The organism is Pseudomonas sp. KT_2_4, from assembly GCF_041410225.1.
In the GTDB taxonomy this organism is placed as follows: Bacteria; Pseudomonadota; Gammaproteobacteria; order Pseudomonadales; family Pseudomonadaceae; genus Aquipseudomonas; species Aquipseudomonas paracarnis.
Genome location: NZ_CP166962.1, coordinates 3,028,184 through 3,084,387 on the forward strand (window position 1 = coordinate 3,028,184; position 56,204 = coordinate 3,084,387).

The 56,204-nt window shown below is 61.5% G+C and carries 55 protein-coding genes (1 of these 55 cut by a window edge); 21 read left to right on the plus strand and 34 right to left on the minus strand.

Annotated elements, in window-relative coordinates; translation table 11 throughout:
* A protein-coding gene (locus AB9N64_RS13975; protein ID WP_025999909.1) for a DUF2788 domain-containing protein crosses the window boundary here: on the plus strand, window positions 1–101 show its 3' end. The gene continues 109 nt to the left of window position 1, outside the view; only the last 101 of its 210 coding nucleotides appear in the window; its start codon lies beyond the left edge, outside the window; the stop codon is at window positions 99–101.
* Here the strand turns inward: AB9N64_RS13975 and AB9N64_RS13980 are convergent.
* The 4 genes from AB9N64_RS13980 to AB9N64_RS13995 form a co-directional block, all read right to left on the minus strand.
* Entirely contained in the window at window positions 96–728 is a 633-nt protein-coding gene (locus AB9N64_RS13980; protein ID WP_005791693.1) for a pseudouridine synthase, read from the minus strand. The genes AB9N64_RS13975 and AB9N64_RS13980 overlap by 6 nt on opposite strands.
* Before the next feature lie 71 nt (window positions 729–799).
* Window positions 800–2,272, minus strand: coding sequence for an AMP nucleosidase (gene amn / locus AB9N64_RS13985; RefSeq protein WP_161936998.1), 1,473 nt, complete (start codon window positions 2,270–2,272; stop codon window positions 800–802).
* Between the two features lie 183 nt (window positions 2,273–2,455).
* Window positions 2,456–4,108 (minus strand): acyl-CoA dehydrogenase family protein, encoded by a 1,653-nt coding sequence (locus tag AB9N64_RS13990; protein ID WP_014720060.1) that lies wholly within the window; start codon window positions 4,106–4,108, stop codon window positions 2,456–2,458.
* Between the two features lie 68 nt (window positions 4,109–4,176).
* Window positions 4,177–6,576 carry a hybrid sensor histidine kinase/response regulator gene (locus AB9N64_RS13995; protein WP_014720061.1) on the minus strand — a complete coding sequence of 800 codons (2,400 nt, stop codon included), beginning with the start codon at window positions 6,574–6,576 and terminating at the stop codon, window positions 4,177–4,179.
* 275 nt (window positions 6,577–6,851) lie between these two features.
* On the opposite strand from AB9N64_RS13995, the gene AB9N64_RS14000 reads away from it, so the two are divergent.
* The 4 genes from AB9N64_RS14000 (at window position 6,852) to AB9N64_RS14015 (ending at window position 10,385) form a co-directional block, all read left to right on the plus strand.
* The gene (locus tag AB9N64_RS14000; protein ID WP_019818058.1) at window positions 6,852–7,649 is read left to right on the plus strand and encodes a hydroxymethylpyrimidine/phosphomethylpyrimidine kinase; all 798 of its coding nucleotides are present in this window, start codon (window positions 6,852–6,854) and stop codon (window positions 7,647–7,649) included.
* 30 nt (window positions 7,650–7,679) lie between these two features.
* A complete protein-coding gene (thiE, locus tag AB9N64_RS14005; protein WP_014720063.1) occupies window positions 7,680–8,309 on the plus strand; it encodes a thiamine phosphate synthase in 630 nt (209 codons plus the stop codon).
* A gap of 11 nt (window positions 8,310–8,320) precedes the next feature.
* Window positions 8,321–9,604, plus strand: a complete 1,284-nt coding sequence (gene hemL, locus AB9N64_RS14010; protein ID WP_019818059.1) for a glutamate-1-semialdehyde 2,1-aminomutase — start codon at window positions 8,321–8,323, stop codon at window positions 9,602–9,604.
* A 226-nt stretch (window positions 9,605–9,830) separates the two neighbouring features.
* On the plus strand, window positions 9,831–10,385 hold the full coding sequence (locus AB9N64_RS14015) for a tetratricopeptide repeat protein (protein WP_014720065.1): 555 nt from the start codon (window positions 9,831–9,833) through the stop codon (window positions 10,383–10,385).
* On the opposite strand, the gene AB9N64_RS14020 is transcribed toward AB9N64_RS14015, so the two are convergent.
* The 6 genes from AB9N64_RS14020 to AB9N64_RS14045 all read right to left on the minus strand — a co-directional run bounded on the left by AB9N64_RS14020 (window position 10,386) and on the right by AB9N64_RS14045 (window position 16,362).
* Window positions 10,386–11,498: a succinylglutamate desuccinylase/aspartoacylase family protein gene (locus AB9N64_RS14020; protein ID WP_371360376.1), complete on the minus strand. Its 1,113-nt coding sequence runs from the start codon at window positions 11,496–11,498 to the stop codon at window positions 10,386–10,388.
* Between the two features lie 8 nt (window positions 11,499–11,506).
* A complete protein-coding gene (locus AB9N64_RS14025) occupies window positions 11,507–12,217 on the minus strand; it encodes an ABC transporter permease (protein ID WP_014720067.1) in 711 nt (236 codons plus the stop codon).
* The gene (locus AB9N64_RS14030) at window positions 12,214–12,930 is read right to left on the minus strand and encodes an ABC transporter permease (protein ID WP_014720068.1); all 717 of its coding nucleotides are present in this window, start codon (window positions 12,928–12,930) and stop codon (window positions 12,214–12,216) included. Before AB9N64_RS14030 ends, AB9N64_RS14025 begins: the two co-directional genes overlap by 4 nt.
* A 30-nt stretch (window positions 12,931–12,960) precedes the next feature.
* Window positions 12,961–13,719 carry a transporter substrate-binding domain-containing protein gene (locus tag AB9N64_RS14035; RefSeq protein WP_019818062.1) on the minus strand — a complete coding sequence of 253 codons (759 nt, stop codon included), beginning with the start codon at window positions 13,717–13,719 and terminating at the stop codon, window positions 12,961–12,963.
* 38 nt (window positions 13,720–13,757) lie between these two features.
* Window positions 13,758–15,812 (minus strand): NAD(P)-binding protein, encoded by a 2,055-nt coding sequence (locus AB9N64_RS14040; protein ID WP_371360377.1) that lies wholly within the window; start codon window positions 15,810–15,812, stop codon window positions 13,758–13,760.
* A gap of 223 nt (window positions 15,813–16,035) precedes the next feature.
* Window positions 16,036–16,362 carry a DUF1820 family protein gene (locus AB9N64_RS14045; RefSeq protein ID WP_003215457.1) on the minus strand — a complete coding sequence of 109 codons (327 nt, stop codon included), beginning with the start codon at window positions 16,360–16,362 and terminating at the stop codon, window positions 16,036–16,038.
* A 130-nt stretch (window positions 16,363–16,492) separates the two neighbouring features.
* On the opposite strand from AB9N64_RS14045, the gene miaB reads away from it, so the two are divergent.
* From miaB to lnt, 5 genes are all read left to right on the plus strand, one after another.
* Window positions 16,493–17,821 (plus strand): tRNA (N6-isopentenyl adenosine(37)-C2)-methylthiotransferase MiaB, encoded by a 1,329-nt coding sequence (gene miaB / locus AB9N64_RS14050; protein ID WP_014720071.1) that lies wholly within the window; start codon window positions 16,493–16,495, stop codon window positions 17,819–17,821.
* 230 nt (window positions 17,822–18,051) lie between these two features.
* Window positions 18,052–19,056, plus strand: a complete 1,005-nt coding sequence (locus tag AB9N64_RS14055; protein WP_014720072.1) for a PhoH family protein — start codon at window positions 18,052–18,054, stop codon at window positions 19,054–19,056.
* Complete coding sequence (gene ybeY, locus AB9N64_RS14060) at window positions 19,049–19,507, plus strand: rRNA maturation RNase YbeY (RefSeq protein WP_371360378.1); 459 nt, start codon at window positions 19,049–19,051, stop codon at window positions 19,505–19,507. The genes AB9N64_RS14055 and ybeY overlap by 8 nt, the downstream gene beginning before the upstream one ends.
* Window positions 19,508–19,549: 42 nt before the next feature.
* Window positions 19,550–20,389 carry an HlyC/CorC family transporter gene (locus AB9N64_RS14065; RefSeq protein ID WP_003194444.1) on the plus strand — a complete coding sequence of 280 codons (840 nt, stop codon included), beginning with the start codon at window positions 19,550–19,552 and terminating at the stop codon, window positions 20,387–20,389.
* An 8-nt stretch (window positions 20,390–20,397) separates the two neighbouring features.
* Window positions 20,398–21,921 (plus strand): apolipoprotein N-acyltransferase, encoded by a 1,524-nt coding sequence (gene lnt, locus AB9N64_RS14070; RefSeq protein WP_014720074.1) that lies wholly within the window; start codon window positions 20,398–20,400, stop codon window positions 21,919–21,921.
* A gap of 636 nt (window positions 21,922–22,557) precedes the next feature.
* Here the strand turns inward: lnt and AB9N64_RS14075 are convergent.
* Window positions 22,558–23,319, minus strand: a complete 762-nt coding sequence (locus tag AB9N64_RS14075; protein WP_014720075.1) for a YdcF family protein — start codon at window positions 23,317–23,319, stop codon at window positions 22,558–22,560.
* A gap of 97 nt (window positions 23,320–23,416) precedes the next feature.
* Window positions 23,417–23,722, minus strand: coding sequence for a hypothetical protein (locus AB9N64_RS14080; protein WP_014720076.1), 306 nt, complete (start codon window positions 23,720–23,722; stop codon window positions 23,417–23,419).
* Between the two features lie 261 nt (window positions 23,723–23,983).
* On the opposite strand from AB9N64_RS14080, the gene leuS reads away from it, so the two are divergent.
* The 5 genes from leuS (at window position 23,984) to AB9N64_RS14105 (ending at window position 30,086) form a co-directional block, all read left to right on the plus strand.
* Entirely contained in the window at window positions 23,984–26,590 is a 2,607-nt protein-coding gene (gene leuS, locus AB9N64_RS14085) for a leucine--tRNA ligase (RefSeq protein ID WP_032904148.1), read from the plus strand.
* An 88-nt stretch (window positions 26,591–26,678) separates the two neighbouring features.
* The gene (lptE, locus tag AB9N64_RS14090; RefSeq protein ID WP_014720078.1) at window positions 26,679–27,284 is read left to right on the plus strand and encodes an LPS assembly lipoprotein LptE; all 606 of its coding nucleotides are present in this window, start codon (window positions 26,679–26,681) and stop codon (window positions 27,282–27,284) included.
* 39 nt (window positions 27,285–27,323) lie between these two features.
* Complete coding sequence (gene holA, locus AB9N64_RS14095) at window positions 27,324–28,361, plus strand: DNA polymerase III subunit delta (protein ID WP_003194456.1); 1,038 nt, start codon at window positions 27,324–27,326, stop codon at window positions 28,359–28,361.
* Window positions 28,362–28,534: 173 nt separating this feature from the next.
* Window positions 28,535–28,699 (plus strand): alternative ribosome rescue factor ArfA, encoded by a 165-nt coding sequence (gene arfA, locus AB9N64_RS14100; RefSeq protein WP_003176285.1) that lies wholly within the window; start codon window positions 28,535–28,537, stop codon window positions 28,697–28,699.
* 61 nt (window positions 28,700–28,760) lie between these two features.
* Window positions 28,761–30,086 (plus strand): lytic murein transglycosylase, encoded by a 1,326-nt coding sequence (locus tag AB9N64_RS14105; RefSeq protein ID WP_014720079.1) that lies wholly within the window; start codon window positions 28,761–28,763, stop codon window positions 30,084–30,086.
* 115 nt (window positions 30,087–30,201) lie between these two features.
* Here AB9N64_RS14105 and AB9N64_RS14110 read toward each other — a convergent pair whose 3' ends face one another.
* From AB9N64_RS14110 to AB9N64_RS14170, 13 genes are all read right to left on the minus strand, one after another.
* The gene (locus AB9N64_RS14110; RefSeq protein WP_371359485.1) at window positions 30,202–31,122 is read right to left on the minus strand and encodes an LD-carboxypeptidase; all 921 of its coding nucleotides are present in this window, start codon (window positions 31,120–31,122) and stop codon (window positions 30,202–30,204) included.
* Between the two features lie 153 nt (window positions 31,123–31,275).
* On the minus strand, window positions 31,276–32,277 hold the full coding sequence (gene lipA, locus AB9N64_RS14115; protein WP_161793230.1) for a lipoyl synthase: 1,002 nt from the start codon (window positions 32,275–32,277) through the stop codon (window positions 31,276–31,278).
* A gap of 25 nt (window positions 32,278–32,302) precedes the next feature.
* Window positions 32,303–32,950, minus strand: a complete 648-nt coding sequence (gene lipB / locus AB9N64_RS14120; RefSeq protein ID WP_034126907.1) for a lipoyl(octanoyl) transferase LipB — start codon at window positions 32,948–32,950, stop codon at window positions 32,303–32,305.
* Entirely contained in the window at window positions 32,950–33,231 is a 282-nt protein-coding gene (locus tag AB9N64_RS14125; protein ID WP_005791752.1) for a DUF493 domain-containing protein, read from the minus strand. Before AB9N64_RS14125 ends, lipB begins: the two co-directional genes overlap by 1 nt.
* Window positions 33,232–33,316: 85 nt before the next feature.
* Entirely contained in the window at window positions 33,317–34,474 is a 1,158-nt protein-coding gene (locus AB9N64_RS14130; protein WP_014720083.1) for a D-alanyl-D-alanine carboxypeptidase family protein, read from the minus strand.
* A gap of 180 nt (window positions 34,475–34,654) precedes the next feature.
* Window positions 34,655–35,659 (minus strand): septal ring lytic transglycosylase RlpA family protein, encoded by a 1,005-nt coding sequence (locus AB9N64_RS14135; protein WP_014720084.1) that lies wholly within the window; start codon window positions 35,657–35,659, stop codon window positions 34,655–34,657.
* On the minus strand, window positions 35,659–36,669 hold the full coding sequence (mltB, locus tag AB9N64_RS14140) for a lytic murein transglycosylase B (protein ID WP_020301955.1): 1,011 nt from the start codon (window positions 36,667–36,669) through the stop codon (window positions 35,659–35,661). Before mltB ends, AB9N64_RS14135 begins: the two co-directional genes overlap by 1 nt.
* A 17-nt stretch (window positions 36,670–36,686) precedes the next feature.
* Window positions 36,687–37,790 (minus strand): rod shape-determining protein RodA, encoded by a 1,104-nt coding sequence (gene rodA / locus AB9N64_RS14145; RefSeq protein ID WP_044268991.1) that lies wholly within the window; start codon window positions 37,788–37,790, stop codon window positions 36,687–36,689.
* A 31-nt stretch (window positions 37,791–37,821) separates the two neighbouring features.
* Window positions 37,822–39,720, minus strand: a complete 1,899-nt coding sequence (mrdA, locus tag AB9N64_RS14150; protein WP_014720086.1) for a penicillin-binding protein 2 — start codon at window positions 39,718–39,720, stop codon at window positions 37,822–37,824.
* A gap of 15 nt (window positions 39,721–39,735) precedes the next feature.
* Window positions 39,736–40,203 (minus strand): 23S rRNA (pseudouridine(1915)-N(3))-methyltransferase RlmH, encoded by a 468-nt coding sequence (rlmH, locus tag AB9N64_RS14155; RefSeq protein WP_003176297.1) that lies wholly within the window; start codon window positions 40,201–40,203, stop codon window positions 39,736–39,738.
* Window positions 40,204–40,212: 9 nt separating this feature from the next.
* Window positions 40,213–40,707, minus strand: coding sequence for a ribosome silencing factor (gene rsfS / locus AB9N64_RS14160; protein WP_003176298.1), 495 nt, complete (start codon window positions 40,705–40,707; stop codon window positions 40,213–40,215).
* A gap of 66 nt (window positions 40,708–40,773) precedes the next feature.
* Window positions 40,774–41,418, minus strand: coding sequence for a nicotinate-nucleotide adenylyltransferase (nadD, locus tag AB9N64_RS14165; RefSeq protein ID WP_003194480.1), 645 nt, complete (start codon window positions 41,416–41,418; stop codon window positions 40,774–40,776).
* Complete coding sequence (locus AB9N64_RS14170) at window positions 41,418–42,683, minus strand: glutamate-5-semialdehyde dehydrogenase (protein ID WP_014720087.1); 1,266 nt, start codon at window positions 42,681–42,683, stop codon at window positions 41,418–41,420. Before AB9N64_RS14170 ends, nadD begins: the two co-directional genes overlap by 1 nt.
* 175 nt (window positions 42,684–42,858) lie before the next feature.
* Here AB9N64_RS14170 and AB9N64_RS14175 point away from each other — a divergent pair, with 175 nt between their 5' ends.
* Window positions 42,859–43,542, plus strand: a complete 684-nt coding sequence (locus AB9N64_RS14175) for a DNA-3-methyladenine glycosylase (RefSeq protein ID WP_371359486.1) — start codon at window positions 42,859–42,861, stop codon at window positions 43,540–43,542.
* A gap of 156 nt (window positions 43,543–43,698) precedes the next feature.
* A complete protein-coding gene (locus AB9N64_RS14180) occupies window positions 43,699–45,015 on the plus strand; it encodes a bifunctional DedA family/phosphatase PAP2 family protein (RefSeq protein ID WP_073452076.1) in 1,317 nt (438 codons plus the stop codon).
* On the opposite strand, the gene AB9N64_RS14185 is transcribed toward AB9N64_RS14180, so the two are convergent.
* From AB9N64_RS14185 to AB9N64_RS14200, 4 genes are all read right to left on the minus strand, one after another.
* Window positions 45,009–45,224: a hypothetical protein gene (locus tag AB9N64_RS14185; RefSeq protein WP_019818751.1), complete on the minus strand. Its 216-nt coding sequence runs from the start codon at window positions 45,222–45,224 to the stop codon at window positions 45,009–45,011. The genes AB9N64_RS14180 and AB9N64_RS14185 overlap by 7 nt on opposite strands.
* Window positions 45,225–45,324: 100 nt before the next feature.
* Window positions 45,325–45,915 (minus strand): LON peptidase substrate-binding domain-containing protein, encoded by a 591-nt coding sequence (locus AB9N64_RS14190; RefSeq protein WP_014720091.1) that lies wholly within the window; start codon window positions 45,913–45,915, stop codon window positions 45,325–45,327.
* Between the two features lie 21 nt (window positions 45,916–45,936).
* On the minus strand, window positions 45,937–46,653 hold the full coding sequence (locus AB9N64_RS14195) for an LrgB family protein (protein WP_014720092.1): 717 nt from the start codon (window positions 46,651–46,653) through the stop codon (window positions 45,937–45,939).
* Window positions 46,650–47,003 carry a CidA/LrgA family protein gene (locus AB9N64_RS14200; protein ID WP_014720093.1) on the minus strand — a complete coding sequence of 118 codons (354 nt, stop codon included), beginning with the start codon at window positions 47,001–47,003 and terminating at the stop codon, window positions 46,650–46,652. The genes AB9N64_RS14195 and AB9N64_RS14200 overlap by 4 nt, the downstream gene beginning before the upstream one ends.
* 185 nt (window positions 47,004–47,188) lie before the next feature.
* Between AB9N64_RS14200 and AB9N64_RS14205 the strand changes: the two genes are divergently transcribed.
* The 3 genes from AB9N64_RS14205 to AB9N64_RS14215 all read left to right on the plus strand — a co-directional run bounded on the left by AB9N64_RS14205 (window position 47,189) and on the right by AB9N64_RS14215 (window position 50,230).
* On the plus strand, window positions 47,189–47,644 hold the full coding sequence (locus AB9N64_RS14205) for a MaoC family dehydratase (RefSeq protein WP_019818757.1): 456 nt from the start codon (window positions 47,189–47,191) through the stop codon (window positions 47,642–47,644).
* 196 nt (window positions 47,645–47,840) lie between these two features.
* The gene (locus AB9N64_RS14210; RefSeq protein ID WP_019818759.1) at window positions 47,841–49,559 is read left to right on the plus strand and encodes a C13 family peptidase; all 1,719 of its coding nucleotides are present in this window, start codon (window positions 47,841–47,843) and stop codon (window positions 49,557–49,559) included.
* Window positions 49,560–49,588: 29 nt separating this feature from the next.
* Entirely contained in the window at window positions 49,589–50,230 is a 642-nt protein-coding gene (locus AB9N64_RS14215; protein ID WP_014720096.1) for an oxidoreductase, read from the plus strand.
* Between the two features lie 143 nt (window positions 50,231–50,373).
* On the opposite strand, the gene AB9N64_RS14220 is transcribed toward AB9N64_RS14215, so the two are convergent.
* From AB9N64_RS14220 to AB9N64_RS14235, 4 genes are all read right to left on the minus strand, one after another.
* The gene (locus tag AB9N64_RS14220; RefSeq protein WP_014720097.1) at window positions 50,374–50,658 is read right to left on the minus strand and encodes a YceK/YidQ family lipoprotein; all 285 of its coding nucleotides are present in this window, start codon (window positions 50,656–50,658) and stop codon (window positions 50,374–50,376) included.
* Complete coding sequence (gene ubiX, locus AB9N64_RS14225) at window positions 50,651–51,280, minus strand: flavin prenyltransferase UbiX (protein WP_102666342.1); 630 nt, start codon at window positions 51,278–51,280, stop codon at window positions 50,651–50,653. Before ubiX ends, AB9N64_RS14220 begins: the two co-directional genes overlap by 8 nt.
* The gene (gene mpl, locus AB9N64_RS14230) at window positions 51,277–52,626 is read right to left on the minus strand and encodes a UDP-N-acetylmuramate:L-alanyl-gamma-D-glutamyl-meso-diaminopimelate ligase (RefSeq protein ID WP_014720099.1); all 1,350 of its coding nucleotides are present in this window, start codon (window positions 52,624–52,626) and stop codon (window positions 51,277–51,279) included. The genes ubiX and mpl overlap by 4 nt, the downstream gene beginning before the upstream one ends.
* A 109-nt stretch (window positions 52,627–52,735) precedes the next feature.
* The gene (locus AB9N64_RS14235) at window positions 52,736–53,494 is read right to left on the minus strand and encodes a hypothetical protein (RefSeq protein ID WP_224796998.1); all 759 of its coding nucleotides are present in this window, start codon (window positions 53,492–53,494) and stop codon (window positions 52,736–52,738) included.
* Here AB9N64_RS14235 and AB9N64_RS14240 point away from each other — a divergent pair.
* Window positions 53,481–53,765, plus strand: a complete 285-nt coding sequence (locus AB9N64_RS14240) for a hypothetical protein (RefSeq protein WP_177480889.1) — start codon at window positions 53,481–53,483, stop codon at window positions 53,763–53,765. The genes AB9N64_RS14235 and AB9N64_RS14240 overlap by 14 nt on opposite strands.
* 345 nt (window positions 53,766–54,110) lie before the next feature.
* Here the strand turns inward: AB9N64_RS14240 and AB9N64_RS14245 are convergent, their stop codons facing one another.
* Window positions 54,111–56,021 (minus strand): sigma-54-dependent Fis family transcriptional regulator, encoded by a 1,911-nt coding sequence (locus AB9N64_RS14245; RefSeq protein ID WP_014720101.1) that lies wholly within the window; start codon window positions 56,019–56,021, stop codon window positions 54,111–54,113.
* Window positions 56,022–56,204 lie beyond the last annotated feature (183 nt).

The window sequence follows — 56,204 nt, forward strand, 5'->3', positions numbered from 1 at the left end:
GCTTTGGTTCGTTCATCCTGTTTTTCGTGTTGGGCCTTGGTGTGGCAGCGTTCATCATCAAGAGCGTGGTGATCGGCCTGATTGAATCCGGCGCCTTATAAGCGCGCCGGCACTGCCTTCCATTGGCCTTGATCCAGGCCATCGATAGACCAGTCGCCAATGCGCACGCGCACCAGGCGCAGCGTCGGCAGGCCCACTGCTGCGGTCATGCGCCGTACCTGACGGTTGCGCCCTTCACGTATCACCAACTCCAGCCAATGCGTCGGCACGCTTTTGCGAAAGCGTACCGGCGGGTTGCGCGGCCATAACGCCGGTTCATCCAGTTGCCGAGCCTCGGCAGGCAAGGTCATGCCATCGTTCAGCTCGACACCATCGCGCAGACGTTGCAGCTGTTCTTCAGTCGGCTCACCTTCCACTTGCACCCAGTAGGTTTTCGCCAATTTGTGCTTGGGATCGGCGATGCGCGCCTGAAGCTGGCCATCGTTGGTCAACAGCAGCAAGCCTTCGCTGTCACGGTCCAGGCGCCCCGCCGGGTAAATACCGGGAATATCGATAAAATCCTTGAGCGTCGCGCGCCCGCCTTCGTCGCTGAACTGGGTCAGCACATCGAACGGTTTGTTGAACAGGATCAGCTTCGGCTCGGCCGGTGGCGCCTTGGCGACACGTCGAACAGGCTGCGAAGGTTTCACGCCTGGGCGGCGCGAATCGGGACGGGTAGGACGGGACATGGCAAAGGAACATCTAACGGTCAGGACCGACAATGCTAGTGGCCTGACCGCCAAATGACCATCCCAACCGCTTAGCGGAACGGCGGTTCGTCGAAGCTGCGCAGTTTGCGCGAGTGCAACGAGTTGAGTTCGGTGCGCAACAGGTCGACCGCCTCGATGCCGATCTTCAAATGCTGGCTGACCGCACGCTCGTAGAACGCGTTGGCCGAACCCGGCAGCTTGATCTCGCTGTGCAGCGGCTTGTCGGATACGCATAACAAGGTGCCGTAAGGCACGCGCAAACGGTAACCCTGGGCGGCGATGGTGCCGCTTTCCATGTCCACGGCCACGGCGCGAGACAGGTTGATCAGCGGCCGCTCCTGGGCCCAGCGCAGTTCCCAGTTACGGTCGTCGTAGGTCAGCACGGTACCGGTGCGCAGGCGTTTTTTCAGCTCTTCGCCTTTTTCGCCGGTGACTTTCGCCGCCGCTTGCTGAAGCGCCAGCTGCACTTCGGCCAGGGCCGGGATCGGGATGTTCGGCGGTACTACACGGTCCAGAATCCCGTCGCGGCGCATATAGGCGTGGGCCAGTACGTAGTCGCCGATGGTCTGGGATTGGCGCAAGCCGCCGCAGTGGCCGATCATCAGCCAGCAATGCGGGCGCAATACGGCCAGGTGGTCGGTGATGTTCTTGGCGTTGGACGGGCCCACGCCGATGTTCACCAAGGTCACGCCGTGGCCGTCACTGGCTTGCAGGTGATACGCCGGCATCTGGTAGCGGTGCCAGACCACGCCGGCGGCAATGGCCGAGGCTTCGCCGTGGTCCATGCTCTTGTCGATGACCACGTTGCCCGGCAGCACCATGCGGATAAAACGCGGGTCACTGCGCAGTTGCTCCAGGCCATGCAGGATGAACTGGTCCACGTAGCGGTGGTAGTTGGTCAGCAGGATCCACGGCTGTACATGGCGCCAGTCGCTGCCGGTGTAATGCACCAGGCGGCGCAGGGAAAAATCCACACGGGCGGCATCGAACAGGGCCAGGGGCAGCGGGTCGGTGTTTTCCCAGTCGTACAGGCCATCGGCAATGCCGTCGGTGGCGGCGGACAGGTCGGTACTGGGGAATACACGGGCCAGGGTCGCGGCGGTGACGCCGGAGCCGGCCAGTTCATCGCCCTGCTCCACCACGTAGGGATATGGAATGTTCTGCTGGCTGACGCCTACTTCCACCGTGACGGTGAAGTCGTGCATCAGCGGCACCAGTTGCTCCAGCAGGTACTTACGGAACGCGGCCGGGTGGGTCACGGTGACGCTGTAGGTCCCCGGCAGTTGCACCTTGGCATACGCCCGAGTGGTTTGGGGGACTTCACCGTGGCAGTGGTAGGTCAAGCGCAGTTCCGGGTAGCGAAACAATGCGCGCTGCTCGGCGTCGGGCTCGACGCGGTCCTTGAGGTATTGCTTGAGCGCCTGGTTGAGCGCGCCAGTGGCACGCTCATGCAGCGCCGCCAGCCGGTCCACGGCTTCTTCGGCGGTTTTAACGACAACAAAAGCTTCGGTCACGGTAAGCATCCTGTGTTCTGACTTGCAGGCCTTTATCTTGCCTGTATCCAGGCCTCACCGAAACACCAGAAGTGGAATGCGTTGATAGGTGGGAGCTGGCTTGCCTGCGATAGCGGTCTATCAGCTACATAATTGCTGGCTGGACCACCGCTATCGCCGGCAAGCCAGCTCCCACATTTGGATTGTGTTTATTCAGAGCGATTGCGGGGTTGAGCGGGCGACAATTGCTTCCACGTCGACGCCACGCGGCAAGGTGCCATATACCCGCCCCGACGACTCACCCAACCGGCTGGCGATAAACCCATCACTCACCGCCGCATTACCCGCCTCCAGCAACAACTTGGCCTGTAACGCCAGGGCGATGTCCTCGGTCAGTTGCCGCGCCCGATACTGGATGTCCTGGGTGTCCATGAATGCCGCCTTCAACTGCTCGATATGCCGCGCCAACTGCTTGTCGCCGTGGCCATCGCCCAGCTCCACAAACAACGCCTCCAGTACCCCCGGCTCTTTGGACAGGGCACGCAATACGTCCAGGCACTGCACATTGCCGGAACCTTCCCACGTCGAATTCACCGGTGCCTCGCGGTAAAGGCGCGGCAGGATGCTGTCCTCCACATACCCGGCACCGCCCATGCATTCGGCGGCTTCGTTGATCATCGCCGGCGCTCGCTTGCAGATCCAGTACTTGCCCACGGCCGTGACCAGCCGGGCGAACTTGGCTTCATGTTCATCATCAAGATGATCCAGGGCGCGCCCCATGCGCAGGCTCAAGGCCAGGGCCGCTTCGCTTTCCAGGGCCAGGTCGGCCAGCACGTTCTGCATCAGCGGCTGCTCGCTGAGCACGCGGCCACCCACCTGCCGATGAGCGCAGTGATGGCTGGCCTGGGTCAGCGCCTGACGCATCAAGGCGCTGGAGCCGACCATGCAATCGAAGCGGGTCATGGCAACCATTTCGATGATGGTCGGAACGCCGCGGCCTTCTTCACCGACCATCCACGCCAGGGCGCCGCGAAATTCCACTTCGCTGGAGGCGTTGGAGCAGTTGCCGAGTTTGTTCTTCAAGCGCTGGATGTAGAACTCGTTGCGCGTGTCATCCGGGCGGTGCCGGGGCAGCAGGAAACAGGTCAGGCCCTTGTCGGTCTGGGCCAGGGTCAGAAAGCCATCGCACATCGGTGCCGAGCAGAACCACTTATGCCCCACCAACTCGTAGGCTTGGCCAGGGCCACTCGCGCCCACGGGGTAAGCGCGGGTGGTGTTGGCGCGCACGTCGGTGCCGCCCTGCTTCTCGGTCATGGCCATGCCGATAGTAGCGCCAGCCTTGTGGGCGATGCCGACATTGCGGGGGTCGTATTGGGTACTGAGGACTTTAGGCAGCCAGAGGTCCGCCAGCTCCGGTTGCAGGCGCAGGGCCGGGACGCAGGCGAAGGTCATGGTCAGCGGGCAGCCGCTGCCGGCCTCGGCCTGGCTGTGCAGGTAGGTCATTGCCGCACGCGCCACATGGGCGCCCGCCTGGGGATGGGCCCACGGCAACGACGGCAGGCCATGCTCGACGGCGGTGCGCATCAGCTCGTGATAAGCCGGGTGAAACTCAACCAGGTCAATGCGATGGCCATAACGGTCATGGCTGCTGAACACCGGTTTGTTCTGGTTGGCCAGGAAGCCGGCTGCCATCAACGGCCCACCCGCCAGCGCGCCGTAGGCATCAATGCGCGCTTGGGCCCAGCCGGCGCCAAAGCGGCGTGACCATTCCTGCAAAGGCAAGTCGATGCGATACAGGTTGGTGCCGTCCAGGGACGGTGGCTGGTTGGTGACGTCGTGGGTTTCGGCAAACTGATGCAGGTTCATGACGGGCCTCCTGGAAAAAAGGCCGCATGAACAGTGGCCCGGAATTCAGTTAAGCACCGTGCAAGACCTTAAAAAAGTGGCATACGCGCCGAATGTTCGGCGCTTTCACCCTCATCCGCGCACAGCACGCTACGTTCAAGTGCCGCCTGCAAAGCATCGAAACGCACCGGCTTGGCCAGCCGATCCGTCATGCCAATGCCATGGCAGCGCTCACGCTCCGGCCCATTGGGCGAAGAGCTCAGGGCGATCACCGGCAATTCACCGCAGCCAGGCAATGCGCGAATCTGACAGCACAACGAAAAGCCACCCTCTGGCACATCCAGCAGCACGGCGTCGAAGCTGTGCGCTTGCAACGCAGCGAGTGCCGCCGGGCCGCTGTCCACGGTTTTGACCCGGTAACCGAGCTTGAGCAACATGCCACGCACCGCCAGTTGGCCCACGCTGTTGTCGTCCACCAACAGCACCGTGCACTCCTGAGGCGCACGCTGTGCAGGCAGCGTTTGCGTGGCGGGCGTCACCTGCTGCGGCACGGCGCTGACGTCCACTTCCAACTGGAAGCGACTGCCTTTACGGGGCTCAGAATGATGGGTCAGGCGCCCGCCCAGCAGTTCGATCAACTGCCGGCAGATCGCCAGGCCAATGCCCAGGCCGCCGTATTCACGCGTCATCGAGCCGTCCAACTGAAAGAAACGCTGATACAGCGTGGCCTCATCGAGAAAGGCGAAGCCGATACCGGTGTCGGTGACGATAAAGCTCAGGTGCAAGGCGCCATCCCCTTGGGGCACGCCCACCACTCGCAAGCGCACCGCGCCGACGTGGGTGAATTTGAAGGCGTTATCGAGCAGGCAATCCAGGCACTGGAGCAGTTTGTCGGCATCGCCGATCAGCCGGTCCGGCACCTCATCGGCCACATCAATGGAGAACGCCAGGCCTTTGCTCTGGGCGCTGCCGGTGAATTGCTGGCGCAAGGTATCGAGCGTGCCGCGCAGGCTGAACACTTGCGGCTGGGCCACCAGGCGACCGGCCTGCAATTCGGTGAGGGTGAGGATGCCGTTGACCATGCGCATCATGTCCCGCGCCGAGCCGGCGGCGGTTTGCTGGTACTGCGTCAGGTCATCGTCCAATGACACGGTTTGCATCAGCTCCAGCGAGCCGATCACACCGTTCATCGGCGTGCGCAATTCGTGGGTCAGGGTGGCGAGAAATTCGTCTTTGAGGCGATTACTGCGGGCCAGTTGCTGGTTGAGCGCTTCCAGCTTCTGGCTGGCATCGAGGAGAATCTGCGCCTGCTGTTCGCGCATGCCGTTGATGCGGTCGGCCAGGGCCAGGGACAACAGCGCCACTTCAATGGCTGAGCCGAGCTGGCTGGCGTACATGGTCAGGAACACGTTAGGCAGGTAACCCAGCACCATCAGGGTGTTGACCACCCCGCCGAGCAGGAAAGCCGACCAAGCGATGATGAAATAACGCGCCATGCGCTGCCCGCAATACCAGGCCTTGATGGCCGCCACGAAGATGGTCACGGTAAACACCAGCGCCAGCGCAGTGGCCAGGCGCAGGGCCACGGCGTAACTGGTCAACAACGCCAGTGCCATCACCAACCCTCCACAGGCCGCGAGCGCCAGCAGGATACGGTTGAGCCAGCGGCTGTGCTGCGCGGTGTGCAGGAAACTGCGCGCGAACAGGCTGCCGAACAAGGCCGCCGAGCCGATCAGGAAGGGCACCGCCGCATTCGCCCACCACGGGTTGTTCGGCCAGAAGTACTCCACCGCGACGCCATTGACCGACAGCTGATACAAGCCGAACGAGGCGATATAGAGGATGTAATACAGGTAGCTGGTGTCGCGCACGCTCAGGTAGATGAACAGGTTGTAGATCAGCATGCCCAGCAACACACCGTAGATGGCGCCGAGCACGTACAAGCGCAGCGGCTGCTCCTCCATGTAGGCGGTGCCGGCCCATAATGTCAGCGGTGCCTGGATCGAGCCTTGGCTTTGCAAGCGCAGGTAGACGGTTTGTTGCTGGTCGGGCAAGAAGCTGAGCTTGAACAGGTAGTTGCTCTGGCTCACCTCACGGCTGGAAAACGGCAACGCGCTGCCGGTGCGGGTGGTGAGGCGGAAGTGACCAGTGCCGTCGTCCTGGTAAAGGTCCAGGCGATTGAGCGGCGGGTAGGCCAGTTCCAGAAACCAGGTGCGTGGTGCCCGGGGATCTTTGGCGGTGTAGTGCAGGTTGACCTTCAGCCAGAACACCGAGCGTGAATAGCCGGCATTGAGCGTGTCTTTGTCGTGGGTCTTGAATTGGGCGGCATAGGCGGGGGAACTGACATCGGCGATGGTGAGGGCATCGGTTGGGTCTTCGAGCACTTGCATGACCCGGCCCAACGGGAGGCTTCGCGTGTCCTGGTTGAACTCGACGGCGCTGGCGAGCATCGGCAGCCCGCACAATAAAAAAATCAGCAAATAGCGCATAGAGCCCCAGCGTAGCCTGGTCCGGTTGTGTCAAAAGCCCCCCATTCCTTTTGAGAAGACGTACACCGGCGATACAGTAAGTTGTTTGGATGCACTTTAGCATAGCCAGTAAAAGCCATTAGCCACCGTGGGAACTTTTTTTAGGACAGCTCTAGGGCAATGCTTTCAGCTCATCTCAGTGCAGCGCTCAGCCACGACAAATCGCGCCGCAGCGGCAAACTCCTGCCATCGCCAGGCAGCCACGCAAAAAGCGTTTGGTGGTAAGCTCGCGCACCATGAATATCTACAGCTCTCGCCCCGTTGTCCTCTGTCTCTCCGGCCACGACCCCAGTGGTGGCGCCGGCCTGCAGGCAGATATCGAAGCCCTGCTCGCCCAGGGTTGCCACGCGGCCCCGGCCGTCACCGCGTTGACCGTGCAAAATACTGTCAATGTCAGTGATTTCCGCGTGCTTGACCGTGAGTGGGTACTGGCCCAGGCCAATGCCGTGCTCGGTGACTCTGAAGTTGCGGCAGTCAAGCTGGGCATGCTCGGCTCCACCGCGATGGTCGACACCGTGGTCGAACTGCTGCAGGCGCACCCGCATTTGCCGGTGGTCTGCGACCCGGTGCTGCGCGCCGGCGGCGGCGGTAGCCTGGGCAAGGACGAGGTCGGTTATGCAATGCGCGAGCGGCTGCTGCCCTTGTCATTGATCGCCACCCCCAACCTGCCCGAAGCGCGCATCCTCGCGGAACTGCCCGACGGCAGCGCCGACGACTGCGCCGAGAAGCTGTTGCCGTACATCAAGCACCTGCTGATCACCGGCGGCCATGGCGACGAGCACGAAGTGCACAACCGCCTGTACAGCCGCGACGGCACGCGCCAGACCTTTACCTGCCAGCGTTTGCCCGGCAGTTATCACGGCTCGGGTTGCACCTTGGCCAGTGCGCTGGCCGGGCGCATTGCCCAAGGCGAAGGTTTGGCCAGCGCCGTGCAAACGGCTCTCAACTACACGTGGCGTACCCTGCGTGATGCCGAACAACTCGGCCAGGGCCAGTTCGTGCCGCGTCGATTGCCGCTGGATTTCTGCTCGTAACTTATCGCTCGTCAGCAAGGGGTTTGCCCGATGAAACTACGCGGCCTTTACGCCATTACCGACAGCCAACTGTTGGCCGGCAAATTCCTCGCCTACGTCGAGGCGGCGCTGGACGGTGGCGTCACCCTGTTGCAGTACCGCGACAAAAGCAGCGACGAGGCACGGCGCCTGCGTGAAGCCGAAAAGCTCTATGAACTGTGCTCGCGCTACAAGACTCAATTGATCATCAACGACGATGCCGAACTGGCCGCGCGACTGGGCGTCGGCGTACATCTGGGCCAGACCGACGGCCCGCTGACCTCGGCCCGGGCACTGCTCGGCGCCAAGGCGATCATCGGCGCCACCTGCCACAGCCAGATCGAACTGGCCGAACAGGCCGCCAAAGAAGGCGCCAGCTACGTCGCCTTCGGCCGCTTCTTCAATTCCACGACCAAACCCGGCGCACCCGCCGCCACCGTTGACATGCTGGCCCAGGCCCGCAAGCGCCTGCACCTGCCGATCTGCGTAATTGGCGGCGTCACCCTGGAAAACGCCGAGCCGCTGGTGGCCCACGGGGCTGACCTGCTCGCCGTGGTCCATGGCCTGTTCGGTGCCGACAGCACCCAGGAAGTCACCCGCCGCGCCCGTGCATTCAACGACCTTCTTAAATCTTCAGTTTAGAGAGCCCGATCATGTCCCGTTCCGAAACCCTGTTTGCCAACGCCCAGAAACACATCCCCGGCGGTGTGAACTCCCCCGTGCGTGCGTTCAAGAGCGTGGGCGGCACGCCGTTGTTCTTCAAGCATGCCGAAGGCGCCTACGTCACCGATGAAGACGACAAGCGCTATGTCGACTACGTCGGCTCCTGGGGCCCGATGATCCTCGGCCACAGCCATCCGGATGTGCTGGAGGCGGTGCGCCAGCAACTGCAACACGGCTTGTCCTACGGCGCCCCGACCGCGATGGAAACCGAGATGGCCGACCTGGTCTGCTCGATCGTACCGTCGATGGAAATGGTGCGCATGGTCAGCTCCGGCACCGAAGCCACCATGAGCGCGATCCGCCTGGCCCGTGGTTTCACCGGCCGCGACAACATCATCAAGTTCGAAGGCTGCTACCACGGCCACTCCGACAGCCTGCTGGTGAAAGCCGGCTCCGGCGCGCTGACCCAGGGCGTCCCCAATTCCGCTGGCGTACCTGCGGCATTCGCCAAGCACACCCTGACCTTGCCGTTCAACGACATCGCAGCCGTCGAGCAGATGCTCAGCGAAGTCGGCCAGGACGTTGCCTGCATCATCGTCGAGCCGGTTGCCGGCAACATGAACTGCGTTCCACCGGCCCCGGGTTTTCTTGAGGGCTTGCGCGAGCAGTGCGACAAGCATGGCGTGGTGCTGATTTTTGACGAAGTGATGACCGGTTTCCGGGTCGCCCTCGGTGGCGCCCAGGCTTACTACGGCGTTACGCCAGACCTGAGCACCTTCGGCAAGATCATCGGCGGCGGCATGCCGGTAGGCTGCTTCGGCGGCAAGCGCGAGATCATGCAACACATCGCCCCGCTCGGCCCGGTATACCAGGCAGGCACCTTGTCGGGTAACCCACTGGCCATGGCCGCCGGCCTGACCACCCTGCGCCTGATCAGCCGCCCGGGCTTCCACGCCGAGCTGACCGACTACACCACGCGCCTGCTCGACGGCCTGCAACAACGCGCCGACGCCGCCGGCATCCCGTTTGTGACCACCCAGGCCGGTGGCATGTTCGGCCTGTACTTCAGCGGCGCCGACGATATCGTCACCTTCGATGACGTGATGGGCAGCGATGCCGAGCTGTTCAAGCGCTTCTTCCACCTGATGCTCGAAGGCGGCGTGTACCTGGCACCGAGCGCCTTTGAAGCCGGCTTCACCTCGATTGCCCATGGCGAAGCCGAACTGAAGTTGACCCTGGATGCTGCCGAGCGCGCCTTCGCGGCCCTGAAATAAGTGACGGCAACCTCTGACGTTGCCCCTGGCAGCGTCAGATTTGCTACTTTGCTTACAGAGAATTCCTGGTTTTTTCGAGAATTGCACTGCAATCCGGCAGATAACTTGCCCAAGCAGCAGAAAAACGAGTAAAGACTTTGTAAGCAGAGGCCTGCTTATTTCATAATGCGCGCTTATTGGACTCCCTCGAGGGTCCGCGCGCCCCGTCAGAGGTAAGTCGATTCCCATGAAACGCACCGGCCGCACCCTGGTTCTGGGCTGCCTGTTGCTCCTTCAACCGCTACTGGCACATGCCCAGGCCGGCGGCAACTCGTTGTTAATTCCAGCGATGGGTCGTTGCACCCTCAATACCCAGCCAGAGAGCCAGGCCGAAGCCCTGAGCGCGTGCCAGAAACAGGCCGAGGACGGGGATGCGCAGGCGCAATACGAGTTGGGCGAGTACTACCACGACAGCAAGAACCCGGCCGTTGACCTCAACAAAGCGTTGAGCTACTTCGAGAAAGCCTCGTTGCAGGGCCACGCCCAGGCGCAATACCAGTTGGGCAACATGTTCTTCAAAGGCGAAGGCGTGCCGGCCAACAACATTCAGGCGTACATCGTGCTGAAAATGGCCGCGGTCAATGGCGCCGAAGACGCGCTGGACACCGCCGACGAAGTCGCCGAGCACATGCAGCGCGATGAACTGGAAGTGGCGACCCAGGTGCTGGGGCAGATTTTCCGCAACTACCTGCAGGAGTTGCAGAGCGCCGATGGGCGTTCGCCTTTCTCTCCCCTGCCTTGATCACGGCGATAACAGGTAGCCCTGTCGATACGCCGTGACCCCTGCGACGTGGGCAATCGCCATACCGGCGCTTGCCATTCGGCGTATTGATCGTACATACAAAAGCCCTGCACGCTCACACGCTACCTCGGTCACACGGTCTGTAATCGGATCGATGACGTGCGCCACGATTTGTCCTGCTTCCAGGTAATCCCCCACCTGCGCGCAAAACACAATCAAGCCTCCCACCGCACTCACCACCGGCTCGACCCCCGCCAAGGGTGTTGGCGGACTCAATAACGCCGGTAGTGGAGGCGCTTGCCCCTCAACGCCTCCCTGCAAAGTCAGATAGTTGATCAACGCCTGACAATCCTGTCGCGCCAGCCCGTGGCTCACATCAGCCACGCCGCGCAACTCCACGGTCACGGCAAAACCCGGCGCCGCAAAGACCCCAGGGAAACGCGCCTGCATCCGTGCCCAGAACAAGGTGTAGCAATCGTCGAACGAATGCCCGCCCGCGTCCGGGCTCATAAAGCAGGCCCGGGCGCCCAGGTACCGCGCCAGCGGTTCCACCTGGGGCCAGACGTCCGGTGCCAGGTACAGGTGCTGCACCGCCTCGAAATCACAATGCAGGTCCAGCACTCTGTCGGCGTCACAGGCCAGCGTTTGCAGGGCCAGGCGCAGGGAATGCAGCTGGGTCGCCGGCACCTGGCTGACAAGGGTTTGCCGCAAGGTCGCGCGGATCAGGTGCAGGTTATGCGCAGGATCATCAGTCAGAACATCCTGGACCTGATCCCCGACCTGCTGGCTGACGTCGATGAAGAAGCGATTGAAGTTCTCTCGACTGTCGTTATCGAAGCGCCCCTGCGGCACGTCCATCAGCACCTGCTCCAACCCCAGCGGATTGGCCACCGGCACCAGCACCACCTGCCAACGCAGCGCACCTTTGGCCTCCAGATCTGCCAGCCGTTGTTTGAGATGCCACAACACCAACATCCCCGGCAACTCATCGGCGTGCAGGGACGCCTGGATGTAAACCTTGCTCGGCGCATCGGCTGGGCCGTAATGAAAACTATGAATATGCCGCGTGGTACCTGGCACAGCCGTCAACAGTTCATGTCTGCAAGTCTGCATATCGCCTCCTATCGATTCGAATCAAGAAAGCTCAGCCAGCGTCGTTCTGCCAGACGGAACAGGCAGATCAACGCGAACGTAATGCACAAGTAGAGCGCCGCGGCCAGGCCAAAGGATTGGAAGGTGAGGAAGGTTGCAGCGTTGGCATCCCGTGCGACTTTCAGGATATCCGGCACCGTTGCCGTGAACGCCAGGGTGGTGGAATGCAACATGAAGATCACTTCATTGCTGTAGTAGGGCAACGACCGGCGCAGGGCCGAGGGCATGATCAAGTGCACGTACAGCTTCCAACCGTCGAAACCCAACGACCGTGCAGCCTCGATTTCACCGCGCGGCATCGCCCGGATCGCGCCCGCGAGTATTTCCGTGGTGTAGGCCGCGGTATTGAGGGCAAACGCCAGAAGGGTGCAATTGAGCGCTTCGCGAAAAAAAGCATCCAGCAACGGTTGCTCGCGAACGGCGCCAATGCTGTAGATGCCGGTGTAGAAGATCAGCAACTGGATATACAGCGGTGTGCCGCGAAACACGTAGGTAAAGCTTTGCACCGGCCAACGCAGCCAGCGTCGGCTGGACGTCCTGGCAATGGACAGTGGCAACGCCAACAGCAGGCCCAGGCACGAAGAGGCGCTAGTCAGCCACAAGGTCATGGCCAGGCCGGTGATTTGTTGGCCGTCAGAATAGATAAACGGCCGCCAATACTCCTGGATAAGCTCGATCATGATGATGATTCCTGCACACCGTCACCATACCGACGCTCCAGCCAGCGCAACGCCGCGTTTGAAACACTGCTGAGCAACAGGTAAACCAGCGCCGCCAGCAGCAGAAAAGCCAGTAATTGCTGACTGCTCTTGCCCGCCATCTGCGCCACTTTCACCAAGTCTGCCAAGCCGATGATCGACACCAACGCCGTGGCCTTGAGCAAGACCATCCAGTTATTGCCCAGCCCCGGCAGGGCAAACCGCATCATTTGCGGGAATATCACATGCACAAAACTCTGCCTGAAGGTCAGGCCAAGGGCTTTGGCAGCCTGGAACTGGCCCCGGGGCACAGCCAGCAACGCGCCGCGAAAGGTTTCGGTGAAATAGGCGCCGTAGATAAACCCCAGAGTGATCACGCCGGCGCTGAAAGGGTCGACATCGATGTAGGCCCAGCCCAATTCGCTGGTCAGACGACTCAGGCCTGTCTGCAACCCGTAGAAAATCAACAGCATCAACAACAGGTCCGGAACCCCGCGAATCAAGGTGGTATACACCTGCGCGCACAGGCGCCATGCCCTGACCCTGGACAGCTTGGCGCCTGCCCCCAGCAGGCCCAGGATCAGCCCCAGCAGCAATGACAACAGTGCCAGTTGCAGGGTGACCCAGACCCCGTGCAGTAACATCGGCAAAAAACCGCCCAGGGACGCGGCGAATTGAGTGAAGGCAGGTAGCATGATTGTGTCCTCGCTGGCCGTTGAGGGCGGTTATTGGCCGCTGAACATGTTCACTCCGGGGAAGTACTGCTCTTGCAGGCGAGCGTAGGTGCCATCGGCGTGCAGGGCAGCCAGCCCCTTATCCAACAGCGCTTTCAACGTGTGGTTGCCCTTGGCGATGCCAATGCCGCTTTTGGACGGCATCAACTCGCTGTCAATCAGCGGGCCCAGCACGAACCCGACGCCTTGGGGTGAACGTAAAAATCCGCTCTGTGCTTGCTGAGCATCCTGCAGCGATGCCTGCAAACGCCCTGTCAGCAGGTCCGCGTACACTTGCTCCTGATCGGCATAAGCCACCACCTTCATACCCTGCCCGGCGAGCACTTGCCGGGCATACACTTCTTGAGTACTGCCCTGCAAATAGCCGACGGCCATGCCTGTGGAAAGCTCAGTGCCAGGGCGCATCACCATGGCGGTGGGACTGGAAAACACCTCCGAGGAAAAGTCGATGACCTTTTGCCGAGCGGCAGTGATGGTCATTGAAGCAAGGATGGCGTCGATCTTGCCGGCGTTGAGGCTGGGAATCATGCCGTCAAAGTCACTCTCGACCCATTGGCAGCGAACATTCAAATGTGCACAAATTGCATTGCCAATATCTATTTCAAAACCGGTCAAAGTGCCCGTACTGTCTTTATAAGCAAAGGGCGCATAGTTGGGATCGGCAGCGAAACGGATCACTTTATAATCGCTGGCAAACAACGATGAATTAATAAGGAGTGTGGTGAATAACATCAGGAGTATTTTTTTCATTATTGTATTCCTCGTTATTGATTGAACAGTCGGACTGACTACACCTCGATAAATGGAATTTCCCGCCGCACTATCAGCGAGCCTTCGGGCGCATCGAACTCACGTGCGATGCGATGACCTGAATACACCGCCGCCGCAATGGTGCCCGGCGCCACACAGTCGCCGATCAGCGTCAGCGTTCGGATGCCTGCCGCCTGTAACTGTCCGGGTGAGTTGTTCAAGGCCTGATACAGCGCCTGCTCAGGCTCCCGGGAAGTGACCAGCAGCAAGGCTGCAGCTGGGATCAACCGCGTACGTTCGGTGTAGATGCAACCCGCTACCACACCCTCTGGCTTAACGCTGACCAGCGTATGGGACGGTATGATCGTGACATTCAACTGCATCAGACGACGCTGAATGCGGTGCTGCTCGAGAGTGTTATGGGTCCAGGCCGCCACGTCCGCCGCAGGGGTGACGAATATCACCTCCACACCCCGCGCCACCAGGTGTTCGGCCAGCACGCTGCCCATGTAATAGTGATCGTCATCGAACAGCAGCACCGGCGAAGTGGGCAACACCCCCGCCATCAGGTCATCAGGCGTCAGCACGGGCAGGCTCTCCAGGCCCGTTAAGGGGCAGCGCAAGGCGCGTCCCAAGCCATCCCGCCGCCAATGGGAACCCGTAGCGATGAACACATGCTCGGCGGCGAAATCCAGCACATCCTGGGCCTGCAAGGGGCTTTCCCGATAGATCTCGACTGACGGCATGCGGCTCAACGCATCCAGTCGATAGTCAATCACCCGTGCCCAACTCGCCAGCCCCGGCAGCCGGGCTTCCAACGCTACACGCCCGCCTAGGGTGCGCAGGCTGTCGACCAGGGCCACTTCCATCCCTCGCGCACCTAGGATCCGTGCACACTCAAGCCCGGATGGCCCGGCGCCGACCACCAGCGCCCGGCCGGGTTGCTGCGTACGCTTGACCGACTCGGGGTGCCAGCCACGCCGCCACTCCTCGCCCATGGTCGGGTTCTGTGTACAGCGCAGGGGCGTGCTGGTGTGGTCGCCACTGACACATACATTGCAGCCGATGCATTCGCGAATTTCCTCGGCGCGCCCCTCTTCAATCTTCTTGGGCAAGAACGGATCGGCAATCGAAGGGCGGGCCGCCCCGATCAGGTCCAGTACGCCACGGCGAACCAAAGACACCATGGTGTCCGGCGAAGTGAAGCGGCCGACGCCCACCACGGGCTTGCTGGTCAGCGCCTTGAGCCCCAGCAGGAAGGCCTCCTGGTAACCCTCCCCGGCAAAGCGCGCCGTCACGCTGTCATTGGACCAATCGGCGACATTGACGTCCCACAAGTCCGGCAGGTCCGCCAGCATCGATAAGATTTCGGCACCTTCGCCCTCGCGGCTGAGGCCGTCGGCCATTTGCTCATCCACCGCCAGGCGGACCGCTACGGCACACCGATCACCCACTGCGTCGCGAGTGTCTTCAATCAACTCGCGCAACAGGCGCACACGGTTTTTCAGCGTACCGCCGTATTCGTCGGTACGCCGGTTATTGCGTGGCGTGAGGAAATGGAACGGCACGCTCAAGTCGTGGCCGGCGTACACATAGATGATGTCGAAACCCGCCTCCCGGGCGCGCAATGCGGCGGCTCGATGCAGGGCGCGCAATTGCCGGATATCGGCATGGCTCATGGCCCGAGCCTGCACCGGGTCGTAACTGCGCACCGGGGTATTGGAAGGCGCCCAGGGAATTTCGCGACTGTAGCGGTTGGGCGCCGAGTAACCATTGAATGCCAGCTCTACCCCAGCCAACGCCCCGTGACGGTGTACCCCCTCACACATGCGCGCCAGTGCAGGAATATCGCGTTCATCCCAAAGTCGCGCTTCTATATAAGGGGAGAACTCGCTCAGCGGGCTGATTTCGCATTCTTCCGTGCACACCACGCCCCAGCCGCCCTCGGCTTTCACTGCGCGCATGCGCGCCATCGCCGAGGGGTGCACGTGGCCCATGCCATTACAGTGCGGAACTTGATAAAAGCGATTGCGGGTACGCACCGGGCCAATTTGCACCGGTTCAAACAGAATGTCATAGCGAGGATCGCGCACAGGGCTACTCCCGAACAGGTCAGTTCGTTAATGAAGGCGTGATGGAACTTGGCGCTAATGAGTGGCGTGATTAAACGCAGTCGAACGGGGGAAACTTCGAGGTTTTCTTATTATTGGTAGATTCATGATGCCCTCTCTGAATAAACAAAATTTGCTATCTTTCAAACAAAATGTCTATCCATTGAGAGGCAGTTTCGGAAACGCCCTACAAATTAATTGCAGATCACTTCTCAGGCATCGGCATCGGAAACGGCATCACATTGCTCATGCCCCGAGCTTCACTGATCTTCGGCGTCCCCAAGCGCTCGACTTCATCGATGCGCACAATCGAATGCATGGGCACAAAGCTGCGCACTACCCCTTCGAACTGGGCCTTGAGCTTTTCTTCGCCCGGATCGACCACCAACTGGGTGCGCTCGCCAAAGACGAACTCTTCCACCTCCAGGAAGCCCCACAGATCACTTTGATAGATCTGCTTGGCGTACATTTCGAACACCTGGCCCTGGTTGAGGAAAATCACCTTATAGATTGGAGCTTCACGTTTGGTCATGGTGGGCGAACAACACATGGGGATATAAAAGAGGGCGCGAACTATAGCATGGCACCCGATGCACAGCGCTAGGAACCAATGGGCATGCCCCCTATAATGCGCGGTTCTTTACCACCAGTTGACGATTCCCATGGCCAAGAAGCTTTACATCGAAACCCACGGTTGCCAGATGAACGAGTACGACAGCTCGCGCATGGTCGACTTGCTGGGCGAACACCAGGCCCTGGAAGTCACTGCCCGCGCCGAAGATGCCGACGTGATCCTGCTCAATACCTGCTCGATCCGCGAGCGGGCCCAGGACCGTGTGTATTCGCAGCTGGGCCGCTGGCGCGAATTGAAACTGGCCAACCCGGACATGGTGATCGCCGTCGGCGGGTGCGTGGCCAGCCAGGAAGGCGCTGCGATCCGCGACCGCGCGCCCTATGTCGATGTGGTGTTCGGCCCGCAAACCCTGCACCGCTTGCCCGAGATGATCGACGCCGCACGCATCACCAAGCTGCCGCAGGTTGACGTGTCGTTCCCCGAAATCGAAAAATTTGATCATCTGCCCGAACCGCGCATCGATGGGCCGAGCGCCTATGTGTCGGTGATGGAAGGCTGCAGCAAGTACTGCACCTTCTGCGTGGTGCCTTACACCCGCGGCGAAGAAGTCAGCCGGCCGTTTGACGATGTGCTATCGGAAATCATCCACCTGGCTGAAAACGGCGTGCGCGAAGTGACCCTGCTGGGCCAGAACGTCAACGGCTACCGTGGCCAGACCGATGATGGCCGCCTGGCCGACCTGGCGGAATTGATCCGCGTGGTCGCCGCTGTCGATGGCATCGAGCGTATCCGCTACACCACCTCCCACCCGCTGGAGTTCTCCGACAGCCTGATCCAGGCCCACGCCGAAGTGCCAGAGCTGGTCAAACACCTGCACTTGCCGGTGCAATCGGGTTCGGACCGCATTCTGTCGGCGATGAAGCGCAACCACACCGCGCTGGAATACAAATCCAAATTGCGCAAACTGCGCGCTGCCGTGCCGGGCATCTGCATCAGTTCGGACTTTATCGTCGGCTTCCCGGGCGAAACCGAGAAAGATTTCCAGCAGACCATGAAGCTGATCGAGGACGTCGGTTTTGACTTCTCCTACTCGTTCGTCTACAGCCAGCGCCCGGGCACCCCGGCTGCCGACCTGCTGGATGAAACCCCGGAAGCGTTGAAAAAAGAGCGCTTGAACGCGCTGCAACATCGCCTCAATCAGCAGGGCTTTGAAATCAGCCGACAAATGGTCGGTTCGATCCAGCGCATTCTGGTCACCGATTATTCGAAGAAAGACCCGGGTGAATTGCAGGGGCGTACCGAGAACAACCGAATCGTCAACTTCCGCTGCGACAATCCCACGCTGATCGGCCAGTTTGCCGATGTGCACATTGATGCGGCGCAGCCACACTCGTTGCGTGGCTCGTTGATCAACTGATCTCGCTGACCGGATGAAGATCAAAATGTGGGAGCTGGCTTGCCTGCGATAGCGATGTATCAGTGCCCTATGTGCCAACTGACCCACCGCTATCGCAGGCAAGCCAGCTCCCACAGGGGTTCTTCAGGGTTATCGAGAGTGGAGCCAAGCTATTTAAGTGCTTTCGCACACCGGCGCCTGGCGTTATTCTCTCTCTCACCTCATCAGCCAAAGGGCGGCTAAAAGCAACCTTGAACGCACCCATAGCAGAACCCCATCGCTTTATCCTCGAGCCGTTTGAGGCTCGCCGTTTCGCCAACCTGTGCGGACAGTTCGACGAGCACCTGCGCCTGATCGAACAACGCCTGAGCATCGAGATCCGCAACCGCGGCAATCAGTTCGAGCTCATTGGTGAACCTCAACACACCACGTCTGCAGAAAACCTGTTGCGCCGCCTCTACCGCGAAACCAAGGGTAGCGAGCTGTCGCCGGAGACCGTGCACCTGTACCTGCAGGAATCGGCTGTGGAAGACCTGGCCAATAACCCGGTGGCCGAAGCCAGCGTGGCCTTGCGTACCAAAAAAGGCATGATTCGCCCCCGCGGCTTGAATCAGCAGAAGTACGTCAAGGAAATCCTCGGCAACGACATCAACTTCGGCATCGGCCCGGCCGGTACCGGCAAGACCTACCTGGCGGTGGCCTGCGCCGTCGATGCCCTGGAACGCGAGCAAGTGCGGCGCATCCTGCTGGTGCGCCCAGCGGTCGAGGCCGGCGAAAAGCTCGGTTTCCTGCCCGGCGACCTGGCCCAGAAGATCGACCCGTACCTGCGCCCGCTCTACGACGCGCTGTACGAGATGCTCGGCTTTGAATACGTGGCCAAGCTGATCGAGCGCCAGGTGATCGAGATCGCACCACTGGCCTACATGCGTGGCCGCACCTTGAACAACAGCTTCATCATCCTCGACGAAAGCCAGAACACCACCGTTGAGCAGATGAAGATGTTCCTCACCCGTATCGGTTTCGGCTCCACTGCCGTGATCACGGGCGACATCACCCAGGTCGACCTGCCCAAGGGCACCAAGTCGGGCCTGGGCCAGGTGATCGAGGTGCTCAAGGACGTGCCGGGTATCAGCTTCACGCATTTCATGCCCAAGGACGTGGTACGCCACCCGCTGGTGCAGCGCATTGTCGAGGCCTATGAGCGTTTCGAACACCGCGACGACGCGCCCGCCAAGGACGCTCGCCACGATGGTTGAGCTAGACCTGCAGCTGGCCACCGACGCGCCCGCCCCCAGCGAAGCCCAGTTCCGCCAATGGTGTGAACTGGCCTTGCGCCAGCGCACCGCCGACTCGGAACTGACCATTCGTCTGGTGGACGAGGCCGAAGGCCGTGAGCTGAACCGCACCTGGCGCCAGAAAGACTACGCGACCAACGTGCTGTCCTTCCCCGCCGACGTGCCCGACGAATTGCTGGATATCCCGCTGCTGGGCGACCTGGTGATCTGCGTCGCGGTGGTCGAACGCGAAGCGGCCGAACAAGGCAAGGAACTTGAGGCCCATTGGGCCCATCTAGTCATCCACGGCTGCTTGCATCTCTTGGGTTACGACCATATAGACGATGACGAAGCCGAGGAAATGGAAGCGCTGGAACGAACGTTGCTTGCAGAGCTGGGTCACCGCGACCCGTACGCAGACGACGAAAACTGATCAACACTCAACTGTCATATCAAAGGATTTAGAGTAATCGCTATGAGCGAAGACCGATCGAGCAACGGGCAGAAGTCATGGCTGGGTAAACTGACCCAGGCTTTTGCCCACGAGCCGAAGAACCGCCAGGAGCTCTTGGAGCTGCTGCGCGATGCACACCAGAACAAATTGCTGGACAGCGAAGCGCTGGCCATCGTGGAGGGCGCCATCCAGGTGGCTGACCTGCAAGTACGCGACATCATGGTCCCGCGCTCGCAGATGATCAGCATCAAGGCGACCCAGACCCCACGGGAATTCCTCCCGGCCGTGATCGACTCGGCGCATTCGCGCTACCCGGTGATCGGTGAAAGCCATGACGACGTCATGGGCGTCCTGCTGGCCAAGGACTTGCTGCCGTTGATCCTCAAGGAGAACGGCGACAGCTTCAACATCAAGGACCTGCTGCGCCCGGCCACCTTCGTGCCCGAGTCCAAGCGCCTGAATGTGCTGCTGCGCGAGTTCCGCGCCAACCACAATCACATGGCCATTGTGATTGACGAATACGGCGGCGTGGCCGGCCTGGTCACCATCGAAGACGTGCTGGAGCAGATCGTCGGCGACATCGAAGACGAGCACGACGTCGAAGAAGACAGCTACATCAAGCCGCTGCCCAGCGGTGATTTCCTGATCAAGGCGCTGACGCCCATCGAGAACTTCAACGAGTTTTTCGACAGCGAGTTCTCGGACGATGAGTTCGACACCGTCGGCGGCCTGGTGATGAGTGCGTTCGGGCATTTGCCCAAGCGTAATGAAACCACCGAGATCGGTGCGTATCGCTTCCGCATCCTCAATGCCGATAGCCGTCGTATCCATCTGATCCGTTTGACACCTATCGCCCGCTAAGGACTGACATGCGCCGTATGATCGCACCCGGCTGGCCCGGTAACTTGCTGGCCGTGGTGGCCGGCGCCATCACAACCCTGGCGCTGGCGCCGTTCGATATCTGGCCGTTGGCGCTGGTAGCGGTCGGCCTGTTCTATATCGGCCTGCGGGAGCTGACACCCCGCCAAGCCCTGGCCCGTGGCTGGTGTTTCGGCTTCGGCCTGTTTGGCGCCGGCACCAGTTGGATCTACTACAGCATCCACCACTTCGGCGGCGCTTCGGTGCTGCTGGCGGGGTTCCTGATGCTGCTGTTCACCGCCGCCATCGCCTGGTTCTTTGCCCTGCCCGCCTGGTTATGGGCGCGCTGGTTGCGCCGTAACGAAGCACCACTGGCGGATGCATTGACGTTCGCCGCGTTGTGGGTCGGCCAGGAAGCCTTTCGTGGCTGGTTCCTTACCGGTTTCCCGTGGTTGTACTCCGGTTACAGTCAACTCGATGGGCCGTTGACCGGCCTCGCGCCATTGGGTGGGATGTGGCTGATTTCCTTCGCCCTCGCACTCACCGCCGCATTGCTGTGCAACCTGCCGCGTCTGCTGGCCAGCAAGCGCAATGCCTTCATCGGCGCGGGCCTGTTATTGCTGGTTGCACCTTGGGCCATTGGCCTGGCGCTCAAGCATCACGCCTGGACGTCGCCGTCTGGCGCGCCGCTGAGCGTGGCCGCGATTCAGGGCAACGTCGAGCAAAGCATGAAGTGGGACCCCGACCAGCTCAATGCACAGTTGGCGCTGTACCGCGACATGAGCCTGAGCTCCAAGCGCGTCGACCTGCTGGTCTGGCCGGAAACCGCCGTGCCGGTGCTCAAGGAGTCCGTCGAGGGCTACCTGGGCATGATGGGCAAGTTTGCCGCCGACCGGGACAGTGCGTTGATCACCGGGGTACCGATTCGCCAGGAAGTGCACCACCAGAAGCGCTACTTCAACGGCATCACCGTGGTGGGTGAAGGTGACGGCACCTACCTCAAGCAGAAACTGGTGCCGTTTGGCGAGTACGTGCCGTTGCAGGACATGTTGCGCGGGCTGATCGCCTTTTTCGACCTGCCCATGTCCGACTTCGCCCGCGGCCCTTCTGACCAGGCCATGCTACAGGCCAAGGGTTATCAGATTGCGCCGTTCATTTGCTATGAAGTGGTGTACCCCGAATTCGCCGCCGGCCTGTCGGCCCAGAGCGACCTGCTGCTGACCATCAGCAACGACACCTGGTTTGGCCGCTCCATCGGCCCGCTGCAGCACCTGCAAATGGCGCAGATGCGTGCCCTGGAAGCTGGCCGCTGGATGATCCGCGCCACCAACAACGGCGTGACCGGGCTGATCAACCCGTTTGGGCAGATCACCGCGCAGATCCCGCAGTTCGAGCGCGGCATTCTCTATGGAGAGGTGGTGCCGATGCATAACCTCACGCCGTACCTGCAATGGCGTTCGTGGCCGTTGATCATTGTGTGCCTGGCATTGTTTGGCTGGGCTCTGCTGGCTGCACGAATGTCCAAAACGCTCTGACCTGTGGGAGCTGGCTTGCCTGCGATGGCGATAGGTATCTGCACAACTGTACAGTTCGCCGCAGCCGCCGGTAACCACGATGCGAAGCGAGCCGCTCTTGATCTGCTTTTGATCTTAGGCGCCCCGTTAAACCACGCTGGCCGGAATTCGACAGGGATTTGGGGGGTAAACCGGCAGGGATGCCGGTTTAGCCGCCCCGCGCCATGGATGGCGCGTGGCGGCGGCCCCCCAAATCACTGGCGGATTACGGGCACACCGAGCCTGGGCGAGGTGCCGAGTGGTGGGGCAAGAGCGTTTTGCTTACTTTTGCGCTTTTCAAAAGTGAGCCGCTGTCAGAGCGGAACCCTAGGCGGCCGTTACCGCAGGAATGGATATGTACACGGTCCAACTGTGTTGACTGTCAGGCCGTCTTCGCAGGCAAGCCAGCTCCCACATTAGGACAGCGGCGCGTCAGTTAGAACAGCGCTGGCTGTCAGGCCGTCACGGGAGCAAGCTCCCTCGCCACAGGGTCAGTGTCGTATTGAAGTTGTGTAGATACCTATGCTGCGATGGCGGTGTATCAGTGCCCTGAGTGCTCACTGACCCACCGCCATCGCAGGCAAGCCAGCTCCCACATTTTGATCTCCTGTGTTGCGCCTACCGGTAAAACAACCGATACCCCACCTGCCCCACCGCTTCATTGATCAACTGCCCGCTTTGCCACACCGCCTTGACCTCCGGCATCCAGCCACCCAGCGGTCGGCCATGGTCCACACCCAAAAAGCCCACCGGCCCCGGCACCACGGTGAAGCCGGCCTTTTCAAAACTCCACACCGAACGCGGCATGTGCCAGGCCTGGGTCACCACTACCACACGCTTGATGCCTTGAGGCAAGAGTATCTCGGCGCTCATCTGGGCGTTTTCCCAGGTAGTGCGGCTTCGCTCTTCTTTCCAGCGTACGGTGACACCGAAGTCATCCTGCATCGACACGGCCATCAGCTCGGCCTCACTGGGCGGCGTGCCGTAGTGCAAGCCACCGCTGGTCAGCACTGGCAAACCGGATGCCTTGGCCAGCCGCGCGGCAAAACGCTCACGCTCCAGGCCAATACCGGTGGGCTGGTCGCTGCCCCAGGCAACGTCACCGCGCTCGCGCCCCGAGCCCAGCACCACAATCGCGTCGGCACGCTGGGCCAAGGTGGCCCAGTCTTCCCGGGCCAAAGGTGGTTCTGTCTCCAGGACACGGGCGCCCCACTGCACCATCACTGGCAGGCTGATCAACCACATCCCGCCCAGCCCGAGGGCAAAGCACAAGCCCGCCAGGCGTGGACGGCTGCGGCGAAACCACCAGGCACACGCCAGCAACAGCAGAAAAATACCGGGCGGCAACAACAGTTGTTTAATGAAATAACGAAAAGGCATCGGGCATCTCCAAAGATGCCCGAAGCCTAGATGCATCGGGGTTTTGCAACAATCCTTACCGACAACATTTTGATAACGCTAACGGATAACGCGGGGCTCACTTGCACCGCACGGAGCGGAAGTCCTCTGGCCCGCGGCCGGTCGCCAAGTCTTTGAGCCAGATGACCTTGGCCGAATGAGCGGGCGGGGAAGCCTGCCCATGGGAGGCGCGGTCGTGATTCAACGCCAGGTAGTTCTTGATCAATTCAAGTTCCGCCTGGCTCAAGCCTCGCAACTCCAGCTCCAGAGGCCGCTCATCACGCAATCGGCCTGCGGTTCTTGCGGCATCCAATGCCCGACCCAAACGGTCGATCAATCCTTCATACAACTGCGGTTTCGTTAAAGTTCGCTGCGATTCAACCATCCCCTCACCTCATTGAAGAAATACTTGCTCCCCACTAAACAGCGTAGCCCCCGTGGCTGCGCCTGCCCGGTGCCGCGACAGACGGCCCTTGCCGCGCAATCAGGGTTTCCCTCGATAGAGTGGGGTCATGTATGCTACGGCGCTTCCTGTAACTCCACTTCCCGCAGGGTTTGGGCACGGACGCGCCGCTTCTTGGTGTCGAACAACCCGGACAGTGCACCGAAGAGGATTAGGCCACCCCTATCCAGTTCAAAAGTAGCCATGCACGAACAATATCAGCCCCGTGAAATAGAAAATGCCGCCCAAACCTTCTGGGACGAGCAAAAGTCCTTTGAAGTCAGTGAACAGCCAGGCAAGGAGACTTACTACTGCCTATCGATGTTCCCTTACCCCAGCGGCAAGCTACACATGGGGCACGTGCGCAACTACACCATCGGCGACGTGATTTCGCGCTACCAGCGCATGCTCGGCAAGAACGTGTTGCAACCTATGGGTTGGGACGCCTTCGGCATGCCGGCAGAAAACGCCGCGATGAAAAACAACGTGGCGCCCGCCAAGTGGACCTACGAAAACATCGCCTACATGAAGACCCAGCTGCGCAGCCTGGGCCTGGCGGTGGACTGGTCCCGCGAGGTCACCACCTGCAAGCCGGATTACTACCGTTGGGAACAATGGCTGTTCACGCGCCTGTTCGAAAAAGGTGTGATCTACAAAAAAAGCGGCACCGTGAACTGGGACCCGATCGACCAGACCGTACTGGCCAACGAACAGGTTATCGACGGTCGCGGCTGGCGTTCCGGCGCGCTGATCGAAAAGCGCGAAATCCCGATGTACTACTTCAAGATCACCGCCTACGCGGATGAACTGCTGTCGAGCCTCGACGACCTGCCGGGCTGGCCTGAACAGGTCAAGACCATGCAGCGCAACTGGATCGGCAAATCCAAGGGCATGGAAGTGCAGTTCCCGTACAACGTCGATTCCATCGGCGAAGCGGGCGCACTCAAGGTCTTCACCACCCGCCCAGACACCCTGATGGGCGCGACCTACGTCGCCGTGGCCGCCGAACACCCGCTGGCCACCCAGGCCGCACAGAACAACCCTGAGCTGCAGGCGTTCATCGCTGAATGCAAAGGCGGCAGCGTGGCCGAAGCCGACGTCGCCACCCAGGAGAAAAAAGGCCTGCCAACCGGCCTGTTCGTCGAGCACCCGCTGACCGGCGAGAAACTGCCGGTTTGGGTCGCCAACTACGTATTGATGCACTACGGCGATGGCGCCGTCATGGCCGTGCCGGCCCACGACGAGCGCGATTTCGAATTCGCTACCAAGTACAGCCTGCCGATCAAGTCGGTCGTGCGCACCAGCTCGGGCGACACCAACCCCGCTCCGTGGCAAGACGCCTACGGCGAGCACGGCACGCTGATCAACTCCGGCGAATTCGACGGCCTGGACTTCCAGGGCGCCTTCGATGCCATGGAAGTTGCCCTGATCCAGAAAAACCTCGGTGCCTCGCGCACCCAGTTCCGCCTGCGCGACTGGGGCATCAGCCGCCAGCGCTACTGGGGCTGCCCGATCCCGATCATCCACTGCCAAACCTGCGGCGACGTGCCGGTACCGGAAGACCAACTGCCGGTCGTGTTGCCAGAAGACGTGGTGCCGGATGGCGCTGGCTCGCCGTTGGCACGCATGCCTGAGTTCTACGAGTGCAGTTGCCCTAAGTGCGGCGCACCGGCCAAGCGTGAAACCGACACCATGGACACCTTCGTGGAGTCCTCGTGGTACTACGCTCGTTATGCCTCGCCGCATTATGAAGGTGGCCTGGTGGAGAAATCCGCAGCCGACCATTGGTTGCCGGTGGATCAGTACATCGGTGGCATCGAACACGCCATCCTCCACCTGCTGTATGCGCGCTTCTTCCATAAGCTGATGCGTGACGAAGGCCTGGTGAGCTCCGATGAGCCGTTCAAGAACCTGCTGACCCAGGGCATGGTGATCGCCGACACTTACTATCGTCGCGAAGCCAATGGCGCCTACACCTGGTTCAACCCGGCGGATGTCGAGCTTGAGCGTGACAGCAAGGCCAAGGTCATCAGCGCCAAATTGAAGGCCGACGGCCTGCCGGTGGAAATCGGCGGCACCGAGAAGATGGCCAAGTCCAAGAACAACGGCGTCGACCCACAGTCGATGATCGATCAGTTCGGCGCCGACACCTGCCGCCTGTTCATGATGTTTGCCTCGCCGCCTGACATGAGCGCCGAATGGTCCGACTCTGGCGTTGAAGGTTCGCACCGTTTCCTCAAGCGCGTCTGGCGCCTGGCCCACGCCCATGTCAGCCAGGGCCTGCCGGGCAAGCTGGACATCGGCGCCTTGAACGACGAGCAGAAAGCCGTGCGCCGCAGCATCCACCTGGCTATCCGCCAGGCCAGCCAGGACGTCGGGCAGAACCACAAGTTCAACACCGCCATCGCCCAGGTGATGACGCTGATGAACGTGCTGGAAAAAGCCTCGCAGGCGACCGAACAAGATCGTGCGCTGATCCAGGAAGGCCTGGAAACAGTTACCCTGTTGCTCGCGCCGATCACGCCGCACATCAGCCATGAACTGTGGAGCCGTCTGGGCCACAGCGGTGCCGTCATCGATGCCGCCTGGCCGGTGCAGGATGACAGCGCCCTGGTACAGGACACGCTGCAACTGGTCATCCAGGTTAACGGTAAACTGCGTGGCCAGATCGACATGCCGGCCAGCGCCAGCCGTGAAGAGGTTGAAGCAGCTGCACGTATCAATGAGAACGTGCTGCGCTTTACCGAAGGCCTGACCATCCGCAAGGTGATCGTGGTGCCTGGCAAACTGGTCAATATCGTCGCCAGCTAAATCGGATCAGGCGCGGGGCTTGGGCACCACGCCGAACTAAACCTTTAGGGCCCGAGAAGGCCCACCTGGTTTCAAGGGGAGCAACAAAATGATCAAACGCAATCTGCTGGTTATGGGCCTTGCCGTGCTGTTGAGCGCTTGCGGCTTCCAGCTGCGCGGTACCGGCACCAATGAGCTGTCGCTCAAGGAACTCGACGTCAGCGCCCGCAACGCCTACGGCGAAACCGTCACCCAGCTGCGCCAGACCCTGGAAAACAGCGGTGTGCACGTGTACAACGGCGCCACCTACAAACTGATCCTGACGGATGAGCGAGAAACCCAGCGCAATATCAGCTACGCGAGTGCTGGCCGTGCGTCCGACGTCGAGTTGAACACGGCGCTGATGTTCGAAATACAAGGCCGTGATCAGTTGCCGTTGATGGGTGACAAGATCCAGGTGCAGAAAGTGGTGAGCCACGATGGCAACAACCTGGTGGGTTCGGACTCCGAGACCATTCAGGTGCGCAAGGAAATGCGTCGTGAGCTGATCCAGCGCATGATGACTCGCCTGCAAATGCTCACCCCGGAAAAACTGGCTGAGCTGCAGCAAGTGGCCGACAACAAGGCCAAGGCTGATGCCGACGCCCTGAAAGCCGCGCAGGAATATGAAGACAACACGCCGAAACAGTCGCCTGTTGAAGTCCCTGTCGAGTAAGCCAGACGGGGCGCCCCTGGCGCCCCGTTCGCCCTGCCTATGAAACTTGCCCCCGCCCAACTCGCCAAACACCTGCAAGGTGGCCTTGCGCCTGTGTACATCGTCAGCGGCGACGACCCGCTACTGTGCCAGGAAGCGGCCGACGCTATCCGCACCGCCGCACGCCAGCAAGGTTTCGATGAACGCCAGGTGTTCAGTGCTGACGCCAGTTTCGACTGGGGCACGCTGCTGCAAGCTGGCGCGAGCATGTCGCTGTTTGCCGAAAAACGCCTGCTGGAACTGCGCCTGCCCTCGGGCAAGCCGGGCGATAAAGGCGCGGCGGCTCTGATGGAATACTGCTCGCGCCCCGCCGAAGACACCGTGCTGCTGGTCAGCCTGCCCAAGCTTGACGGCAGCGCGCAGAAAACCAAGTGGGGCAAGGCCCTGGTTGAAGGTCCACAGACTCAGTTCATCCAGATCTGGCCGGTGGACAGCAACCAGTTGCCGCAGTGGATTCGTCAGCGCCTGTCGCAATCAGGGCTGGCGGCGACACAGGATGCCGTGGAACTGATCGCCGCTCGGGTCGAGGGCAACCTGCTTGCCGCCGCCCAGGAGATCGAAAAGCTCAAGTTGATGGCTGAAGACGGGCAGATCACCGTCGAAACCGTGCAAGGCGCAGTGGCCGATAGCGCACGCTTTGATGTGTTCGGCCTGGTGGACGCCATCCTCAACGGCGAGCCCGCCCACGCCCTGCGCATGCTCGAAGGCCTGCGTGGCGAAGGAGTGGAACCGCCGGTGATTCTGTGGGCACTGGCCCGTGAGCTGCGGGTGCTGGCGAACATTGCCCTGCAATACAGCCAAGGCACACCGCTGGACAAATGCTTCAGCCAGGCCAGGCCGCCGGTGTGGGACAAACGCAAACCCCTGATGAGCAAAGCCCTGCAACGGCACTCGGCGCAACGCTGGGCGCAACTGTTACTGGAAGCGCAGCGCATCGACGCACAGATCAAAGGCCAGGCGGCCGGCTCGCCGTGGATGAGCCTGAGCCGCTTGTCGCTGTTGATGGCTGGCCAGCGCCTGGCGTTGCCTGCCGAATAACCACCTCTGTACAACGGCACAAAACCCTGTGGGAGCTGGCTTGCCAGCTCCCACATTGACTCTGCCCACTGCCTATTTGCAACATTTCCCACCTATCGACGGGCTTTACAGCCGGCCCACTTCGGCAGATGATTTGCACCGCTGCATTCCACCCTCAAGCGAGAGAATCCACCATGAGCAAAAAGCCATCCAAGCATGGCCCCAACAAGGCCAAATCCATCATCGCCCAGCCCTTGTTCCGCAGCCGCCAGGAACGCGCCGGCAAAGGCAAAGGCAGCTACCGCCGCGAAGCCTTCCAGTCTAATAGCTGGGAGGCTTCTTACTTTCTGGCTGCCTGAAGGCAAGCGCCCCTCTGGCATGATAAGGTCTGTACCTGATTTGTAACCCCTGGACCTGTGCATGCCCTCTCGTCTTTCTCGTCATTGGCACCTGCGCCAATTGATCGCTGCCTCCAGCCTCATTCTGCTTGTCGCCTGCGCCGAAAAACCTACCGCTGCGGACGCTCAACCCCTGCCCAAGCTCCAGACGGCCCCGGCTATCGCGCCTGCCGTGGTGGCCCCGTTGGCGGTGGACAATCTCGATATCCAGCCGACCCAGACCTTTGCCGAATGGCAAGCTGGCTTCCGTGCGCAAGCGCTGCAGGCCGGGATCACTGCGGCCGTGTTCGATAACGCTTTTGCCGGCGTCACACCTGATATGGCGGTGATTCGCGCCGACCGCAGCCAACCGGAATTTTCCCGCCCGGTGTGGGAGTACCTCGACGGAGCACTGTCGCCGGTGCGCGTGCGCAATGGCCAGGCACTGCTGGTCAAGTACGCCGATATTCTGCAAAGCATCGAGCAACGCTATGGCGTCGACCGCCAGGCGCTGGTCTCGGTGTGGGGCATGGAGAGCAACTTCGGCGCTTTCCAGGGCAATAACTCGGTGATCCGCTCCTTGGCCACCCTCGCCTATGAAGGACGTCGTCCGGCCTTTGCGCAAGCGCAGTTGCTGGCCGCGCTGCAGATCATCCAGCATGGCGATATTCAGGCCGACCAGATGAAAGGTTCCTGGGCCGGGGCGATGGGCCAGACCCAGTTCATCCCGACCACCTACAACACCCATGCCGTGGACTTCGACGGTGACGGTCGCCGCGATATCTGGAACAGCCCGTCCGACGCCCTCGCCTCCACCGCGCATTACCTGCAAAGCTCCGGTTGGCAGAAAGGCCAGCCGTGGGGCGTTGAAGTACAGCCGCTGCCGTCGGGCTTCGACTACAGCCTGGCCGATGGCGGCATGCGCAAGACCGTGGCGCAATGGCTGCAACTGGGCATCCAACTGCCGCCTGGCGTGAGCCTGCCGGCCAATGTCGACCAGCTGTCCGCCGCCCTGCTGCTGCCGGCCGGCTACCGTGGCCCGGCGTTCCTGGTGCTGGATAACTTCCGCGCGATCCTCAAGTACAACAATTCGTCGTCCTATGCACTGGCGGTTGGCTTGCTGTCGGAGCGGTTTGGCGGTGGCGGTGTGATTCGGGGCAGTTGGCCAAAAGATGAGCTGCCACTGAGCCGTTCGCAACGCATAGACCTGCAGACGGCGCTCAGCGCCAAAGGCTATGACGCGGGTAATGCCGACGGGATTATTGGCGCCAACACGCGCAAGGCGATTCGGGCTGCGCAGCAGGCACTGGGCTGGCCGGCGGATGGGTATCCGACGGTGAAGTTGCTGGAGTCGCTGCAGAACCGCTGAAGTGATCGCTCCCACGCTCTGCGTGGGAGCGCTGCCTTGGACGCTCCGCGTCCGCGGCTGAAGAGGGTGACGCAGAGCGTCACTGAAGGAATTCCCACGCAGAGCGTGGGAACGATCAGGCCTTGAACACTACATCCTGCTCCAACACCACACGCTGCTCCCCCGCATCCAGGCGCACCAAGGCGCCCATCGGCAATGTCAGGTTCGGGTCGCAATGCCCACTGCGCCAGCCTGCCAGCACTGGAATGCACAGCGGCTCAAAGGACTGCTTCAGCAGACGTGCCAACTCCCCGCTATCCACACCAGCCACATCCCCTACCAGCACACCGGCGACCTGGGCCAGCTTGCCAGCCAGGCGCAGGTGGGTCAGCAGACGGTCAATGCGATAGAGCGGTTCGTTGACGTCTTCGATAAACAGGATGATGCCGTCAGCGTCTATTTCGTAAGGCGTGCCCATGACCGCGGCGATCATCGACAAGTTACCCCCCAGCAAGCGCCCACAGGCCACACCTGGCTCGATTGTGGTCAACGGGTAGGGCATCGGGTGCGGCAGCACACTGCCGGCGCCCCGCTGGCCACGCAGCAGGCTGAACAAGGAGGATTCGGTGGGTGGCTGTTTGCCGCCGAGCAGGTCGGCGTTGAGCATCGGGCCATGGAACGTCACAAAGCCCGCATAGCGGTTGATGGCCAGATGCAAGGCGGTGATATCGCTGTAGCCCACGAACGGCTTCGGGTTGGCGCGCAGCAGGTCGAAGTCTAGGGCGTCGAGCAAACGGGGCGTGCCGTAACCGCCACGCAGGCAAAGGATGGCATCGATATCGGGGCTGGCGAAGGCGGCATGCAAATCACGCACGCGCACTTCATCGCTGCCGGCCAGGTAGCCGTCGTGCTCGTACACCCCGGGGAAAATGTGCAATTGGTAGCCACGGGCACGCATCCATTGCCCGGCTTTTTCAACATCCAGCGCGGCGGGGCCGGCGGGGGCGATCAGGCCGAAGGTGCCTTCGGGGCGCAGTGCAGGTACGGCGGCGGTCATCCATGGTTCTCCCTATATGACGCAGAACGAAATGTGGGAGCTGGCTTGCCTGCGATGCAAGCGCCTCGGTGTATCAGTGACACCGAGGTGATGCTATCGCAGGCAAGCCAGCTCCCACACAAGCCAGCATTTCACATTGATTCTGGGGGCGGCTTACGAAACCAGGCTCGCCTTGACCAGCTTGGCCTGCTCGTCGGCGTGGTACGAAGACCGCACCAACGGGCCCGAGGCCACGTTCTTGAAGCCCATCTTGTAGCCTTCCTCGGCGAACCAGGCGAAGGTGTCCGGGTGCACGAAGCGCTGCACCGGCAAGTGGCTGCGGGACGGTTGCAGGTACTGGCCCAGGGTCAGCATGTCGATGTCGTGTTCGCGCATGCGCTTCATGACTTCGATGACTTCTTCGTCGGTTTCACCCAGGCCCAGCATCAAGCCGGACTTGGTCGGGATGTGCGGCATCATCTGCTTGAATTTCTGCAGCAGGGTCAGCGACCACTGGTAGTCCGAACCCGGGCGTGCAGCCTTGTACAGGCGCGGCACGGTTTCCAGGTTGTGGTTGAACACATCCGGTGGCTCGGCAGCGGTGATGTCCAGGGCGACGTCCATCCGGCCACGGTAGTCCGGCACCAGGGTTTCGAGCATCACGTTCGGCGACAGCTTGCGGATCTCGCGGATGCAGTCGGCAAAATGCTGGGCACCACCGTCACGCAGGTCGTCGCGGTCTACCGAGGTGATCACCACATACTTGAGCTTCAGGTCGGCGATGGCGATGGCCAGGCTTTCTGGCTCGTTGACGTCCAACGGCTTCGGACGGCCGTGACCGACGTCGCAGAACGGGCAACGACGGGTGCAGATGTCACCCATGATCATGAACGTGGCGGTGCCGCCAGAGAAGCACTCGCCCAGGTTCGGGCAGGAGGCTTCTTCGCATACGCTGTGCAACTTGTGTTTGCGCAGCAGCGACTTGATACGGTCCACTTCCGGCGAAACCGGGATGCGCACGCGAATCCAGTCAGGTTTCTTCGGCAGTTCGGTGGTCGGGATGATCTTGACCGGGATGCGTGCAACCTTCTCGGCGCCGCGCAGCTTGACGCCGGCTTCCACCTTGGCACGCGGGGCCGGGGCTGGACGCTCAGTGATGTCCAGCGTCGGGATCATGGTTTGCACAACATCAGTAGTCATATCAATCGATTCCGCCCGTCAGGGTCGTCTGCTCTGCATAGTCGAGGTGTTTGACGAGCTGCGCGCGCAGCCGGGCACTTACCTCGGCAAATTCTATGGATGTTGCATGGTCACTCAACTGGGTCATCGCAAGCCCGGCGTAACCGCACGGGTTGATCCGTCGGAACGGCGCCAGGTCCATGTCCACATTCAAGGCCAGGCCATGAAAGGAACAACCGTGGCGAATGCGCAGCCCCAGGGAGGCGATTTTCGCGCCATCCACGTATACACCCGGTGCATCGGGCTTGGCCACGGCGGTCACGCCGTAACTGGCCAACAGCTCGATCAGGCACGTCTCCATGCGGCTGACCAGGTCGCGCACGCCAAACCCCAGCTTGCGCACGTCCAGCAGCAGGTAAGCCACCAGTTGACCGGGCCCATGGTAAGTCACTTGCCCCCCTCGGTCGACCTGCACCACCGGAATATCACCCGGCAGCAGCAAGTGCTCGGCCTTGCCGGCCTGACCCTGGGTGAAGACCGGCGGGTGTTCCACCAGCCAGATTTCATCCGGGGCCGAGGTGCCGCGCTCATTGGTAAAGCGCTGCATGGCATGCCAGACCGGCTCGTATGCCATCCGGCCGAGCTCGCGAAAGCCCAGGACTTGCGACATCACAGCACCATATGCACGAAGCCGGTGGCTCGCAGTTCGCTGTTGATGTTGTAGAGCTGGTCTTGATCGGTCGCAACGATGTGCAACTGGATCGTGGTGTACTTGCCGGTGGAGCTTTGGCGCTCGTCCACGCGGTTGTCGTTGATCGTCGCGTGCTTGCGCACGATTTCGAGAATCTTGTCCTTGCGGCCGACACCGGTATCGCTGATCACCTTGACGGGATAATCCGTCACAGGAAATTCGATCTTTGGCGCCTTTACTTCTACGTCTTTATCGGTCATGGCAGAACAGCCTCGTAAGCGCTAAGCCGTGGCGACGGGCAAAGCCCCGCGTTGGATCAACGCGGGGCTTTGCAGGTGCACACAATCAGTTGAACAAGCCGTAGAAGAATAGACGGATGCTATCCCATACGCGGCGGAAGATACCACCTTCCTCGACAGCGTCCAGCGCGATCAGGTCGGCGCTGTGCACCACCTTGTCGTCCAGCTTCACTTCGACCTTACCGATCACATCACCCTTGGCGATTGGCGCAACCAATTGCGGGTTCAGGGTCATGCTGGCGGCGAGCTTTTTCAGCTGGCCTTTAGGCATGGTCAGGGTCAGGTCGTCGGCCAGGCCGGCCTTGACTTGCGAAGTCGAGCCCTTCCACACCGGCGCGGTCGCCAGTTCAGCACCCTTCTGGTAGAAGGTCTGGGTTTCGAAGAAGCGGAAGCCGTAAGTCAGCAGTTTTTGCGTCTCGGCCGCACGGGCCTGCTCGCTGTTGGTGCCGAATACTACGGCGATCAGGCGCTGGCCATCACGTACGGCGGACGACACCATGCAGTAGCCGGCTTCGTCGGTGTGGCCGGTCTTCAGGCCATCGACGGTCTTGTCGCGCCACAGCAACAGGTTGCGGTTAGGCTGCTTGATGTTGTTCCAGAAGAATTCCTTCTGGGAGTAGATCGCGTAGTGCACCGGGTCAACGCGGATGATCGCGCGCGCCAGGATCGCCATGTCATGAGCCGACGAGTAGTGCTCCGGGTTCGGCAGGCCGGTCGGGTTCATGAAGTGGCTGTTGGTCATGCCCAACTCACCGGCGGTTTTGTTCATCATGTCGGCGAAGGCGTCTTCGCTGCCGGCGATGTGCTCGGCCAGGGCGACGCTGGCGTCGTTACCGGACTGGATGATGATGCCGTGCAGCAGGTCGCTCACGGTCACTTGCGAACCCACCTTGATGAACATCCGCGAACCACCGGTACGCCAGGCGTTTTCGCTGACAGTAACCGGGTCGTTTTCGCCGATCTGGCCGCGACGGATTTCCAGGGTCGCGATGTAGGCGGTCATCAGCTTGGTCAGGCTGGCAGGCGGCAGGCGTACATCACCGCCGTTTTCGACCAGCACGTTGCCACTGGCGGCGTCCATGAGGACCCACGACTTGGCAGCCAGTTGCGGGGAGGCCGGCACCATTTCAACCGCCCAGGCGGCCGGGGTGATGATCAGCGAGATAAGCAGGCACGTGCGTTTGGCTAAGGTGGTGATGTTCATCCGTCTCTCGAAATTGCTTATGGAAACTTGCCCTCGCGGGCAAAACTATTCAGACAGCCCGCTTCCAGACTGTCACGTGTTCGGTTGCCCGCTCACCCCTTGCCCCTGGGTTTTTATTGTTCAACGAGCCAACAACCAGGGCTCGGGCACGCAGACGCCCCCGAGCCATCAATGCGTTACTTATTCTGCGGTGACCACGCTAGGTTGCCCCAGGTTGGCCAGGCGTACGCTGTTCTGCACTTGCGCCACTTCGCTCGGCGAGCCGATCGGGCCCATGCGCACACGGTGCAACGTTTGCTGGTTACGCACGATGGAGCTGATGAAGACTGGCGCGCTGACCATACCGCTGAGCTTGGACCTTAACAGTTCTGCCGCATCCGGGTTGGCGAAAGCGCCGACCTGCAGGTATTGCCCGCCCGCCATCGAGGCGCCCGGTGCCGCGTGAGGGACGACGACGGTATCCGGAGCATGTTGCGCCGGCGGCGGCGTCCACTGCTCGATCTTGCCGGTCGAGGCCGTCACTTGCGGTTGCGGGGTAGCCGGTTCGTTGAGCATCAACGGCGCCGGCTTGCCGCGCTGGGCCCAGTACTGCGCCGGGTCGATGCCTTCGACTTTCACCCGGGCGGTGCCGGTTTCGGCGTAGCCAAGCTTCTTGGCGGCGGCGTAGGACAGGTCGATGATCCGGTCCGAATAGAACGGCCCGCGGTCATTGACCCGCAGGATCACCGTGCGGTTGTTGTCCAGGTTGGTGACGCGAACATAGCTGGGCAGCGGCAGGGTCTTGTGGGCCGCGCTCATGCCATACAGGTCATACACTTCGCCGTTGGCGGTGTTCTGGCCATGGAACTTGGTGCCGTACCAGGACGCGGTGCCCGACTGCACGTAAGTCTTGGATTCCTGCAGCGGGAAGTAATTCTTGCCCAGCACGGTATAGGGGTTGGCCTTGTACGGGCCGGTGTGCAGGGTCGGCGTGGCGTCCGGGATTTTCGACACATCCACATCCCACCACGGCGCGCCGTCTTTGTGCGCGCGGTTGATGTCCAGGCCCGGCTGGGCGCGCACGACCGCGCCGCCGGCCTTCTTGGCCGGCGCACGGTTAGGCGTGGTGGAGCAACTGGCTACCAACAAGGACAACGCGGCGAACGCCACCAGCTTGAGCGGTTTTTTGAACGGCGATACCCGCATTACTTGTTGCCCCGTGCTTGAACCAGCTCATCTGACAGCTGATGCACGGCCATGGCGTACATCACACTGCGGTTATAACGCGTGATTGCGTAGAAATTCTTCAGGCCCATCCAGTATTCAGGGCCATTTGCGCCTTCCAGGCGGAATGCCGTCACCGGCATGTCGTCGCGTGGCGCATTCTGACTCGACCAGCCCAGCGCTCGCAACTCCCCGACGGTCTTGACCGGTTCGATACCTTGGGTCAGGCCCTCGTCGGCGTGCTCGCCCGCGACATCGGCGCGGATAACCACCGGCTCGCCGCCCACCCAGCCGTGGCGCTTGAAGTAGCTGGCCACGCTGCCGATGGCATCGTCGGGGTTGCTCCAGATATTGATGTGCCCGTCACCGTCGAAATCCACCGCGTAGGCCCGAAAGCTGCTCGGCATGAACTGCGGCAAGCCCATCGCCCCGGCGTAGGAGCCCTTGAGGCTCAGCGGGTCGACCTGCTCTTCGCGGGCCAGCAACAGGAATTCGCGCAGTTCCTTGCGGAAGAATTCGGCGCGGGGCGGGTAATCGAAGCCCAGGGTCGACAAGGCGTCGATCACCCGGTAGCTGCCGGTATTGCGCCCGTAAAAGGTTTCGATGCCGATGATCGAGACGATCACCTGCGCCGGCACGCCGTATTCTTGCTCGGCGCGGGCCAGTACCGCCTCGTGCTGGCGCCAGAAATCCACGCCGCGGGCGATGCGTGCATCAGTGAGGAACATCGGGCGATAGTCCTTCCACTGCTTGACGCGTTCGGCGGGCCGGGAAATGGCGTCGAGGATCGCCTGCTTTTTCTGGGCTTCGCGGAACACGCCCATCAGTTGCTCACCGGCAAAACCGTAGTCGCGGGTCAGCTCACCGACAAATTCGGCAACCTGGGGAGAGCCATCGTAGTCACCGGCCTGCGCCTCTTGCGTTGCCCCCAGCAGCCCGATCAGGCCCATCCAGGTCGCATGCCGAGTCGCCCAGCCGCGCATTACTTGCATTGACATCTTCACCTTATTCAAACCTGTGCGATCCACTTGCGATGCGTATGAATCGACATCAAAACCCCAAACGCTGACAGCAATGTCACCAGCGAAGTTCCGCCGTAGCTAATGAATGGCAACGGCACCCCAACCACCGGCAGCAGGCCACTGACCATACCGATGTTGACGAAAACGTAAACAAAAAAAGTCATGGTCAGGCTGCCGGCGAGCAATTTGCCGAACAGCGTCTGCGCCTGGGCCGTGATCACCAGGCCGCGACCAATCAACAGCAGATAGATCAGCAACAATGCGCAAATGCCCACCAGGCCGAACTCTTCGCCCATCACCGCGATGATGAAGTCGGTATGGCTCTCGGGCAAGAAGTCCAGGTGAGACTGGGTGCCCAGCAACCACCCCTTGCCAAATACCCCGCCGGAACCGATGGCCGCCTTGGATTGGATGATGTTCCAGCCGGTGCCCAGCGGGTCGCTCTCCGGGTCGAGGAACGTCAGGATCCGTTGCTTCTGGTAGTCGTGCATAAAAAAGAACCACATGGCCACCGCCACGGGCACGGCGGCGGCCAGCACGCTGAGGATCCAGCGCCAGCGCAATCCGCCCATGAACAGTACGAACGCGCCACCGGCGAGGATCAGCAACGAGGTGCCAAGGTCCGGCTGGCGCACGATCAGCACAAAGGGCACGCCAATCAGGATCAGGCTGATCGCCACGTGCTTGAGCTGCGGCGGCAAGGTGCGCTTGGACAGGTACCAGGCAATAGTGGCCGGCATCAGGATCTTCATGAATTCCGACGGCTGGAAGCGAATCACCCCGGGGATGTTGATCCAGCGTGTGGCCCCCATGGCGTTGTGGCCCATGACGTCCACCACCACCAGCAGCAACACGCCGGCGACATAGCCCAAGGGCACCCAGCGTGCCATGAAGCGCGGCTCCAACTGGGCGATCACCACCATCGACAGCAGGCCCAGGCCAAACGAGGACGCCTGCTTGATCAGCAAGTCCCAGTTCTTGCCGCTGGCCGAATACAGTACAAAAAGGCTGCCGGCCGCCAGGGTCAGCAGCAGGATCAGCAAAGGGCCATCAATGTGCATGCGTTGCAGCAACGTCGCACGGCGACGCATCACATCTTCGCTGGAGAGGATGCGGTCAAAATTACTCTTCACGGGCCGTAACCTCGGGGCTTGAAGGGGGGCCGCCATACTCGGGCTTGAGCCGGCCATCGTCGGCCAGCAGCCAGGCGTCCATCACCTGGCGTACCACTGGGGCCGCGACGCCGGAGCCGGACTCGCCGTTCTCGACCATCACTGCCACCACGATTTTCGGGTCTTCCGCCGGCGCAAAGCCGACAAACAAGGCGTGGTCGCGGTGGCGCTCCTGCACCTTGGAGCGGTCATACTTTTCGCCCTGCTTGATTGCGACCACCTGGGCCGTACCACTCTTGCCGGCAATGCGGTACTGCGCGCCGACCGCCGCCTTGCGCGCGGTGCCGCGAGCGCCGTGCATCACCTGCTGCATACCATGGTTGACCTTGGTCCAGTCGGACGGGTCACGCAGCACGATGTCCGGAATCGGGTTGTCGTCCACCGGCTTTTCGCCTTCGATGGTCCTGGCCAGATGCGGTCGGTTCCACACGCCTTTGTTCGCCACCAGCGCCGTGGCCTGGGCCAGTTGCAGCGGAGTGGCTTGCATATAGCCCTGGCCGATACCCAGGATCAGGGTTTCGCCAGGGAACCACGCCTGGCGGCGGGTCGCACGCTTCCACTCCCGCGATGGCATCAGGCCGGGGGATTCTTCGAACATGTCCAAGGAGACTTTCTGACCGAGGCCAAACTTGCCCATGTAGGCAGATAGCCGATCAATCCCCAGCTTGTGGGCCAGGTCGTAAAAATAGGTGTCGTTGGAGCGCATGATCGCGGTGTCCAAATCGACATAGCCGTCACCGGAGCGGTTCCAGTTACGGTACTTGTGGTCGTAGTTGGGCAGCATGTAGTAGCCAGGGTCGTACACCCGGCTTGAGGCCGTGACCACACCAGCATCCAGGCCGGCAATCGCCACCGCCGGCTTGATGGTCGAGCCCGGGGGGTACAGGCCGCGCAACACACGGTTGAACAGTGGCCGGTCGATGGAGTCACGCAGCTCGGCGTAGGCCTTGAAGCTGATGCCCGTCACAAACGGGTTGGGGTCGAAGCTGGGCTGGCTGACCATCGCCAGCACTTCGCCAGTCTTCGGGTCCAGCGCCACTACGGCACCTCGCCGACCGCCCAAGGCCATCTCGGCAGCTTCCTGCAACTTGATGTCCAGGCTCAGGACAATATCCTTGCCCGGTACCGGATCGGTGCGCTTGAGCACGCGCAATACGCGGCCACGCGCATTGGTCTCGACTTCCTCGTTACCTACCTGGCCATGCAACTCGGCCTCGTAGAAACGCTCGATGCCGGTTTTGCCGATATGATGGGTGCCGCTGTAGTTGATCGGGTCGAGGGTTTTCAGCTCTTTCTCGTTGATCCGCCCCATGTAGCCAACGGAGTGGGCAAAGTGCGGCCCTTGCGGGTAATGCCGCACCAACTGCGCCACCACTTCCACACCCGGCAGGCGGAACTGGTTCACCGCAATCCGGGCGATCTGCTCTTCGGTCAGCTCGAACAGGATCGGCACCGGCTCGAACGGCCGGCGCCCCTGCCGCATGCGCTTCTCGAAGACGGCCCGGTCTTCCGGCGTCAGTTGCAGCACCTCGACGATGACATCGAGCACCTGCTTCCAGTCGCCGGAACGCTCACGGGTCATGCTCAGGCTGAAGCTGGGCCGGTTATCGGCAACCACCACGCCATTGCGGTCGAAAATCAGCCCACGGGTAGGGGGAATCGGCTGCACATGCACCCGGTTGTTTTCCGACAGCGTGGAGTGATAGTCGTACTGGATCACCTGGAGGAAATACAGCCGCGCAATCAGCACGCACATCAGCACCACCACCAAGACAGCACCGAACACCACCCGCGCGCGTACCAGACGTGCGTCTTTCTCGTGGTCCTTGATGCGGATCGGTTGGGTCATCGGGGGCGGCGCAGGCTATTTGTGGTAAGGGTGCCCGGACAGAACTGTCCAGGCGCGATACAGCTGTTCACCGATCAGAATCCTTACCAACGGGTGCGGCAACGTCAGCGCCGACAGCGACCAGCGCTGATCGGCCCGCGCACAGACTTCCGGCGCCAGCCCTTCCGGGCCGCCGACCATGAAATTGACCGTGCGCGAATCCAGGCGCCAGCGATCCAGCTCCACCGCCAGTTGCTCGGTGCTCCAGGGCTTGCCGTGCACTTCAAGGGTGACGATGCGCTCATTGGGGCCGACCTTGGCCAGCATGGCTTCGCCTTCCTGACGGATAAAGCGCGCCACGTCGGCGTTCTTGCCCCGGGTATTGAGCGGTATTTCCACCAGCTCAAGCGACAGCTCAGCGGGCAGACGCTTGGCATATTCGTGCCAGCCTTCTTCCACCCACTTGGGCATGCGTGAACCGACAGCGATCAGACGCAGGCGCACAGCCGTTCCTTATTCCTGGTCTTTGTTGAGCTTGTCGAAGTGCGCGTGGCCCACTTCCGGGCTGTGGTGCTTGCCATCGGCAGCACGGCTCTGCTCGGCGCCTTTCCACAGACGCTCCAGGTCGTAGAACTGGCGAGCGTTGGAGGTCATCATGTGAACGATCACATCGTCCATGTCCAGCAGCACCCAGTCGCTGTCGCCCTTGCCTTCTTCACCCAGTGGCTTGACGCCCTGGGCTTTGACGGCTTCGCGAACCTTGTCCAGCATCGCGCCGATCTGGCGGTTGGAGGTACCGGTGGCGATGATCATGAAGTCGGTGATGCTCTGCTTGTCGCGCACGTCCAGCACCTGGATGTCCTGGGCTTTAACGTCTTCCAGGGCAGCCACGGCGACTTTCACCAGCTCTTCGCCAGCCAGTTCCGGGCCAACATGGGCTTCAACCGGCAGCGGCGCGCTTTTGAAGGTGCCTTTGCGCTTAACTTTGCTTACGTCTTTGTTCGTCATATAAAACTCGTTTTGCTCGTATGTTCGGGCGCTTGCTGCACGGTTCGTGCGTTCAAGCGCGCCTTTTCAGTTCGACGCACGGTAAAGCCCGTGCGCATCGATGTAGGCCAGGACCGCGTCAGGCACCAGGAAACGTACCGACTTCCCGCTGGCCAGCAGTTGACGGATCTGGGTGGCGGACACCGCAAGCGGGGTCTGCCAGACGAATGCAATATTCCCGTTCGGCCCGGTCAGGGCCAAGGGGTCACTTACCGACCGCGCGGCCAGCAGGTTGCGCAAGGCATCCGGCGGTTCGCTGTCGGCATCCGGGCGTTGCAAAACCAGGATGTGGCAATGCTGGAGGAGTTCCTCCCAGCGGTGCCAAGAGGGCAGGCCGCAAAATGCGTCCCAGCCCAAAAGCAGAAACAGTGGGTCATCTGCGGCCAATTCGGCGCGCATCAACTCCAGGGTGTCGATAGTGTAGGACGGTTTATCGCGCTTGAGTTCGCGATCGTCCACCACCAGCGGCGATATACCTTCTACGGCAACACGCACCATTTCCAGGCGTTGTTCTGCGGCCACCTGCGGCGTGTCGCGATGGGGCGGCCGAAAATTGGGCAGCAGGCGCAGCTCATCCAGCGCAAGGGCATCCGCAACTTCCAGGGCACTGCGCAAATGGCCGATGTGCACGGGGTCGAAAGTACCGCCGAGCAGCCCGATGCGTTTAGTCATCAAGTGCGCACATGACCGTCGCCAAACACCACGTACTTCTCGCTGGTCAGCCCTTCGAGGCCCACCGGGCCGCGTGCGTGGAGCTTGTCGGTGGAAATACCGATCTCCGCCCCCAGGCCGTACTCGAAGCCGTCGGCAAAACGCGTCGAGGCGTTGACCATCACCGAAGCGGAATCCACTTCGTTGAGGAAACGCCGGGCATCGCTGAAATGCTCGGAAACGATGGCGTCGGTGTGCTTGGAGCCATAGGTATTGATGTGTTCGATGGCCTGGTCCAGGTCGTCGACGATGCGGATCGACAGGATCGGGGCCGTGTACTCGGTGTACCAGTCCTGCTCGGTCGCCTCGATGACGTCCGCGCCCAGCAGCGCACGGGTGCGCTCGCAACCGCGCAGTTCTACCGACTTGTCACGGTAGATGGCGGCCAGCGGCGGCAGCACGCGCTCGGCAATGCCGACGTGCACCAGCAGGGTTTCCATGGTGTTGCACGGCGCGTAGCGGTGAGTCTTGGCGTTGTCGGCAATGCGGATCGCCTTGTCGAGGTCGGCGGCGATGTCGATGAACACATGGCAGACGCCGTCCAGGTGCTTGATAACTGGCACCTTGGCATCGCGGCTGACGCGCTCGATCAGGCTCTTGCCACCACGAGGCACAATCACGTCGACGAATTCCGGCATGGTAATCAGCGCGCCCACGGCGGCACGGTCGGTGGTTTCCACCACTTGCACCACTTCGGCTGGCAACTCGGCCACGGCCAGGCCCTGCTGGATGCAGGCGGCGATGGCGCGGTTGGAGTTGATCGCCTCGGAACCGCCACGCAGGATGGTAGCGTTGCCTGACTTGAGGCACAGGCTCGCGGCGTCGATGGTCACGTTCGGGCGCGACTCATAGATAATGCCGATCACGCCCAGGGGCACGCGCATCTTGCCCACCTGGATGCCGGACGGCAGGTAACGCATGTCGCGAATTTCACCGATGGGGTCAGGCAGCTTGGCCACCTGACGCAGGCCTTCGATCATGTCGTCGATACGTACCGGGGTCAGCGCCAGGCGGTCCAGCAAGGCTGGCTCCAGGCCATTGGCGCGCCCATTGGCCAGGTCCAGTTCGTTGGCGGCGGTCAGCTCGGAGCGCGAAGCATCCAGAGCATCCGCAGCCGCCAGCAGCGCACGGTTCTTCTGCGCGGTGCTCGCACGGGCGATCAACCGCGAGGCCTGCCGGGCAGCGCGACCCAGGCGGGTCATGTAGTCAAGAACGGACTCAGTCATGGTCAGGGAGTCTTGGCAAAGAGGAAAGCGGCAGATTATAGCTGTGACGCCGCCCGACTGACAGCGGTGAGGGGCGGATGGTCGAAATGAACTGTAAAAACCCCAGGTTCAGGCGTAATTAAGCTGAGAGTTGTTATGATTCGGTCACATTTAGCCGTATCAACCCTTGACCGCCATGCCCGATTTTTCGCCCCAACTTCCCGCCAGCCCCCTGCCCGATAGCTTCTTCGACCGCGATGCCCAACTGCTTGCGCGCGAATTACTCGGAAAAGTCATTCGTCATCGTGTGGGCGATCTCTGGCTTTCGGCGCGAATTATTGAAACCGAAGCCTATTACCTGGCCGAAAAAGGCAGCCACGCCTCACTCGGCTACACAGAAAAGCGTAAGGCTTTGTTTCTGGATGGTGGCCATATCTACATGTACTACGCCCGTGGCGGTGATTCGTTGAACTTCAGCGCTCACGGCCCGGGCAATGCCGTGCTGATCAAATCGGCCTATCCCTGGGTCGACGACATTTCCGGCGCGGCGAGCCTGGCGCAGATGCTGTTGAACAACCCCAACCCCGATGGCAGCCCACGCCCCTCGCAGAAACTCTGTGCGGGCCAGACGCTGCTGTGCAAGGCCCTGGGCCTGAAAGTGCCGATGTGGGACGCCAAGCGCTTCGATCAGGAACTGCTGTATGTCGAAGACGTGGGCCAGGTGCCCACGCAGATTATCCAGACCACGCGCCTGGGCATCCCCAGTGGGCGCGATGAACACTTGATGTACCGCTTCGTCGATGCTGGCTATGCGCCTTATTGCACGCGGAACCCGATGCGTCGGGGGCAGGTCGAAGGCCGGGATTATTTTTTGATTTAACGCGCGACACATCCCATGTGGGAGCTGGCTTGCCTGCGATAGCAGTGGGCCAGCCAACTTCAATGCTGGCCATGCCGCAGCCATCGCAGGCAAGCCAGCTCCCACAGTTGAATTTCACCGCCTCAAATTCTGTTTTGTATGCATGGAGTGGATTGTATGGGCCAATGGCTCGATAGCATCACCGGCTGGTTGACCCTCAACCCACAATGGCTGGCAGCCGCGGTGTTTATCGTCGCGTGTGTGGAGTGCCTGGCGATTGCCGGGTTGATCGTGCCGGGCACGGTATTGCTGTTTGCAATCGCCGCGTTGGCTGGCAGCGGTGCGCTGCCTTTGAGTGAAACCCTACTGCTGGGCTTCCTCGGCGGTTTATTGGGCGACGGCGTTTCCTATTACCTGGGCCGCCATTTCCATCAGAACATCCGGCGCCTGCCCGGCCTGCGCCAGCATCCTGAATGGATGAACGGTGCAGAAACCTACTTCCACAAGTACGGAATCGCCAGCCTGTTGGTCGGGCGTTTCATCGGCCCATTGCGTCCCATGCTGCCCATGGTCGCCGGCATGTGCGACATGCCCTTCCCGCGCTTTGCCGCTGTGAGCATCATTGCCGCAGCGGGTTGGACCGTGGCCTATCTGCTGCCGGGCTGGGCTGCCGGCGCCGCGTTCCGCCTGCCGTTGCCGGAAGGCTTCTGGCCGGAAGCGGCGATTATCGCGGCGTGCCTGGCGGTGCTGCTGGGGCTGAGTTTGAACAGCAGTTGGCGCGGGCATCGGCGCGCCACCTTGTGGATCGGTTGCGCCAGCCTGGTGTTGTTGATCGCGTTGTTTATCGGCTATCCCCACCTCAATGACTTCGACCAGGGCCTGAGCGCCCTGGTGCAAGAGCATCGCAGCCCGTGGCTGGACGAAGTGATGGTACGGGTCACCCAACTGGGTGAGTTCAAGAAGATGTTCTTCGCCAGCGCGGTGTTCACTGGCCTGTTGCTGTTGGCACGGCAGTGGCGCCACGCGGTGTTTGTCGGCGCCACCCTCGCTGGCGCGGCAGTGATCAACACCGGCACCAAGCTGTTTTTCGCCCGGGGCCGCCCGGAAATCCTCACCGACCCGCTGACCAGCTTCAGCATGCCCAGCGGCCATGCCTCCGGTGCCTTTGCCTTCTTCCTGGCGCTCGCGGTATTGGCCGGTCGCGGTCAACCCACGCGGCTGCGCCTGACCTGGATGCTGCTGGGCTGCATTCCGGCGGCGTTCATTGCCTTGTCACGGGTGTACCTGGGCGCCCACTGGCCGACGGACATCCTGGCCGGCACCTTGCTGGCGATGACCGTGTGTGCGTTCAGCCTGACGGCCATCCAGTACCGCAGCCCATTGCCAGCCATGTCGCAAAAAGCCTGGTGGCTGCTGCTGCCCGCCGTGGTGGCCGTGCTCGGTTTTATCGCCTTTACCGGCACGCCCCACGCCCTGCTCAGGTACGCCTACTGACCCTTGGCCGGGCCGATCCAGTCCACGGAGGCGCTGCGCCGTTCAACGCAACGTTCGCGGCGCTCCAGTAACATCTCATCAGCCACTTCGGCGGCGCGCTCGGCAATGTACTCCGCGCCCCGCGTGGCTTGCTGCTGGAGTAACTGCGTGGTCACGCTGACAAAATAAGCGTCCCACGCGACTTGTTCCGAGGGTGTCAGCCGAATCATGGTTATCTCCGATCATTGTTGTGTGATCGGAAAATAGTGCAGGCGACACCGTGGAGACGACCGAGCAAAGTCTGAAAGCGCTGTCAGGCAAATCCGAACCTCAGGTGAACAGCTCGCCCTGCAGTTCATCGAGCAACATCTGGATCGCATCCAGCCGTTGCTGTGGGTCGTCCAGTTGCAGCAAGTCGATCTTGTCGGCTTCGGTAAACGGCAACAGATAGGCCAATTGATTGCCCAGGGCTTGCTGGCCTTCGGCGTGGCCGCCCATGTCCAGCGAGGCCACCATCGGGTGCTCGGCCAGGGCCTCAAGCAACGCCAGCAAGTCGGCGTCCTCTTCGCCCAGCGGCGGGTCCGGCAACTCTTGCAACCACTGCACTTGGGCCACCAGCAATTGGTCTTTCTGCACGTCGGCCTCACGCACGCGGAATCGACGGCCACCTTCGACGCGAATGCCCAGCAGGCCGTTATCCTGCTGCTTGAAGTCACGAATCAGCGCTTCACAACCGACAAGCGCATAGCCGTCAGGGGCCGCGCCCACCTCTGAGCCATCCAGGATGCACACCACACCAAAGCCTTCGCCCTTTTTCATGCAACGGCCGATCATGTCCAGGTAGCGCGCCTCAAATATCTGCAAGTCGAGGATGCAGCCCGGGAACAGCACTGTGTTGAGGGGGAATAGCGCCAGACTCATAACGGTTTCCTTAAACCTGGGTTAAACAATGACCGACACCGCCAACGGTAGGAACACCGCCGTGGCCACGCCCATCAAACTCATGGCCAGCGCCGCGAAGGCGCCGCATTCTTCGCTTTCCTGCAGGGCCACCGAAGTGCCGACGGCGTGGGCGGTCATGCCCAAAGCCATGCCGCGCGCTTCGGGGCTGCGCACTCCCAGCCGTGACAAGAGCGCTGGGCCGATCATCGCGCCGACCACCCCAGTGATCAACACGAACACCGCCGCCAAGGCCGCTACGCCGCCGATCTGCTCGGCCACCAGCATGGCAATCGGCGAGGTCACCGACTTGGGCGCCATGGTCATCAGCACCCGGTGCTCAGCCCCGAACCACCACCCCAACGCCACACAAAGACCAGTGGCCAATACCCCGCCTACCACCAGCGTAGTAAAAATCGGCCAGAACAATTGGCGAATCCGTCGCAGGTTCAGATAAAGCGGCACCGCCAGGGCCACGGTCGCAGGCCCCAGCAGGATGCCCATGATCTCGGTGCTCTCGCGGTATTCGGCGTAGCTCAGCCCGCAGGTGAGCAGCACGCCGATCACCAGCAACATCGACACCAGCACCGGCTGCAGGAAGATCCAGCGGGTTTTCTCGAACCCCGCCAGCACCAGCTGATAGGCGCCCAGGGTGATACCGATACCGAACAACGGGTGATGAATGACCGCCGTCCAGGCGCCCTGCCAGTCGAGGATCATTGGTCCTTCTCCTTGCGCTTGACCATCTGCTGCATCAGCACGCCGACAAAGCCCATGGCAACCACCAGCGACAGCACCAACGCCCCGACGATGGCCCAAAAATCCGCCACAATGTCCTTGGCGTACACCATTACCCCCACGGCCGGCGGCACCAGCAGCAGCGGCAGGTAACGCAACAGGCTGCCGGCCGCCAGGCTCAGGGGCTCGCCGACTTCACCGCGCCAGACCAGAAAGCCCAGCATCAGCAACAAGCCGATGATTGGCCCAGGCAGCACCGGCACCAGCAAATGATTGATCGCGGTGCCGATCAGTTGAAACAGCACCAGCCAGGTCAGGCCACGTAACAGCATCCCGCTCTCTCCCCCTCAAATCCCGCGCGCATTATAAGCACGCCCGCCCTATGCTCCGGCATTCGCCAAAAGCATGTTGGGTTGACCGGGCTGATTGCCCGTGATGATCTACAGTGGTTCTCTGCAACCCAAAAAAAACGCCCCTTATCAACGGGCACATAAGTGATGAACCAAGGAGAGACGCAATGCCCTATGTACCCGTAGCGCAGCTCAAAGATTACGTCGGCAAGGAACTGGGACGTTCCGAATGGCTCATCATCGACCAGGCGCGTATCAACCTCTTCGCGGAAGCCACCGGCGATCATCAGTTCATCCACGTCGACCCGATCAAGGCGGCGCAAACCCCGTTCGGCAGCACCATTGCCCATGGGTTCCTGTCGCTGTCGCTGATGCCCAAGTTGATGGAAGACATCCTGATCATGCCCGAAGGCTTGAAAATGGCCGTCAACTACGGCCTGGACAGCGTGCGCTTTATCCAGCCGGTGAAAGTGAATTCCAAGGTGCGCCTGAACGTCACCCTCACAGACGTCACCGAGAAGAAGCCGGGCCAATGGCTGTTCAAGGCCACGGCCACCCTGGAAATCGAAGGCCAGGAGAAGCCGGCTTACATCGCCGAGTCGCTGTCACTGTGCTTCGTATAACCACCACACCCCCACTGTAGGAGCGAGCTTGCTCGCGAAGGTCGTCATCGATAACGCGTGCTGGCTGAATAAATGCGGCGCCTGTGAGTTTTTCGCGGGCAAGCCCGCTCCTACAGGTGGTAGATCCTGCGCATAGACCACTAGGTTCGGCACCCCGGCTACGGCATACTCGGCGCTCAATTATCCGGATCCCGCTATGCGCCCACTCGCTCCCCTTGCCCTTGCCCTGTTGCTCACCGCTTGCGGAGACGGCGAATCGCTGTTGCCGCCCGATGCGCGCCTGCCCGATGGCGGCCGCTACCGTGGCGATGTGGTCAACGGTTTGCTGCAAGGCCAAGGCCGTGTGGACTACCCCAATGGCAGTTGGTACGCCGGCCAGTTCGACAAAGGCCAGTGGCACGGCCAGGGCGAATGGCATGGCAGCAATGGCGAAGTCTATAAAGGCGAATTCAAGCAGGGCCTGTTTGATGGCCAGGGCAGCCTGACCACGTCGGGCAGCAGCTACGTGGGCGGCTTCAAGAATGGTCGACGCAACGGCGAAGGCACCCTCAAAGAGGGGCAGATGACCTATCGCGGCGAATTCCAGGACGACCAGTATTCAGGCCTCGGCCGCCTGGAACTGGCCGACGGCAGCCAGTATCAGGGCCAGTTCGCCCACGGCAAGCCCAATGGCGAAGGCCAGCGCAATGACGACAGCGGCAACCAGTTCAGCGGCCGCTTTGTCGATGGCCAACTGGAAGGCAATGGCACCTTTAATAGCGCCGAGGGCGATATCTATGTCGGCCAATTCAAGCAGAACCAGCTCAACGGTAAAGGCCGCTACGAGAACGCCGACGGCGATGTATGGATCGGCCAGTTCAAGGAGGGCGCGCTGACCGGCAAAGGCGAACTGATCGGGGTTGATGGCAGCCACTACGTCGGCCAGTTCAGTGACTGGCGCTTTACCGGCGAAGGGCGTCTGAACCTCACCGATGGCAGTTTCTATATCGGTGGCTTTGACAGTGACAACTATCAAGGCCGTGGCACCCTGGTCCTCACCGACGGCACCGTGCAGTCCGGCACCTGGGTCAATGGCCTGCGCGTACGCGACGCCGAGGGCAAGCTGCTGCCCGACCCACTGGAGACCGGCATACTGGCCCAAGGCCGCTTGCTTGATGACGCCCTGGCGACCGTGCCCGCGTCCACCCCGGCGGTGGAACTGTACACCCTGGTGCTGGCCGGTGACGGCAAACAAAGCGTGTTCCTGCGCGAAGCCGATTACGTCAGCAACCTGCTCGCCACCCGCTTCGGCGCGCGCGGGCAAGTGCGCCTGGTCAACCACCGCGACCATATCGCCGACCGCCCCCTGGCCACCCGCGAAAGCCTGCGCCGCTCGGTACAAACCCTGGCCGAACGGACCGGGCCGGAAGACCTGGTGTTCATTTACCTGACCAGCCATGGCACCCATGAGCATGAGCTGGTGCTCGACCAACCGCGCATGGAACTGGCCGACCTGCCCGCCGACGAGCTGGCCGCCGTGCTCGCACCGCTGAAAAACCGCGACAAGGTCATCGTGATCTCCGCATGTTATTCCGGCGGCTTCATACCGGCGCTCAAAGATGAGCGCACCCTGATCATGACCGCCTCCCGCGCGGACCGCGTGTCGTTCGGCTGCTCGGAAGAAGCAGACTTCACCTACTTCGGTGATGCGCTTTTCGCACAGGCTTTCAACCAAACGGATGATTTGCAACACGCCTTCAAACTGGCACAACTGCACGTGGCCGAACGCGAACAGGCGGACAATTTCGAAGCCTCCGAACCGCAGATCTGGGCGCCTAAGGGCGTGATTGCCCATTGGCAATTATTACGTAAACAGCAGGCACGAAAGGCGCTCGAAAGCGTCTCAATGAATAGCAAGGAAGCCAAAGGCAACTAAGCTGTAACGTGTAACAAGGGGGAAACACCATGTACCTGACACCGCAGCATATCTTGCTGGCCGGGGCCTCCGGCCTCACTGGCGAACACCTGCTCGACCGCCTGCTCAACGAACCTACCGTGACCCGCGTGCTGGCACCCAGCCGCAAACCATTGGCTGAACATCCACGCCTGGAAAACCCGGTAGGCGACCCGGCGGTGTTCCTGCCGCAACTGAGCGGCCGCGTGGATATTGCCTTCTGCTGCCTGGGCACCACGATTAAAAAGGCCGGCTCGGAAGCGGCGTTCCGTGCGGTCGACCTGGACATGGTAGTGGCCTTCGCCAAACGCGCACGGGAACTGGGCGCGCGGCATCTGATCGTGATCAGTGCGATTGGCGCCGACCCGAAATCCTCGGTGTTCTACAACCGGGTCAAAGGGGAAATGGAACTGGCGCTCCGAGCGCAAGACTGGCCGCAGTTGACCATCGTACGTCCCTCGCTGCTGCTGGGTGAGCGACTGGAACCGCGCCTGGCCGAACAGTTGGCCGGCCCGCTGTCACGGCTTATCCCGGGCAAGTACCACGGTATTGAAGTCTGCGAACTGGCCCGCGCCATGTGGCGCCTGGCGCTGGAAGAACAGGATGGCGTGCGGGTGGTGGAGTCGGACGAGTTGCGCAAACTCGGCAAGTGATGATGCAGGGCTGGTACTGATCGTTCCCACGCTCTGCGTGGGAACGCCGGTTATGACGCTCTGCGTCATGCTTGGGACGCGGAGCGTCCCCGACTGCATTCCCACGCGGAGCGTGGGAACGATCCACCCAGGTAGCCCTTATCTTACAGCCCGCCCGTGGCGTTGAAGCCAACCCCCAGCACCGTCAGCACCGACAGTGGCAACAACAAGGTATCGAGCAACGCACTGGCCGGCAGGTCGAGATGGGGAGAGCTCGGGGCCTCGGCACCAAAGCGGTCCTTGGCGCAGCAGCCGCCATTGATCGCGTACAGATCCAGGCGCGTGCCCGCATACACCACCGGCGCGCCCGCTTGCGCCGCGTCCAGCGTGCGCGCGGTGGCACAGCCGGTGAGTTGCAGCGCCATCAAGAGCAGCAGTGCTTTATTCATCGCCGGCCAGGTGGTGCTCACCCCAACGTGGCAGCATGTCCTGGGGAATGTTCAACAGGTTGAGAATGCGCGCCACCACAAAGTCCACCAGGTCATCGATGGTCTGTGGCTGGTGATAGAAGCCTGGCGACGCGGGCAGGATGGTCACGCCCATGTTCGACAACTTGAGCATGTGCTCCAGGTGAATGCTCGAATACGGCGCTTCGCGCGGCACCAGGATCAATTGGCGGCGCTCCTTTAAGGTCACGTCCGCCGCCCGTTCGATCAGGTTGTTGCAGGCGCCCGTGGCAATCGCCGACAAGGTGCCGGTGGAACACGGCACCACCACCATCGCCGCTGGCGCACCGGAGCCTGAAGCCACCGGCGACATCCAGTCCTCTTTGCCATAGACCTTGATCTGCCCCGCCGCCGCACCGGTGTACTCGGTAAGGAACGCCTGCATCGTCTGCACCTTGGACGGCAGCGCGACATCGGTCTCGGTCGCCAGCACCAACTGCGCCGCCTTGGAGATCAGAAAATGCACCTCACGGTCTTCACGCACCAGGCAATCGAGCAGGCGCAGGCCATAGGGCGCACCGGATGCGCCGGTCATCGCCAGGGTAATGCGTTCCGGCCCGCTCATTTCAGTGCCTCGGCCAGCTTGCCGTGCAGGCCGCCGAAGCCGCCGTTGCTCATGACCACCACGTGGGTGCCGGCCTGGGCCAAGGACTTCACATGCTCAATGATGCCTTCGAGCGAATCGCAGACTGTCGAGGGTACGGTGCACAGCGCAGCAATCGCGGGTAAATCCCAGCCAAGGTTGGCCGGTGCATACCACACCACCTGGTCGGCATCGTTGACGCTTTCGGGCAGGCCATCACGGTGCGCACCCAGCTTCATGGAGTTGGAGCGCGGCTCGACGATGGCAATGATCTGCGCATCGCCGACGCGCTTGCGCAGGCCATCCAGCGTGGTGGCAATTGCGGTCGGGTGGTGGGCAAAGTCGTCGTAGATGGTAATTCCATTTACTTCAGCGACTTTCTCCATGCGCCGCTTCACACTCTTGAACGCGCTCAAGGCGGCAATGCCCATGGCTGGTACCACGCCAACATGCCGAGCGGCAGCCAGGCTCACCAAAGCGTTGGCCACGTTGTGTTGGCCGGTCATGCCCCAATCGACGATGCCTTGGGCATGGCCTTCGAACAGCACTTCAAACCGTGAACCATCTTCGCTGAGCAACCTCGCCTGCCACTGCCCACCCGCGCCGGTGGTTTGCACCGGGGTCCAGCAGCCCATGTCGATCACACGCTGCAACGCAGGCTCGGTGGTGGGATGAATGACAAGGCCCTCACTTGGAATAGTGCGCACCAAGTGGTGGAACTGCCGCTCAATCGCCGGCAGATCGGGGAAGATATCCGCGTGATCGAACTCAAGGTTATTCAGGATCGCTGTGCGTGGGCGGTAATGGACGAACTTGGAGCGCTTGTCGAAAAAGGCGCTGTCGTACTCATCGGCCTCGATCACAAAAAACGGTGTCTCACCCAGGCGCGCCGATACCGAGAAGTTCTGCGGCACGCCGCCAATCAGGAACCCCGGGCTCATGCCCGCATGCTCCAGCACCCAGGCGAGCATGCTGCTGGTGGTGGTCTTGCCGTGAGTGCCTGCCACTGCCAGGACCCAACGGCCTTGCAGCACATGGTCGGCCAGCCACTGGGGGCCGGAGACGTAAGGCAAGCCTTTGTTCAGTACGTATTCCACCGCCGGATTGCCGCGCGACATGGCGTTGCCGATCACGACCAGGTCCGGCACCGGGTCGAATTGCGCGGGGTCGTAACCTTGGGTCAGCTCAATCCCTTGCGCCTGTAGCTGCGTGCTCATGGGGGGATAAACATTGGCATCGGAGCCAGTTACATGATGGCCCAGCTCCTTGGCCAGAACCGCCATCGAACCCATGAACGTACCGCAGATACCCAGAATATGAATGTGCATAGTCGACCTCGTAAACATCGAGGCAGGTTAGCGTAGGGTGGGAAAGTTCGCACGCTTTAGCTGAGCGCGAAACGCCCGCCGGTAGGATCCGGCGGGCAAAAAGGCTGCCTTAAACGGAGGCCTCAGTTTTTTTGGCTTCGGCGTCTTTCAGGGTAATGATCCGGTCAGCCGCCTTTTCCAAGGCGCGATAACGGCGCTCTATCACGCCTAAGCGCCCCCCCGTGCCTGGGGCGGTTTCTGGTTCAAGGTGAGGTTTGAAAATAATGCCGTTATCCTCGGCCACTTGCTTCATATGGGTTTCCGAAATGCTCAGTAACTGCTCAAGGTTATCCAAGCGTGCCCCCCGCTCCTTGGGCCAGGCGTCGCCCATGGCAAGCCGGTCTTCAGTATTTCCCGACGCCAGCGTGATGATGACATTGGCAAATTCCAGCACCACTTTTTCTACCCGGTCCAGATGGCGCGTGGCCGAAGGCGTTGGCGTATCCGATGTGGTTGGCGCGGCTACTTGCGGTGTAGACGCGGGATCGGGCTTTGCAGTACCAGGCAAATGCGGCGGCGGCAATGGCGACGGTACATACTGGCCCTTGATCGCCTCTCCCGCGGCCACGGACCCGGCGTATGCGCCCACATTGATCGGCGCGCTGACGATGCCATTGACGCCCGCGTTGATGAACGCGTCCTTGATCGTCTTGCCGGTTGAAGGTGAGGTGGAAATAACCCCTGCCTTGACCAGCCTGTCGGCATCCAAAAGCCGCTGGGTGACATCGGCCACACTGATCTTGGGCGGTTCCACCGGCTTTACGGAGACAACCCCGCCACTGGTGGGCGTTTGAGGCCCCCTGGTCACTACGCCCTTGAGTTTATCCAAGGCCGACTGGCTTGAACTGGCTGCGGTCGAGCTGGTACCAGGGTTATTTCCACCCAGTGCGTTCTGCAGCCTGGTGGCAGTGGGATTGACCGGGGCGGGCGGCACCCTGGTCGATGGACCGGGGGACACGGACGCAGGCGACGGCACCTTGATCGATGGCGTGGGAGACACGGGCGCCGTGGGCCGGGTTGCGCCTCCAAATGGGAACCGCCGTCCGAAGAAGGAGATTCCACGCTTGTTGCGTACCTTCGGCGCTTGGTCGGCCTCCTGAGCAGAAGGCGGCGTGTCATGGTCAGGCTGAGGGGGGTCCATCGGTTCGCCCCAGCCCGTTATCGAGTGTTGCGGTGGGGAGGTGGGCGTAACATCAAGTTGAACAGGGAGTTGTGGCACAGGAGTCGTTATTGGACTTGTAATATTCATGTGTTGTCACCCTAGAAGTTTCAAACAGCGGTGTTTAAGGGCAATTAATGCTCTGCCCTTATTCCATCAGTGCTTAAAACAACGTGCCACGTTCCGGGACGACGTGAACGGGTAGAGCGATAAAAAACCTTAAATGACGTGGGACAAAAACGAGTCGTCCGCAATAACGGAGTTATTCCGACAACTGTCGCGCGCCCTAATGCATGGCGCCCCGTGAAATACCATGTTTGCGTAACTTGCGATACAGCGTATTGCGACTGACGCCCAACTGTTCCGCCACATGGCTCATATGCCAGCGCTGCTGCGCCAACGCATCGAGTAATGCCTGGCGCTCGGCGCTCTCCAGTGGCAAAGCGTACGGCGCATCCGCCCTTGCCCCTTGCGGCCGCGCCTGGCGAATCAGCGCCGGCAAGTCTTCAAGACCGACTCGCCCGCCCTCACAGAGTGCCACCACCGTGCGCAACACAGTACGCATCTGCCGCAGGTTGCCGGGCCAGTGGAATGCCAACAAGGCCTGGCGCGTCGACTCGTCGAGCATCACCTGCTCGGTGCCTGCTTCCTGCGCCAAGAGGAAATCCAACAGTTGCGACTTGTCACTGCGCTCGCGCAACGGCGGGAGGGCGACTTCCAAGCCGTTCAAGCGGTAATACAGGTCTTCACGAAAGCTGCCATCGGCCACCCGTTCCAGCAAATTGCGGTGCGTGGCGCTGATGATGCGCACGTTCACGGCTTGGGGTTCGCCGCCGATAGGCACCACCAGGCGATCCTCCAGCACCCTTAACAGGCGGGTTTGTAACGCCAGGGGCATGTCGCCGATTTCGTCGAGAAACAGCGTGCCACCATCGGCCTGTTGCAGCTTGCCGCGCATGCCTTCTTTAAGGGCGCCGGTGAAACTGCCGGCGCGATAGCCAAACAGTTCGCTCTCGATCAGGTTTTCTGGAATCGCCGCACAGTTCAGCGCGATAAAGGCCTTGTCGCCCCGCTGGCTGCCCTGATGCACGGCCTTGGCGAAGGCTTCTTTACCGCAGCCGGTTTCGCCGTTGATCAGCAAGGGCACATCGCGCTCGAACACTCGCGAGGCCTTGCGCAGCTCATTTTGCAACGCCGGGTCGCCCAGGCAGATACCCAATGGGCGTGACGCCTGTGGCTTGATGATAGGGGCCGGCGCACTGCGCGGCTGGCCTCGCAGCGCTGCGAATAAAGGCCGACCATCGCGGGTGCGCAGCGGCCAACTGGCCGTGGCATTTGCGCTGGCCCGCCCCAGCAACTGATCCAGGGAGCAGTCGAAAAACGCTTCCACCGGCTGGCCCACCAAGCCGCCGCGCAACTGCCCCAACAGGTTCAGGGCGCTCTGGTTGACCGCACAAATGTGCCCTTCGCCATCAAACGCCAGCAAGCCTTCGCTGAATAACCCGACCGACTCGGCCTGCAGGTGAAAACGCAACAGCCAGTGGTGTTCGAAGTGGCGCAGGAAGTAGCAACTTTCGATCATCTTGGCCGACAGGTTCACCAGCGCCATGGTGTGGAACTGGCTTTGGCGCGACACGGCTTCGCGGGCCGAGGACACATCCAGCACCGCCAGCAATTCACCATGAGGATCGAACACCGGGCTGGCCGAACAGGTCAGCCCGGTATGACGGCCGCGAAAATGCTCGTCACGGTGGATCGTCAACGACTGCCGCTCTACCAGGCAGGTGCCGATGCCGTTAGTGCCTTCGCAGGCTTCGCTCCAGTCAGCGCCCAACCATAAACCGGCGCGCTCGAAAATCTTGCGCTCCGACGGCGCGGTGACACAGTTGAGGATCACCCCGCGCGCATCGGTGAGCAGCACCGCATGGCCGGCACCGGAAAGTTGCTGGTGCAGGCTATTCATCTCGCTGCCGGCGATGTGCAGCACCTGGCGCAGGCGTTCGCGACTTTCCAGCAGGCGCCCGTGTTCAAGCACGGTAGGCGCGATGGTCAGCGCCGGGTCGAGGTGGTAGTCCTCCACGCAGCGCAGCCAGGAGCGGGCGATGGACGGGTCGCTGCCCGGCCCCTGGGAAAGCTCTTGGCCACGGGTGACGGTCAGGACTTGCTGGGCATGGCGGCTGAAATGATCGTTATGCATGTTCTTATTATTCTCCCTGCGTGAGAACGCCCAGCATCCCCCAGCCATTGGGCCTTTGCAATCCCGGCCCGACCCACCGGTCACAGGCTGTACCGCTTATGGCACAAACTGTCACCACGCCTGTACCACACCTGTCACGGCACCGCCTTGCGACAAAGCCCAACCCATTGATTTTGCTGGCCC

Bases quoted from the DNA above. Each gene is read 5' to 3' on its own strand.
- miaB (WP_014720071.1), top strand. From the start codon at position 16,493: ATGGCCAAGAAGCTTTACATCGAAACCCACGGTTGCCAGATGAACGAG.
- AB9N64_RS14210 (WP_019818759.1), top strand. From the start codon at position 47,841: ATGCGCCCACTCGCTCCCCTTGCCCTTGCCCTGTTGCTCACCGCTTGC.
- AB9N64_RS14105 (WP_014720079.1), top strand. From the start codon at position 28,761: ATGCCCTCTCGTCTTTCTCGTCATTGGCACCTGCGCCAATTGATCGCT.
- AB9N64_RS14205 (WP_019818757.1), top strand. From the start codon at position 47,189: ATGCCCTATGTACCCGTAGCGCAGCTCAAAGATTACGTCGGCAAGGAA.
- AB9N64_RS14110 (WP_371359485.1), bottom strand. From the start codon at position 31,122: ATGACCGCCGCCGTACCTGCACTGCGCCCCGAAGGCACCTTCGGCCTG.
- AB9N64_RS14030 (WP_014720068.1), bottom strand. From the start codon at position 12,930: ATGCTACCTGCCTTCACTCAATTCGCCGCGTCCCTGGGCGGTTTTTTG.
- arfA (WP_003176285.1), top strand. From the start codon at position 28,535: ATGAGCAAAAAGCCATCCAAGCATGGCCCCAACAAGGCCAAATCCATC.
- AB9N64_RS14125 (WP_005791752.1), bottom strand. From the start codon at position 33,231: ATGACCGATAAAGACGTAGAAGTAAAGGCGCCAAAGATCGAATTTCCT.
- AB9N64_RS14220 (WP_014720097.1), bottom strand. From the start codon at position 50,658: ATGAATAAAGCACTGCTGCTCTTGATGGCGCTGCAACTCACCGGCTGT.
- AB9N64_RS14000 (WP_019818058.1), top strand. From the start codon at position 6,852: ATGAATATCTACAGCTCTCGCCCCGTTGTCCTCTGTCTCTCCGGCCAC.
- AB9N64_RS14170 (WP_014720087.1), bottom strand. From the start codon at position 42,683: ATGACTGAGTCCGTTCTTGACTACATGACCCGCCTGGGTCGCGCTGCC.
- rsfS (WP_003176298.1), bottom strand. From the start codon at position 40,707: ATGACGAACAAAGACGTAAGCAAAGTTAAGCGCAAAGGCACCTTCAAA.
- AB9N64_RS14190 (WP_014720091.1), bottom strand. From the start codon at position 45,915: ATGAGTCTGGCGCTATTCCCCCTCAACACAGTGCTGTTCCCGGGCTGC.
- amn (WP_161936998.1), bottom strand. From the start codon at position 2,272: ATGCTTACCGTGACCGAAGCTTTTGTTGTCGTTAAAACCGCCGAAGAA.
- AB9N64_RS14080 (WP_014720076.1), bottom strand. From the start codon at position 23,722: ATGGTTGAATCGCAGCGAACTTTAACGAAACCGCAGTTGTATGAAGGA.
- AB9N64_RS14020 (WP_371360376.1), bottom strand. From the start codon at position 11,498: ATGCAGACTTGCAGACATGAACTGTTGACGGCTGTGCCAGGTACCACG.
- AB9N64_RS14195 (WP_014720092.1), bottom strand. From the start codon at position 46,653: ATGATCCTCGACTGGCAGGGCGCCTGGACGGCGGTCATTCATCACCCG.
- mpl (WP_014720099.1), bottom strand. From the start codon at position 52,626: ATGCACATTCATATTCTGGGTATCTGCGGTACGTTCATGGGTTCGATG.
- lnt (WP_014720074.1), top strand. From the start codon at position 20,398: ATGCGCCGTATGATCGCACCCGGCTGGCCCGGTAACTTGCTGGCCGTG.
- lipA (WP_161793230.1), bottom strand. From the start codon at position 32,277: ATGATCCCGACGCTGGACATCACTGAGCGTCCAGCCCCGGCCCCGCGT.
- AB9N64_RS14135 (WP_014720084.1), bottom strand. From the start codon at position 35,659: ATGCGGGTATCGCCGTTCAAAAAACCGCTCAAGCTGGTGGCGTTCGCC.
- lptE (WP_014720078.1), top strand. From the start codon at position 26,679: ATGATCAAACGCAATCTGCTGGTTATGGGCCTTGCCGTGCTGTTGAGC.
- AB9N64_RS13980 (WP_005791693.1), bottom strand. From the start codon at position 728: ATGTCCCGTCCTACCCGTCCCGATTCGCGCCGCCCAGGCGTGAAACCT.
- AB9N64_RS14215 (WP_014720096.1), top strand. From the start codon at position 49,589: ATGTACCTGACACCGCAGCATATCTTGCTGGCCGGGGCCTCCGGCCTC.
- AB9N64_RS14045 (WP_003215457.1), bottom strand. From the start codon at position 16,362: ATGACCAAACGTGAAGCTCCAATCTATAAGGTGATTTTCCTCAACCAG.
- AB9N64_RS14015 (WP_014720065.1), top strand. From the start codon at position 9,831: ATGAAACGCACCGGCCGCACCCTGGTTCTGGGCTGCCTGTTGCTCCTT.
- AB9N64_RS14035 (WP_019818062.1), bottom strand. From the start codon at position 13,719: ATGAAAAAAATACTCCTGATGTTATTCACCACACTCCTTATTAATTCA.
- AB9N64_RS13995 (WP_014720061.1), bottom strand. From the start codon at position 6,576: ATGCGCTATTTGCTGATTTTTTTATTGTGCGGGCTGCCGATGCTCGCC.
- rodA (WP_044268991.1), bottom strand. From the start codon at position 37,790: ATGCGTCGCCGTGCGACGTTGCTGCAACGCATGCACATTGATGGCCCT.
- thiE (WP_014720063.1), top strand. From the start codon at position 7,680: ATGAAACTACGCGGCCTTTACGCCATTACCGACAGCCAACTGTTGGCC.
- AB9N64_RS14025 (WP_014720067.1), bottom strand. From the start codon at position 12,217: ATGATCGAGCTTATCCAGGAGTATTGGCGGCCGTTTATCTATTCTGAC.
- lipB (WP_034126907.1), bottom strand. From the start codon at position 32,950: ATGTCGCAAGTCCTGGGCTTTCGCGAGCTCGGCCGGATGGCATACGAG.
- leuS (WP_032904148.1), top strand. From the start codon at position 23,984: ATGCACGAACAATATCAGCCCCGTGAAATAGAAAATGCCGCCCAAACC.
- AB9N64_RS13990 (WP_014720060.1), bottom strand. From the start codon at position 4,108: ATGAACCTGCATCAGTTTGCCGAAACCCACGACGTCACCAACCAGCCA.
- mrdA (WP_014720086.1), bottom strand. From the start codon at position 39,720: ATGACCCAACCGATCCGCATCAAGGACCACGAGAAAGACGCACGTCTG.
- mltB (WP_020301955.1), bottom strand. From the start codon at position 36,669: ATGCAAGTAATGCGCGGCTGGGCGACTCGGCATGCGACCTGGATGGGC.
- hemL (WP_019818059.1), top strand. From the start codon at position 8,321: ATGTCCCGTTCCGAAACCCTGTTTGCCAACGCCCAGAAACACATCCCC.
- AB9N64_RS14130 (WP_014720083.1), bottom strand. From the start codon at position 34,474: ATGAACATCACCACCTTAGCCAAACGCACGTGCCTGCTTATCTCGCTG.
- AB9N64_RS14075 (WP_014720075.1), bottom strand. From the start codon at position 23,319: ATGCCTTTTCGTTATTTCATTAAACAACTGTTGTTGCCGCCCGGTATT.
- ybeY (WP_371360378.1), top strand. From the start codon at position 19,049: ATGGTTGAGCTAGACCTGCAGCTGGCCACCGACGCGCCCGCCCCCAGC.
- AB9N64_RS14245 (WP_014720101.1), bottom strand. From the start codon at position 56,021: ATGCATAACGATCATTTCAGCCGCCATGCCCAGCAAGTCCTGACCGTC.
- AB9N64_RS14175 (WP_371359486.1), top strand. From the start codon at position 42,859: ATGCCCGATTTTTCGCCCCAACTTCCCGCCAGCCCCCTGCCCGATAGC.
- AB9N64_RS14180 (WP_073452076.1), top strand. From the start codon at position 43,699: ATGGGCCAATGGCTCGATAGCATCACCGGCTGGTTGACCCTCAACCCA.
- AB9N64_RS14185 (WP_019818751.1), bottom strand. From the start codon at position 45,224: ATGATTCGGCTGACACCCTCGGAACAAGTCGCGTGGGACGCTTATTTT.
- holA (WP_003194456.1), top strand. From the start codon at position 27,324: ATGAAACTTGCCCCCGCCCAACTCGCCAAACACCTGCAAGGTGGCCTT.
- nadD (WP_003194480.1), bottom strand. From the start codon at position 41,418: ATGACTAAACGCATCGGGCTGCTCGGCGGTACTTTCGACCCCGTGCAC.
- ubiX (WP_102666342.1), bottom strand. From the start codon at position 51,280: ATGAGCGGGCCGGAACGCATTACCCTGGCGATGACCGGCGCATCCGGT.
- AB9N64_RS14065 (WP_003194444.1), top strand. From the start codon at position 19,550: ATGAGCGAAGACCGATCGAGCAACGGGCAGAAGTCATGGCTGGGTAAA.
- AB9N64_RS14200 (WP_014720093.1), bottom strand. From the start codon at position 47,003: ATGCTGTTACGTGGCCTGACCTGGCTGGTGCTGTTTCAACTGATCGGC.